The 49,925-nt window shown below is 48.6% G+C and carries 43 protein-coding genes and 1 tRNA gene (1 of these 44 running past the window's edge); 26 read left to right on the top strand and 18 right to left on the bottom strand.

Annotated elements, in window-relative coordinates; translation table 11 throughout:
* Window positions 1-25: 25 nt before the first annotated feature.
* The 3 genes from DC345_RS23870 (at window position 26) to DC345_RS23860 (ending at window position 1,567) form a co-directional block, all read left to right on the top strand.
* A tRNA-Gly gene (locus DC345_RS23870) sits at window positions 26-96 on the top strand.
* Between the two features lie 87 nt (window positions 97-183).
* Entirely contained in the window at window positions 184-822 is a 639-nt protein-coding gene (locus DC345_RS23865; RefSeq protein ID WP_113055313.1) for a pentapeptide repeat-containing protein, read from the top strand.
* A 139-nt stretch (window positions 823-961) separates the two neighbouring features.
* Window positions 962-1,567, top strand: coding sequence for a short chain dehydrogenase (locus tag DC345_RS23860; protein ID WP_053780037.1), 606 nt, complete (start codon window positions 962-964; stop codon window positions 1,565-1,567).
* A gap of 259 nt (window positions 1,568-1,826) precedes the next feature.
* Here the strand turns inward: DC345_RS23860 and DC345_RS23855 are convergent, their stop codons facing one another.
* Both DC345_RS23855 and DC345_RS23850 read right to left on the bottom strand, forming a co-directional pair.
* Window positions 1,827-2,687 (bottom strand): CYTH domain-containing protein, encoded by an 861-nt coding sequence (locus DC345_RS23855; protein WP_113055312.1) that lies wholly within the window; start codon window positions 2,685-2,687, stop codon window positions 1,827-1,829.
* Between the two features lie 144 nt (window positions 2,688-2,831).
* Window positions 2,832-3,740 (bottom strand): LysR family transcriptional regulator, encoded by a 909-nt coding sequence (locus DC345_RS23850; RefSeq protein ID WP_113055311.1) that lies wholly within the window; start codon window positions 3,738-3,740, stop codon window positions 2,832-2,834.
* A 170-nt stretch (window positions 3,741-3,910) separates the two neighbouring features.
* Here DC345_RS23850 and DC345_RS23845 point away from each other — a divergent pair, with 170 nt between their 5' ends.
* The 4 genes from DC345_RS23845 (at window position 3,911) to DC345_RS23830 (ending at window position 9,408) form a co-directional block, all read left to right on the top strand.
* The gene (locus tag DC345_RS23845) at window positions 3,911-4,927 is read left to right on the top strand and encodes an ABC transporter ATP-binding protein (RefSeq protein ID WP_113055329.1); all 1,017 of its coding nucleotides are present in this window, start codon (window positions 3,911-3,913) and stop codon (window positions 4,925-4,927) included.
* Window positions 4,928-5,004: 77 nt separating this feature from the next.
* Complete coding sequence (locus DC345_RS23840) at window positions 5,005-6,081, top strand: ABC transporter substrate-binding protein (RefSeq protein WP_113055310.1); 1,077 nt, start codon at window positions 5,005-5,007, stop codon at window positions 6,079-6,081.
* Between the two features lie 82 nt (window positions 6,082-6,163).
* Entirely contained in the window at window positions 6,164-7,849 is a 1,686-nt protein-coding gene (locus DC345_RS23835; protein ID WP_113055309.1) for an ABC transporter permease, read from the top strand.
* The gene (locus DC345_RS23830; RefSeq protein WP_113055308.1) at window positions 7,846-9,408 is read left to right on the top strand and encodes an MBL fold metallo-hydrolase; all 1,563 of its coding nucleotides are present in this window, start codon (window positions 7,846-7,848) and stop codon (window positions 9,406-9,408) included. The genes DC345_RS23835 and DC345_RS23830 overlap by 4 nt, the downstream gene beginning before the upstream one ends.
* A 170-nt stretch (window positions 9,409-9,578) precedes the next feature.
* On the opposite strand, the gene DC345_RS23825 is transcribed toward DC345_RS23830, so the two are convergent.
* The 3 genes from DC345_RS23825 to DC345_RS23815 are packed head-to-tail and all read right to left on the bottom strand — an operon-like array spanning window position 9,579 to window position 12,445.
* Window positions 9,579-10,133: a GerMN domain-containing protein gene (locus DC345_RS23825; protein WP_113055307.1), complete on the bottom strand. Its 555-nt coding sequence runs from the start codon at window positions 10,131-10,133 to the stop codon at window positions 9,579-9,581.
* Between the two features lie 41 nt (window positions 10,134-10,174).
* Entirely contained in the window at window positions 10,175-11,596 is a 1,422-nt protein-coding gene (locus DC345_RS23820) for an N-acetylmuramoyl-L-alanine amidase family protein (RefSeq protein ID WP_113055306.1), read from the bottom strand.
* 24 nt (window positions 11,597-11,620) lie between these two features.
* Complete coding sequence (locus tag DC345_RS23815) at window positions 11,621-12,445, bottom strand: hypothetical protein (protein ID WP_113055305.1); 825 nt, start codon at window positions 12,443-12,445, stop codon at window positions 11,621-11,623.
* 297 nt (window positions 12,446-12,742) lie between these two features.
* On the opposite strand from DC345_RS23815, the gene DC345_RS23810 reads away from it, so the two are divergent.
* A complete protein-coding gene (locus DC345_RS23810) occupies window positions 12,743-13,972 on the top strand; it encodes an anhydro-N-acetylmuramic acid kinase (protein WP_113055304.1) in 1,230 nt (409 codons plus the stop codon).
* A gap of 123 nt (window positions 13,973-14,095) precedes the next feature.
* Window positions 14,096-14,935 (top strand): MurR/RpiR family transcriptional regulator, encoded by an 840-nt coding sequence (locus DC345_RS23805; RefSeq protein WP_064642976.1) that lies wholly within the window; start codon window positions 14,096-14,098, stop codon window positions 14,933-14,935.
* Between the two features lie 148 nt (window positions 14,936-15,083).
* On the opposite strand, the gene murQ is transcribed toward DC345_RS23805, so the two are convergent.
* Window positions 15,084-15,989: an N-acetylmuramic acid 6-phosphate etherase gene (murQ, locus tag DC345_RS23800; protein ID WP_113055303.1), complete on the bottom strand. Its 906-nt coding sequence runs from the start codon at window positions 15,987-15,989 to the stop codon at window positions 15,084-15,086.
* A 22-nt stretch (window positions 15,990-16,011) separates the two neighbouring features.
* Window positions 16,012-16,974 carry an N-acetylglucosamine kinase gene (locus DC345_RS23795; RefSeq protein WP_113055302.1) on the bottom strand — a complete coding sequence of 321 codons (963 nt, stop codon included), beginning with the start codon at window positions 16,972-16,974 and terminating at the stop codon, window positions 16,012-16,014.
* Window positions 16,975-17,335: 361 nt separating this feature from the next.
* On the opposite strand from DC345_RS23795, the gene DC345_RS23790 reads away from it, so the two are divergent.
* The 7 genes from DC345_RS23790 (at window position 17,336) to nagZ (ending at window position 25,365) form a co-directional block, all read left to right on the top strand.
* The gene (locus tag DC345_RS23790) at window positions 17,336-18,688 is read left to right on the top strand and encodes an ABC transporter substrate-binding protein (RefSeq protein ID WP_113055301.1); all 1,353 of its coding nucleotides are present in this window, start codon (window positions 17,336-17,338) and stop codon (window positions 18,686-18,688) included.
* A 55-nt stretch (window positions 18,689-18,743) separates the two neighbouring features.
* Complete coding sequence (locus DC345_RS23785) at window positions 18,744-19,667, top strand: carbohydrate ABC transporter permease (RefSeq protein ID WP_079348555.1); 924 nt, start codon at window positions 18,744-18,746, stop codon at window positions 19,665-19,667.
* A gap of 37 nt (window positions 19,668-19,704) precedes the next feature.
* Window positions 19,705-20,538 carry a carbohydrate ABC transporter permease gene (locus DC345_RS23780; RefSeq protein WP_113055300.1) on the top strand — a complete coding sequence of 278 codons (834 nt, stop codon included), beginning with the start codon at window positions 19,705-19,707 and terminating at the stop codon, window positions 20,536-20,538.
* Between the two features lie 43 nt (window positions 20,539-20,581).
* A complete protein-coding gene (locus DC345_RS23775; RefSeq protein WP_113055299.1) occupies window positions 20,582-21,691 on the top strand; it encodes an ABC transporter ATP-binding protein in 1,110 nt (369 codons plus the stop codon).
* Between the two features lie 30 nt (window positions 21,692-21,721).
* On the top strand, window positions 21,722-22,432 hold the full coding sequence (locus DC345_RS23770) for a hypothetical protein (protein WP_113055298.1): 711 nt from the start codon (window positions 21,722-21,724) through the stop codon (window positions 22,430-22,432).
* The gene (locus DC345_RS23765) at window positions 22,432-23,598 is read left to right on the top strand and encodes an exo-beta-N-acetylmuramidase NamZ family protein (protein ID WP_113055297.1); all 1,167 of its coding nucleotides are present in this window, start codon (window positions 22,432-22,434) and stop codon (window positions 23,596-23,598) included. Before DC345_RS23770 ends, DC345_RS23765 begins: the two co-directional genes overlap by 1 nt.
* A gap of 69 nt (window positions 23,599-23,667) precedes the next feature.
* On the top strand, window positions 23,668-25,365 hold the full coding sequence (gene nagZ, locus DC345_RS23760) for a beta-N-acetylhexosaminidase (RefSeq protein WP_113055296.1): 1,698 nt from the start codon (window positions 23,668-23,670) through the stop codon (window positions 25,363-25,365).
* Window positions 25,366-25,473: 108 nt separating this feature from the next.
* Here nagZ and DC345_RS23755 read toward each other — a convergent pair whose 3' ends face one another.
* Complete coding sequence (locus DC345_RS23755; RefSeq protein WP_181586710.1) at window positions 25,474-26,829, bottom strand: serine hydrolase domain-containing protein; 1,356 nt, start codon at window positions 26,827-26,829, stop codon at window positions 25,474-25,476.
* Window positions 26,830-27,138: 309 nt separating this feature from the next.
* Between DC345_RS23755 and DC345_RS23750 the strand changes: the two genes are divergently transcribed.
* The 8 genes from DC345_RS23750 (at window position 27,139) to DC345_RS23715 (ending at window position 37,479) form a co-directional block, all read left to right on the top strand.
* The gene (locus DC345_RS23750; RefSeq protein ID WP_113055294.1) at window positions 27,139-29,112 is read left to right on the top strand and encodes a methyl-accepting chemotaxis protein; all 1,974 of its coding nucleotides are present in this window, start codon (window positions 27,139-27,141) and stop codon (window positions 29,110-29,112) included.
* A gap of 280 nt (window positions 29,113-29,392) precedes the next feature.
* Window positions 29,393-30,067 carry an AzlC family ABC transporter permease gene (locus tag DC345_RS23745; RefSeq protein WP_063568035.1) on the top strand — a complete coding sequence of 225 codons (675 nt, stop codon included), beginning with the start codon at window positions 29,393-29,395 and terminating at the stop codon, window positions 30,065-30,067.
* Window positions 30,058-30,387 carry an AzlD domain-containing protein gene (locus tag DC345_RS23740; RefSeq protein ID WP_113055293.1) on the top strand — a complete coding sequence of 110 codons (330 nt, stop codon included), beginning with the start codon at window positions 30,058-30,060 and terminating at the stop codon, window positions 30,385-30,387. The genes DC345_RS23745 and DC345_RS23740 overlap by 10 nt, the downstream gene beginning before the upstream one ends.
* Window positions 30,388-30,480: 93 nt before the next feature.
* Window positions 30,481-31,284: an NAD-dependent epimerase/dehydratase family protein gene (locus DC345_RS23735; protein WP_113055292.1), complete on the top strand. Its 804-nt coding sequence runs from the start codon at window positions 30,481-30,483 to the stop codon at window positions 31,282-31,284.
* 198 nt (window positions 31,285-31,482) lie between these two features.
* A complete protein-coding gene (locus DC345_RS23730; protein ID WP_113055328.1) occupies window positions 31,483-32,139 on the top strand; it encodes an SGNH/GDSL hydrolase family protein in 657 nt (218 codons plus the stop codon).
* A 212-nt stretch (window positions 32,140-32,351) separates the two neighbouring features.
* Window positions 32,352-34,367: a heparinase II/III domain-containing protein gene (locus DC345_RS23725; RefSeq protein ID WP_113055291.1), complete on the top strand. Its 2,016-nt coding sequence runs from the start codon at window positions 32,352-32,354 to the stop codon at window positions 34,365-34,367.
* Window positions 34,368-34,386: 19 nt separating this feature from the next.
* Window positions 34,387-36,327, top strand: coding sequence for a glycosyl hydrolase (locus DC345_RS23720; protein WP_113055290.1), 1,941 nt, complete (start codon window positions 34,387-34,389; stop codon window positions 36,325-36,327).
* A 15-nt stretch (window positions 36,328-36,342) separates the two neighbouring features.
* A complete protein-coding gene (locus DC345_RS23715) occupies window positions 36,343-37,479 on the top strand; it encodes a glycoside hydrolase family 88 protein (protein ID WP_113055289.1) in 1,137 nt (378 codons plus the stop codon).
* Between the two features lie 156 nt (window positions 37,480-37,635).
* Here DC345_RS23715 and DC345_RS23710 read toward each other — a convergent pair whose 3' ends face one another.
* Window positions 37,636-38,256, bottom strand: a complete 621-nt coding sequence (locus DC345_RS23710) for a class I SAM-dependent methyltransferase (RefSeq protein WP_113055288.1) — start codon at window positions 38,254-38,256, stop codon at window positions 37,636-37,638.
* A gap of 209 nt (window positions 38,257-38,465) precedes the next feature.
* Between DC345_RS23710 and DC345_RS23705 the strand changes: the two genes are divergently transcribed.
* Window positions 38,466-40,838, top strand: coding sequence for an Ig-like domain-containing protein (locus DC345_RS23705; protein ID WP_113055287.1), 2,373 nt, complete (start codon window positions 38,466-38,468; stop codon window positions 40,836-40,838).
* A 204-nt stretch (window positions 40,839-41,042) separates the two neighbouring features.
* On the opposite strand, the gene DC345_RS23700 is transcribed toward DC345_RS23705, so the two are convergent.
* The 8 genes from DC345_RS23700 to DC345_RS23665 all read right to left on the bottom strand — a co-directional run bounded on the left by DC345_RS23700 (window position 41,043) and on the right by DC345_RS23665 (window position 48,214).
* Window positions 41,043-41,588 (bottom strand): chromate efflux transporter ChrA, encoded by a 546-nt coding sequence (locus DC345_RS23700; RefSeq protein WP_113055286.1) that lies wholly within the window; start codon window positions 41,586-41,588, stop codon window positions 41,043-41,045.
* Window positions 41,589-41,591: 3 nt separating this feature from the next.
* The gene (locus DC345_RS23695) at window positions 41,592-42,179 is read right to left on the bottom strand and encodes a chromate efflux transporter ChrB (RefSeq protein ID WP_064642790.1); all 588 of its coding nucleotides are present in this window, start codon (window positions 42,177-42,179) and stop codon (window positions 41,592-41,594) included.
* Window positions 42,180-42,191: 12 nt separating this feature from the next.
* The gene (locus DC345_RS23690) at window positions 42,192-42,686 is read right to left on the bottom strand and encodes a chromate efflux transcriptional regulator ChrS (RefSeq protein WP_063566298.1); all 495 of its coding nucleotides are present in this window, start codon (window positions 42,684-42,686) and stop codon (window positions 42,192-42,194) included.
* Window positions 42,687-42,962: 276 nt separating this feature from the next.
* Window positions 42,963-44,075, bottom strand: a complete 1,113-nt coding sequence (locus DC345_RS23685; RefSeq protein ID WP_113055285.1) for a PAS domain-containing sensor histidine kinase — start codon at window positions 44,073-44,075, stop codon at window positions 42,963-42,965.
* Window positions 44,068-44,718, bottom strand: a complete 651-nt coding sequence (locus DC345_RS23680; protein ID WP_053780067.1) for a response regulator — start codon at window positions 44,716-44,718, stop codon at window positions 44,068-44,070. The genes DC345_RS23685 and DC345_RS23680 overlap by 8 nt, the downstream gene beginning before the upstream one ends.
* A gap of 121 nt (window positions 44,719-44,839) precedes the next feature.
* Entirely contained in the window at window positions 44,840-45,838 is a 999-nt protein-coding gene (locus tag DC345_RS23675) for an ABC transporter substrate-binding protein (RefSeq protein WP_113055284.1), read from the bottom strand.
* A 117-nt stretch (window positions 45,839-45,955) separates the two neighbouring features.
* Window positions 45,956-47,566 (bottom strand): helix-turn-helix domain-containing protein, encoded by a 1,611-nt coding sequence (locus DC345_RS23670; protein ID WP_113055283.1) that lies wholly within the window; start codon window positions 47,564-47,566, stop codon window positions 45,956-45,958.
* A 216-nt stretch (window positions 47,567-47,782) separates the two neighbouring features.
* On the bottom strand, window positions 47,783-48,214 hold the full coding sequence (locus tag DC345_RS23665; RefSeq protein WP_113055282.1) for a GAF domain-containing protein: 432 nt from the start codon (window positions 48,212-48,214) through the stop codon (window positions 47,783-47,785).
* Between the two features lie 378 nt (window positions 48,215-48,592).
* Here DC345_RS23665 and DC345_RS23660 point away from each other — a divergent pair, with 378 nt between their 5' ends.
* Window positions 48,593-49,369: a Crp/Fnr family transcriptional regulator gene (locus tag DC345_RS23660; RefSeq protein WP_246318069.1), complete on the top strand. Its 777-nt coding sequence runs from the start codon at window positions 48,593-48,595 to the stop codon at window positions 49,367-49,369.
* 204 nt (window positions 49,370-49,573) lie between these two features.
* Here the strand turns inward: DC345_RS23660 and DC345_RS23655 are convergent, their stop codons facing one another.
* Window positions 49,574-49,925, bottom strand: partial view of a GNAT family N-acetyltransferase gene (locus tag DC345_RS23655; protein ID WP_113055281.1) — the 3' portion only. The gene runs 179 nt beyond the window's last position; only the last 352 of its 531 coding nucleotides appear in the window; its start codon lies beyond the right edge, outside the window; it ends in the stop codon at window positions 49,574-49,576.

Below are 49,925 nucleotides of genomic sequence, written 5' to 3'. Positions count from 1 at the left end.
AATCGTGTCATCCCGATTTTTGTATGCGGGTGTAGTTCAATGGTAGAACTTTAGCCTTCCAAGCTAATAGCGTGGGTTCGATTCCCATCACCCGCTTCATGGTAACAACAAAGAGAGCTCTTGCTTATTGCAAGAGCTCTTTTTGATATAGTAAGCTGAAATAAGAATATAGTGGGAGGACTTATGAAAAATAAAATAGAAGCGCCAAAGATTCCACTGGAACTCGAAGACTTATCGTTAACTTTAGAAGCATGGGAGAGTAAAGAAGAAATCAAGCATGGGCGATTCACCAATATCTCTATTGAGAATCAGAGTGCCAGCAGGGTTTCCTTCGATAAAGTGGTCTTTGAGAACGTGATCTTTAGCCAGTCCTCTCTCCCCGAGGTCGAGCTTACTGATGTGATTTTTGATAAATGCGATTTGTCTAATATGGATTTTAACGGTTCTTTCCTCCACCGGACAGAATTTAGAAACTGTAAATTGCTTGGTACCAATTTTGCAAACAGCAGGCTCCAAAATGTAAGTTTTCAGGGCTGTGTAGCTGACCTATCTTTATTTCGATTCTCCAAGTTTAAACAGGTGAAGTACACGGAATGTTCTCTGGTGAGCGGCGATTTCTTCGAAGCTACTCCCCAAAAATTGGAGTTTTCTGAATGCAATATAGATCAAGCTCTTTTGTCTGGTGTTAAGCTTAAGGGAATGGACCTTAGTGACTGTAGCTTTGAAAGATTACACGTGGATATTGAGGATCTGAACGGATGCATCATCTCAGATGCTCAAGCAGCCTCTTTTGTTGGTCTATTAGGTTTAATTGTGAAGTAGCGCTGCTGGGACTTGTAATGAGAGTTGGGGCTAATTATTTCTTTTGCCGCATGTTTGATTATGCGAGTGATCTTTGTTTAAATGAAGAGATCAATGAATGTACAATTTCATGCTTTCACTGATAAAAAGGAGGCGCATTATGAAAAGGGCTCTGGTTATTGGAGGAAATGGAACATTAGGCAAGGCTGTTGTTGCGAAGCTTCAAGAATATTCCGTTGAGGTCATTACAGCCGGCAGGCAATCCGGTGATTACCAGGTGGATATGACATCCACAGAGAGTATTACATCCCTTTTTGAAACGGTGACTAATATAGATTATGTCATTGTTGCAGCAGGCCAGACCCATTATGCGAAGTTGGAGGAGCTGACCCCTGAGAACAACATGATTAGTGTGCAGGGGAAATTACTTGGTCAAGTGAACATCGTCTTGATTGGGCAGCACTACATCAACGATAAGGGAAGCTTTACGCTGGTCAGCGGCATTATACAGGACCATCCCATTCTGAAAGGCGCATCCAGTGCTATGGTTAACGGTGCAATTGATTCGTTTGCCAAAGCAGCAGCGTATGAGTTACCCCGAGGGATACGTCTGAATTCAGTCAGTCCAAACCTGTTTGTTGAATCCGCAGAGAAATATAAGGGTGTGTTTATCGGATTTAATCCGGTGCCTGTGGAGCGGGTCGCCAATACGTTTATCCAGAGTGCACTTGGGATCGAAACAGCCCAGACCTTTAAAATATACTAACTGTATGGAATATTAAATAAAGGAGATCAACAGAATGTTCCTGTTGATCTCCTTTTGTTTTGGATGAAAAGGAATTTAGGTTTGAATGTGCAGATAAACCAAACATATCATTGTATATTTAAACGATACTGTAAGGGTAACGGCTATGATCCATTTCGTTTCATTAAGAACACAGACATGCTTACGTTTCAAGCTGTGCTGATTCTTACCCCATTAGGAACAATATATGGACTCATACAGTATAGACTGCAACAACTAGTTAATATCTTTCCAAGATGAGCTGAGTTTTCAGACCATCTGCTGGAATGAGCCAGTTTTTGTTTTCCAGCACTTGCATCAGTTGGGTACGCAGTCCGGAAACAGCTGTAGAATCTGCTGTTTTGAACGAAATCTCTACGATATTCTCTACACCTGTGCCTGCTGCGTTACGAATCGGCCATACTTCAAGGGTGAGTTCCTGTCCATTCCATGTGCCTTCATAACGTTGGAATGTTACCGGGCCGTAGGCACGGGATGCCGTGAGTTGTTGTTTACCCCAGTTGGAGGAGGACCAATTTTTTAATTTGCCAGGCAGCTTGTCCAATAACATGCTCAAGGCTTCCTGCTGTGATGGAAGTTGTACGCCGGTAGCTTTGGTATCCACCTTTTTAGTGTTGGAGAAGCTCAAGGTTTGTTTGCCATATCCCCAGTCAATTTCAGCCTCGTAGTTATCATCTGACGCATCAAATCCTTCTTGGTTAGCCAGAGTCAACGCTGCATTAACATCACCATTAATAACAGGATAGCGCTTTTTATAAGTCAGTTCATAATTGTTCTTGTCATCCTTTTTCCGAAAACGGACATTCCATCCCTGTTGATCCAGGTTGAGCGTGTTGGTGTCGAAATACTCTGCACTAATGTTTCTTGCTGTGGAGCTCAAACCAAGTGTCTGAATGACTTCACTGCGTGGTGTCCCATCTGTGTTTAATACCAGCTCCGGCTTAGCCAGGAACTTCACTTCATAAGCGGGAACGGCGTTAGCTGCTGCTGAGGCCTGTGGTGCTTCCAGAAACGTCAGTCCACTTCCCAATGTCACGATGCTCAGCATGAATGAGGCGGTTACCTTTTTCCATTTTTTCAAAACCAATCACTCCCTAGGCTGGATTAACGTACAGACCCACTTTATCGTCCGAGTATATGAAAGCGATTAAATGGAAGGGCTCGTTGCGTTAACCCTGCATAGATTTGATGAATGCCAATCGATAGTTTATATGGGATAGCAGGATCATGAATTAAAAAGAGAGAGGCTGTGACTCATGTCCCGCAGTACTTCCTTGAAGCGGTTTACCTGGACTGAAGGATGACGATCCTTGTTGTGGACGGTGTAAATATGCCGCGGAGCCTGCTCACCTGGAATGGGGAGGACCTTGATCAGTCCATGCTGCTCTTCCCACTGTACGGCCATTCGTGACATGAACGAGATATGACCGCCGAGTAGAACCAACTGTTTGATTGCTTCCAGAGAGTCCATCTCAACGGTGCTCCGCAGACGAATATCATGTTGCTCCAGCCATTGGTTGGTTAAACGTCGAGTGCTGGATTCATTGCCATGCAGTGCAAAGGGAACTTGTGCCATATGCTCAGGTTTTAGCACATCTCTCTGAGCCAAGGCATGCTGTGGAGAGCAGATTAATACGAGATCATCCTCACATAGTGTTTCTGCTTGCAGTACCGGACCTACGAATGGCTCGGAAGAGATCACACCCAGATCAATCTGGTGACGGATCAACATTTCACGGATCACGGGTGAAGGTTTGACCGATAACATAATTCGAATACCGGGGAATTCCTGAGAAAATGTATTCAAAATAGGCGGTAGCAGATATGTTGCAGGTACATAACTCGCTCCAATGTGCAGGGTGCCCCGATAGAGGCTGTCATATTCCTGTACTACCCGGCGTGCTTCCTGGGTCAGGGCATTGATTTTGACGGAATAATGTAAAAGGGCTTGTCCAGCCTCGGTGAGAAACGTCTTTCCACTACGCGATTCGAATAATCGCACCCCCATCTCTTCCTCCAAAGACTTCATATGAAAGGTAACAGTAGGCTGCTTGATACCGAGAAGCTCGGCCACGCTGGTCATATGATGATGCTTATCAATAAGTTCAACAATTTGCAGTTTAATCAGGTTCAACGAACTCAACACTCCTCTCCGGTAACTTTGAATCACCTTATATAGATTTAATCTATGAAGATCAACAGAATTCATCTAAAAAGTTAATTCCCATTTTACATTTCTAACATACAACTCGCGAAGGCGGACGTTAGACTGAGAACAGTACAAGAAGACAGGCAGGGATGCTTATGGAAATGGAAATTAGGGGAATTCAAAAATCATTCAATCGCACTCCCGCGCTGCTGCCCACAGATTTAACACTTCAGCATGGACAGTTCACGACGCTACTCGGCCCATCCGGCTGTGGCAAAACGACGTTGCTGCGCATGCTGGCGGGGCTGGAGCAACCGGATGCGGGAGAAATCGTTGCGGATGGCAAGAGTTTCTACTCTGCGACGAAGCGAATAGATGTACCGACACATAAGCGTAATCTGGGCATGGTGTTTCAGGATTTTGCATTATGGCCGCATATGACAGTATACGAAAATGTGGCGTTCGGTCTGAAGGCTGGAAAGCAGAAGTCTGATCTACGCCAGAAGGTGACCGAAGCACTTGGCATGGTTCGCCTGCAAGGCATGGAGGATCGTTATCCTCATCAGCTGTCGGGAGGACAGCAGCAACGGGTTGCTTTTGCCAGAGCGGTAGCAGTAAGACCGGGGATTATTCTGTTCGATGAGCCACTAAGTGCACTGGATGCCGTGCTGCGGGAAGAGATGCGAATTGAGATGATGTCATTGGTACGGGACATGGGACTGACAGCGCTGTACGTCACCCATGATCAGGTTGAGGCGATGTCGATGTCGGATGAGATTGTGGTGATGGAGAAGGGGCGCATATTGCAAAAGGGAACCCCGGAAACGATCTACGCATCGCCAAGCGATCCTTTTGTTGCTTCGTTTATCGGAAAGTCCAACTGGCTTACGCCTAATCAGTCCATGGTGAGACCGGAACATGTCTCCTGGAGCAAAACAGGTCATGATGATCTGTGTTATCAGGCAGTAGTGCTCAGCGTCAGTTATGTAGGTGAACGTTATGAAATTCGGGTGCAGATGGAGGGACTGGGTGTATGGACAGCCTATCTGGATCGAAGAGTACGCGTAGGGGAGAAGGTTCAGCTCTATGTAGCCCCGGAGCGGATCTGCCGAATGAACGGAGAAGATACTCCGATTGTAAAGCCTAGAGAGTTCATCGCAGCAGCCAACTGATCATGATGAGCATACAGCGTGAATTTGCAGAAACGTGAATACAAATATAATCAGAAACCAAGGGAGATGGAATGAAAATGTTGGGTATGAAAACACGGAAAAGAAGCGCGATGCTGTTATTATCAGCGGTAATGAGTATCAGTTTGTTCGGATGCAGTACAGGTAATTCAACTACCGGGAATGCGGGTCAAGCTGCTGGGGAAGGCAGTACGGCTACTGCATCGGCGGAAACAACAAAACCAGCCGGCGGTAAGCTGGTATTGTACAGTGCAGGACCTCAGAAGCTGGCGGATAACATCATCAGCGGATTTACTGCCAAGACGGGCATTGAAGTGGAGATGTTCCAGGGCACGACAGGCAAAATTCTGGCTCGCATGGAAGCTGAAAAATCCAATCCGGTAGCGGACGTGGTTATCCTGGCCTCCCTGCCTTCGGCACAAGCACTGAAAGCGGACGGTCTAACACTTCCATATCCTGATGCAGAAAATTCAGACAAGCTGAACAAGGATTGGTCGGATGCCGACGGCAACTATTTTAGCTCCAGTGCTTCGGCACTCGGAATCGTCTACAATACGAAGCTGGTGTCCACGCCACCAACCAGTTGGGCTGAGCTGGCAACACCTGCCTGGAAGGACGCAGTCAATATCCCTGATCCTACACTGTCCGGTTCAGCGCTGGACTTCATTACGGGTTACCTGAGTGTGAATGGAGATAAGGGATGGGACTTGCTGGATAGCTACAAGGCAAATGGTGTAGCAATGGCAGGAGCGAATCAGGAAGCGCTTGACCCGGTCATTACGGGAGCGAAAAGCATCGTAGCAGCTGGTGTGGACTACATGGCGTATTCCTCCAAGTCCAAAGGTGAACCGCTGGACATCGTATATCCAGAGGAAGGGACTGTAATCAGTCCAAGACCGGCAGCAATTCTGAAATCGAGTCAGAATGTGGAGAATGCCAAGGCATTTATCGATTACCTGTTGTCTGATGAGGCACAAAAGCTTGTTGCAGATGCTTACCTGATTCCTGGACGTGAAGACATCGAGGCGGCTAATCGGGCAAATCTAAAAGATATTCCGCAGCTTAAAGTGGATTGGAACTGGATGAGTGAACACGGAGATGAGACAGCGGCACGTTTCTCCGAGACTTTTAAATAAGAATAGTGTTATGACGAGCAACTAGAGCGACTTAGAGTGAAGAGACGATTGTCTTGTGGAAGTCATGTGAGGTGAAATCGTAGTGAAACCTGTTGTAGTAGACAACAACCGTATTTTTCGGAGAGTGGGCGTGATTCTGGCCCTTTTTCTGCTAACGATAAGCATTGGTGTACCGCTCTTGCTGATTTTCTGGCAAAGTGTGTATCCGGATGGGAAATGGGATTGGATGGCTCCGATTCGGACCATTACCGGACAGCATTTATCTGGTGTTCTGCTGAATTCCGTCTGGCTGGGGATCTGCGTGGTAGCTGTAACAACGCTGCTGGCATTGCCACTGGCCTGGATGATGGCGAAGACCCGCATGGGTCAGCATCGCTGGGTGGACGTGATCCTGATGATTCCGTTCATGACCCCGCCGTATATCGGCTCCATGGGATGGATTCTGTTTATGCAAAAAGGAGGATATCTGCAGCAATGGGTGCCCTCCGCTGCGAGCTGGAGTGAGTTGTTCTTCAGCTTCTGGGGCATGGTGCTCATTATGAGCCTACATCTGTTCCCTTTCCTGTATCTATTGCTTCGGGATGCCATCATTCGCATTGGAGGCAACTTGGAAGAAGCGGGAGCGGTGCACGGGGGACGTGCGGGATACCGATTCAGACGCATTATTTTGCCACTGCTGTTGTCTTCCTATGGCATGGGGATCATGCTTGTCTTTGTCAAAACGATTGCGGAATTTGGAACACCGGCCACCTTCGGGCGCCGTATTGGTTATTATGTCATGACCTCTGAAATCCACAAGTATATCTCCAGTTGGCCGATTGATTTTGGCAAGGCAACCTCGCTTGCATCGGTTCTGCTGTCGGTATGTCTGGTGATGTGGTACATGCAGTCTGCCATGAGTCGAAAGTTCACCTACCGTCTGGTAGGAGGCAAAGGGCAGCGTTCCAAACGGTACTCTCTGCGAGGTGGAACCGGTTGGTTGTGCGGGGTGTATCTCGCAGTGCTACTGATTCTGTCGGTGGGCATTCCGTATTTCTCCATTATTGCTGCATCGACCATGAAGCTGCGCGGTGCGGGATTGTCCTTGGACAATCTGACGCTGGATCACTACCGGGAATTGCTGTCCTGGGGATCAGTTAGTATGAAAGCCATCGGGAACAGCCTAGGGCTTTCACTGGCAGCTTCAACGGTTGCGGTTATTATCGGTACAGGTTTTGCACTGGCGATTGGTAAATCGTCTTCCTTTATGCAGCGTGTCATTGACCTGTTCAGTCTGCTGCCGAATACGGTACCTGGCATTGTCATGGTGGTGGGTCTCATCCTGTTCTGGAATTCACCATGGATGCCGTTCACTCTGTACAACTCGTACGGAATGGTTGTTCTGACGTATGTGGTACTCTTCTTGCCGTACACGGTGCAGTATGTCAAATCAAGCTTCACTCAGATCGACGGAGCGTTGTTCCAGGCGGGTCAGGTCTTTGGCGGAAGACCGTTATATATTCTGCGGCGCATTCTTCTGCCTCTGATTATCCCCGGTATGTTGGCTGGGTGGATGATGACATTCACTATTGCCACCCGGGAGCTGGTGGGATCACTGTTGATTTTGCCTCCATCGATGCAGACATCAGCAACGTATATTTTTGCACAGTTTGAACAAGGCCAGGTGTCGCTTGGAATGGCCATGGCTGTTGTAACAGTCGGCATGACGGTACTGATGCTGCTCGGCATTGAACTATTGAATTCGAAGAGAAAGTGGAATGCATCATGATTAAACTGAAGGTATGGGGCGGCGCCGGGGAACACGGGCGCTCTGCCTATCTCCTGAGCGGGAGCCGGGTTCAACTTTTGCTGGATTGTGGCGTGAAAAAAGAAGGAGCCGGGGAGTATCCGTTGATTGAACCGGAAATCGTTAAAGAGCTGGATGTGGTCTTGTTGTCTCACGCCCATGAGGATCATTCTGTTGCTATTCCGTTGCTCTATAGAATGGGATATCAGGGTGAAGTATGGACGACGCGGGAAACCAGGGAGCAATTGGACACCTACTTCAGAGCTTGGCGAAGAAATATGGAGAGAGCAGGACACACCCTCCCATACGAAGAAGGCGATGAAAAACGGATTCGCTACCGATTTTTGGAGGACGAAGCCGAGGGTGGTACCTGGTTTGAAATGGTCCCTGGCGTCTCGGTGGTGTGGGGGCGCAGTGGACACCTTGCAGGATCGGTATGGTTCGGGCTGGAAATGGAAGATAAGCACATATTCTATTCCGGTGATTACACTTCCGAATCCATGCTTTTGCAGGCGGATTGTCCAACAGATGTACTCTGGCAGGCAAGGGTACCACGTAACAGGCGTGGATACGATGCCCCAGTTAGTCAACGTTGGAAATCGGATATACGAACCGTTGTGAATGGTGGGCATGTTGTTGCAGGAGAGCCCTCCGCATCGCAGACTCTTCCCTTTGCTGCATCCGAAGGGATGTTACGATCTCACGTATCAGCAGGTAGAACTGTGGAGCAAGGGGATGCCTATGCCATATCTAAGAGAGTAGAAGTGAACAAAGCACCTTCAATTGGTCTGCTGGATTTGGCTATTATGGATGCCGCCTATGGAACAGATCGCGATACGCAAGACAACAAGCTGGAGCAGCTGGAACAGGCCATTCATGAGACGATTGCCCGGGGTGGAAAGGTGCTAATGCCTATGCCCTCGGTGGGGCGTGGTCAGGAAATCATGCTGTGGGCACAGCAGCAGTTCCCGGACGTTCCGATTGTAGTGGAACAAGGGCTGGTAGACGGACTGAAGCAGCTTTTGCGTGCTCCATATTGGCTAAAGGAAAAGGAAGGACACATACCGGGTTCTGTGAAGGAAGCGATTGGGGGTTTTCTAAGGGATCATGGATGGGAAATGCCTGTGACAAAGGAAGAGCGAGAGCGGCTGCTGCATCAACATGCTGCCTCTTTGTGGTTCATTCCGGACGGGATGATGCAGTCCTCTCTTGCTCGCTGGTACTATAGCCAGTTTGCGGACGATGAACATAATCTGGTACTGCTCACTGGGCATGTCTCTGCCGGCACCTATGCTTACAAGCTGTTGCAGAATCCTGAAAAACACGGAGCGTGCGAGGTACAGAAGATTCGTTATAAGGTGCATCAGGGTTGGAAGGATGTCGAGAGAATGCTGCATCAGATTCCTGCGAGGCATACGGTACTTGTACACGCGGATCGGGCAGAGACGGATAAACTGAGAGAAGGCTTGCTCAGCGAAAAATCGGTCTCGGGCAAAGGGATTTTGCATTCGCTATCTCCTGGAGATGAGCTGTATCTGTAAGTTGAATTTGATAAAGATTGTATCGATGTAGGACGTCCCTGTGGACGTCTTTTTGAATGTGGATTTTTAATAAAAAATAGCATGATGAGAAGTTATGCTTCTCATCATGCAAAGGAGACGATTCAAGGAGAGAATCATTCGGATATCATCTGGTATCTTGTAAAATTAGATTAGGGCTCGCGCTGAATAGGATGCTCCAGCTCTGAATGGCCCATCAAGCTATCCAGGGCTTCACCGTCCACCAGTATATCGATACTTTCTACTTCATCGTATTGAAACATCGTCTGGGTCAATGCATCCAATGCAAGCAGCTCGCCACTGGTTCCTAATTTGGCTTCATCCGGGATATGAACATCCAAAGTGACTTTGCCGTCGCCATACTGTAGGGAGAGCAATTCGACTTTTTCCCAGAGGGATACAAGCTCCGAATCGGTATTGCTTTGTAAAGCTTCAAATGTTTTTTTGTATTTCTCGGAATCGTCCTTGTATTCAATTTCCTGCTCTTTTTTCTCAAGTTCCAGTACCTGGGCGTCTGCGAAATACACATCAACCGCTTGTGTGTTCATTGTGCCCAGATCCACCTTTGTTTCGGATGGGTTTGGTGACTGTCCCCCCTGAACAGCAGGTTCGGCCGATCCGGATTCACTGACTGGTTTCTGAGCACAACCAATGCCAACCATCATTAAGAAGGATAAGACGAGTGCACATCCCAATTTCGTTTTCAATGGATCACATCCTCCAGCATATTTACATTATGTTTTATCATTTAATTTATACCCAGATATTCCTTAATTCCATCTGCTATCGCCTGAGCGGCTTTCATCTGAACAACATCGGACGACATCAGCTCTTCATCCATAACGTTACTCAGGAATCCTACTTCCAAAAGTACTGCAGCCATGGTTGTATCTCTGATCACTTCCAAGTTGCCATTTTTCACACCACGGTCTTTGAGCCCCATGGCTTTAACCAAACGTTGATGAATGATGTTAGCTAATTCCTTGCTGCTGCTGCGTTGATAGTAGAACGTCTCTGTACCTGTCGCCTGGGGTGAGGACTCCACATTATTGCCATGGATAGATACAAATACATCCGCGTTTAATTGATTCGCGAGCTGAACACGCTCCGGGCGAGTGGGATAAGTATCACCGTCACGAGTCATCACCAATTCGATATCCGGCTCATTGAGAAGCAGTGCTTGTACTTTGAGAGCCAATGCCAGATTGTATTCTTTCTCGGGTTTGTTGGTGATGCTGGTTGAACCTGGATCTTTACCCCCATGGCCTGGGTCGATGACAACGACCTTGCGTCCTGAATCACCTGCAGGAGTTACAGGAACGGTGGCGGCATTATCTCCAGCAACATTCAGATCAATAATTAGTTTATCGGCAATGATGTTCTGGCTGTACTGTACATCCTTCACCTGATTCAATTCAACGACAATTCGAACTTGACCAGGGTCTTGTTTAAAAAGAGAATACCTAACTTCCTTTACATTGGGGTATGCGTCTACATTCAATTTGCCATTCATGTTTTGATTCAAAGGTTGCGGCAGATCACCAAATACTGCTCCGGGCAAATCCACAACCAATCGATCGGGGTTCTTCAACGTCGTCATCACGGGTTTGGATTCGCCATCCATAGACACGACGAGCTGATTGTTGGCAAATTGGATATCGGTAACATGTGTTAATGATGTTGAGTTACCGTTTTCTGAACCGTTGCCCGGCTCAACATTGGGTACTTTACTGGTGTCTGTGTTGATTAAGTATACAATCTTCTCCTTGTTGTTCCATTTCACGTTGAGTCCCATTTGTTCGCTGACAAATCGAATGGGTACCACCGTGGTGTTATTTAAAATGAGTGGGGCTGTGTTCAGGGTAACTTGCTTGTCAGCGACCATGGCTTGCTTTTGATCAACGGTTAAAGAAATCGTTTTGTCATTTTGCTGAATCTTTACATTACGTGTATCTTGATTCCAATCCACTTTGAATTTCAAATTCTCGGCAACAACACGGATCGGAATCATCACATTTTTATTCACGATGGTCACCTGAACGTCACTTGGGAGGATTAATTCCTCGCCGTCCAAGAAGATTTTCGATGTGTTTGCAGCGGCATTTCCCTGATGAGGGAGTACAACCAGCAAAAACAGACTCAAAAACAGGAGTAAAATCGTTTTCTTCATTATGTGCACCTCTACTATTTATCGTTACGGTGTGGGATACTTATCCAACTTGAACCATTCGGCAAACTCATTACGGCTAATTTTCTTAACAGGCTTCACCTTGTTACTCTCTATGCTATACCTATAAAGTATCATTTGATCAGATGGGTACTCACTAATGTAATCCAGTATTTTTCCGTTTTTTTGCCACAGAATCAGATTGGTACTAATATAATTGGTTGCCCTTGGCAGGTATATAAAGCTCTCTTTCTTTACATTGTAGATGGCTAGTGAGCTCTTGGAGGGATCTCCGTAAGAGAAGGCTATCTGATCTTCGTTGGGTGCCCAGTTATAGGCTGCAATGGTTTCTATGTTTTTCTTTCCTGCTTTTTTCAAGCGTTCATTTAATTCCGTCTTGTCACCTGTTTGAAGGTTAAGCAGCATCAGAGTGTTTCCTGAGCTGCGTTTTGCGTTTACAGCAAGCCATGTCTTGGAGTTGGAGGCAACAACACTTGTGATATCGAGCCAACTGTCCTCCAAATCACTCGTTTCAATCGTATGTTTCTGGTTCCCCTTGGTGACGACAATGGATTGAATTACGTTTTGTTCAAATGTGGGCTTACCTTCCAACTTCACTGTAGTAGCGGTTAAAGTCATATTTCCTCCTTTCCAGATGATTTTGTTGGTACTGTTGCTCTTTTTAAACGGTTTGACGCTTGAATAGATGGAAGGAGTTACAGAAGGCGCATTAACGGAACGTTGTGAAATTTGTTCTGGTGTGGCTGGTTTGGCACCAACAATAGATGACGATGTAGTCGTCAATCCCCCCAGTAATAACACAGTTGAAAACCAAATAGCAGCGTTGTTCATCTTGGTATCTCCTTCCGCTGATGACAGTTTATAACCCTCAACATATCGATTCCAAAATATACCTTCGTTATATAAACGGTAAAATTGTAAAAATGTTTCTTTTTTGATCGTTATTTATCTATTTTGATACAGAGAAAACATCTTGTGAGCATTCCGGTTTGGACAAAGATTAGCCATGATTGAAAAAGTGTAATTAAATTTCATAAAATATTTGACTTGTGAAATTTTATATCATATACTGGGTGAAATTATGGCAGGATGACGTGTTCATCGGGGCTGGCGGGAGGTTGTGAATGGATGGATAAAGGCAGCTATCCGATGTGGGAGCAATATCGCTTGAAACGGGAGCATTACATCATTGGACTGATGTCAGGCACGTCCCTCGACGGGACGGATGCGGCATTGGTGCGTATTCTGACAGATGACAGCGGGGCATTGCAAAAGATCGATCTGGTTGACTTCGTCTGCGTACCGTACTCCAATGAATTGAGAGAAGTGCTGATTCGACTATGTTCACCAGAGACGGCACGCGTGGATGAGCTGACGGCTGCACATTTTGGCGTATCGGAGTGGTATGCTCACAGTGTCAGAGAGCTTATTCGATCCTCAGGAATCTCATCCGGTCAGGTGGATGCGATCAGCATGCACGGACAGACTGTATGGCACGCACCAGTAGCCTCGGCTTTTCCAGGCCCAGCAGGCGAGAGTCTTCCAGTAGTATCCACGTTACAGATTGGCGAAAGCGCCGTTGTACGTGAACGAACGGGCCTGCCAGTGATCGGCAATTTGCGGGCACGGGATATGGCGGCTGGCGGGGAGGGAGCGCCACTTACCCCTTATGCCGATGCGTTGATGTTCCGCAGTCCGGAGGAAGGACGTCTGGTGCAAAATATCGGTGGTATTGGCAACGTTACGGTGCTGCCATCAGCGTCTTCTAATGAAGGCATTTCGGCTTTTGATACGGGACCTGGCAATATGGTGATGGACGCGATCGTACGCCAGGCGACAGGTGGGCGGCAGCACTATGATCCGAATGGAAGCATCGCCGCACAGGGAAAGTTCGATCAGGATCTGATAGATCTCTGTTTGGACGATACCTATTTCAAAAGGCTGCCTCCCAAGAGTACCGGACGTGAAGTGTACGGTGTGGCATACGCATCACGCTTGATGGAGATGGCCGCTGCGCGTTCCTTATCCCTGGAAGATACGCTGGCTACCGCCACTTGTCTGACCGCGGAGACGATCGTGAGAGCAGTGAAGGATTTTATCCTGCCTAAGGTGCACATATCGGCTATGCTCGCCTGCGGTGGCGGCACTTCCAATGCCACGTTAATGGAGATGATCCGTCAGAGACTCCCGGAAGGCATCCGTTTGGAGCGAACAGCGGACTATGGTATACCAGATGATGCCCGCGAGGCCATTGGATTTGCCCTCCTTGGCCATGAGGCACTTATGGGTAGAACGAACACGCTCCCGGCAGTAACCGGCGCAAAACACGCCGTAATATCGGGCCACCTGACACTGTAGTGCAGCAAGGCTTTTGAATGAGTTGGTGATGCAAGGGCGTTTAATCAATTAGACTCTATTGGAATTATAGGATAAAATGCTTGTACATGAAGGCAGTACGGAAAGGAGGAGCGGATGGAAGGCATGAAAGGTGGACTTGTACGTTTACGCGCATTAATGGATGACTTGACTCCGTCGGAACGGAAGATCGGAGCTTACATTCTCGATCATCCCCAAGAGACGGTTCAGTCCTCGGTGGCACAGCTGTCTGAACGGAGCGGGGGCAGCCCGGCTGCCATTATCCGTCTCTGCAAATCACTGGGTGTAACGGGTTTTCAGGAGCTAAAGCTGAAGATTGCCGGAGATTTGCAGACAGGTGAGCAATATCAATATACGGAGATTCGTCCCCAGGACTCCATGGAGAGCATTATTCAGCATGTGTCCGCAAACAATATTCAATCGGTGAAGGATACCGTTCATATTTTGGACCCGCGTCTGGTGGAACAGGCAGTGGATGTGCTTCATCGGGCAAACCGGATCTTTTTCTACGGGGTGGGGGCCTCAAACCTGATTGCGCTGGATGCACACTACAAGTTCATGCGAATCAATCGCACAAGCTTTTCGTTCGCCGATCCGCATATGCAGATTTCGTCTGCAACGACGCTTCGCGAAGATGATGCGGTGGTATGTATCTCGTATTCAGGGGAGACTTCGAACGTAATCTCCTGTCTGAAGCATGCTCGTGAAGGCGGTGCTGCAACGATTAGCATTACCAAGTGGGGGAGTAATACGCTCAGCAGTCTGGCGGATGTACCCCTGATGATTACTTCCACCGAAAGCGATATCCGGAGCGGAGCAACTTCGTCACGCATCGCACAGCTGAACGTGATCGACATTTTGTATCTGGCGATTGCCAGCCGCGACTACAACCAGTCGGTGGAATATTTGGAGAAGAGCCGGCAGGCTATTCTGGAGCATAAGTGAAGTAGAATCATATGAATCCCTTTCTGTTTATACAGGAGGGGATTTTTTTGAAGGACTATATCCGCTTTTAGTATAAAAAAGTCAAAAAAAGAACCCAGACTAATGTCGGGCTCTTCTCATTCAACCTCTAGTCATACCCCTTTACGGCTCAGGAAGGCCCCACAATGGCGGCGCGGACAAATCCGTCAGCCAGATCCAGTCTTCGCTGAGCTTCCACGGCGTCCACGCCTGCCATTAACATGACGATTGCCGTTTTTACATGACCGTCTGCTCCGGCAAAGGCCTGTTCAATGTCCGCTTCGTTCGCTCCGGTCGCCAGATGGATCATGCGTTTGGCCCGATGGACAAGCTTTTCATTCGAAGGGTTCAGGTCGACCATGAAATTACGATAAACCTTTCCCAGACGAATCATGGCGGTAGTCGTAAGCATGTTCAGAATCATTTTCTGGGCGCTACCGGCTTTCATACGTGTTGAACCCATGACAACCTCTGGGCCGACAACAGCCTCGATGCTCACATCAGCCAAAAGGGTCATCGGCGTACCTGCGTTGTTACTCAGGCTGATCACCGTAGCTCCGATCTTCTTGGCGTGTCTCATCGCACCCAGCACATACGGCGTCCGGCCACTGGCTGCAATGCCAACCACGACATCGTTTTCGTCTAATCCATGTTCATCAAGGTCCGTGGCTCCCAATTCCTCGCTATCTTCAGCACCTTCCACCGGGTCCTTCACTGCCCGGAATCCCCCTGCGATAATACCCTGTACCATGGAGGGCGGGGTTCCGTAGGTAGGTGGGCATTCCGAAGCGTCAAGTATCCCCAATCGTCCACTGGTTCCTGCACCTACATAGAACAGCCTGCCGCCAGACTGAAAGGCCTCCAAGATTCGGTCCGCCGCTTGGGCAATGACCGGAATCAGGGGTTGAATGAGCTCCGCAATCCGTTGATCTTCCTTATTAATTAACTCCATAATTTCTGCCGAAGGCAATTCATCTATATGATCCGTTAGTGGATTGGGTTGTTCCGTTAGTAGTGAGTTCAGCATGTGATTCATCCGTATGGCCTCCTTCTCTCTTTTAAAATGATTCATTCAGGAAACATCGTCTTCTTGCCAGTTGTGCTGCACCAATCACTGGAGCAGGGGCATCTTCACGATATACAAAGTCCAACTCTCCATAATATCCCGATAACTTCTGGATAAATGTATTTCGGAAAAGTTCAGCGTATCGAAACAATGATCCGGACAGGACAACCTGAGTAGATGCAAATTCGGGATGACGGGCAATCAGCGCCTTGGCGGTATCCGCCAGTTGTGCAGCTTCATCGATGATCAGTGCCCGGGCAGCCTCATCCCCGGATTCAGCTGCTTCTATAGCCAGACGGGCGATGGATGCGGTCTCGGTTTTGCCCCAATTCGACTGATACACCAGCGACTTTAGCTCCGATATATCCCGAAGTTTAAGTTTCTTTAGAAGAAGCGGGGTTAAACGGGTGGGAGGAAGAACACCGTCATAGCTCTGCATAGCCGCTTGAAGTGCACGCTGTCCAATACGATAGCCGCTCCCCTCATCTCCGAGCAGATGACCCCACCCTCCTGAACGGTACCGCTCTCCTTCCTGCGTAAATCCGTACACGATGGACCCTGTTCCAGAGATGCACAATACACCGTGAGTATGTCCAAGAGTGGCCATCAGGGCAATCTCTCCTTCGGATACAACCCAGACTGGACAGCCTTCTGATCCCTGTCGATTGCGGCTCTTCATATAGTTATTTACTGCGTCGGCTATAAGTTGCCGCTCTTGAACTGTATCTACACCTGACATTCCGAGGCATATACCTTCACAATTTGTCGATAAATCACTTTTTAGATTAAATAGCTGTTCCAGCACTCGTTGCAGTTCGGAAAGGGCCTGTTCCAGTGGTACGCTGTGAGGATTCGTGGGACCACCGCTGAGCCGGGCGAGAATTTCGCCAGATTCAGAAATGATTGCTGCATCAGTATTGGTACCGCCTCCATCTACGCCAACATATACTCGCAAAGTGGCTCACCTCGATTGCTTGAGTTTTCTTTTTACATAGTATAGAGGCATAAAATGAAAAAGTAAAATTAAATTTTATAATAAAAAATAATGTTGAATTTTTATTTCATAGCTCATATAATGAACTCAATCTACAATTTTGGAAGGAATTAATACTGTTAATGTCAACTAAGTTGACGTTAATATTGCATTTAAGAGATTAATCCTGCGTACGTTCAGGTCTAATCCATAAGGGAGGTGCATTTTCCTTACTGTCACGCTCAATAGTCTGTTAAGCCGTTTAAGGATGGATGATTTCAAAAGGGGTAGCATGGTTAGGCAATGCAATTATCGGGAGACGACACGCGAAGGAGATGAAGGGATGAAAAAGAAGGGTCTGGTATGGGCAATGTTGTTGATGATGGTCTGGGTTACTGCCTGCGGGAATGGCGGGGGCGCTGCTTCAGATGATCCCAATGCGGAAGATACGGTGACCGTATGGACTTATCCGGTACATGGGACATATGAAGATGAACTGAAGGATCTGATCGTTGATTTCAATAAAGAACACCCGAACATTACCGTGAAGACGGAAATGCTCTCCTGGGCGGAAGGGCCCAAAAAATTCGATGTCGCTCTGAACGCGGGCAATCCGCCGGATCTTTACTTTCATAGTGTAGACGGCACGTATGTGAATACAGGATTGGCACTTGAGCTGGACAGCTACCTGACACCTGAGATCAAGGGTGACTATTTGCCAGGTACGCTTGAATTAGGTCAGATCCAAGGGAAACAGTACGGACTACCGTTGTATCAATTCCAATGGGCATGGGGTGGCAACAAACGCATTCTGGAGGAAGCGGGTATTGACTGGAAATCCATTCAGCAAAATGGCTGGACTTGGTCCGAATTCAACGCTGCCGCAGCAAAGCTGACCAAAACGCTGGATGGCGGGGGGAAACAATATGCACTGGTTACCGACGGAACCTCGCTTGATTTCATTGAAATGCTGTCCCGAAACAACGGCATGATTGACGTTCTCGACAAAGCTGGCACGTTCCAATGGAATGATGGCCGCATTCTGGATACTCTCTCATTTATCAAAAACCTGATGGATCAAGGTTATATGCCGAAGGAAACGGCTGCTCTTGCTCCAGCAAAACGGACGGATATGTTCTACGCGGGTGAAACGGCAATCATCTCCAAAGCGATTCCTTATTATGATGTGATGATTCAGAACCGCAACAAGGACATCGATGATGGCAAAGTACAGGGTGAGAAAATTGATTTTGTTCTGCTGCCTGTACCGCATAATGACGATCAACCTGCGGCAACAACGATGGGCGGCGAAGGGTACGTGGCCTTCAAACAGAAGAAGGATAAAGGCGAACAGCATGCTAAAAATACGTTCCTGGTTATGGAGGCACTCAGTGGTGCCAAAGCAGGTAACTCGGCCAACGAACTGGCGCTCCCATTCGTAAGACAATCCCAGGTGGATCTGTTTAAAGGAAAAGAACTTGGTCAACCGGATAATCTGGCTGCTGCAAAAGTAATGGCAGAGAATATCGCTATGCCGGTCGTACTGGAACTGGATATCGACAAAGCATCACAGCAAAAACAATTCAAGGAACAAGTTGTGAAGCCTAACATTCAGGCGCTGTTCTCGGGTGAGAAGACACCGGAGCAGATCGCAGAAGACTTCAAGAACAAAGGCCAGCAGATGTTTGGACAATAACTCGGACCATACAACATAACGCAAAACCACACTGATTAGGAGAGGAGGATTCGCCATGCAGACCGCCCTTGCGCCAAAACCGTCTGTGCCCCGGACTTCCCGGGTTGCCCGGTTTTGGCGAGACTACGGGTGGGCGTATTTGTTTATTTTGGCGCCTGTCCTGCTGTTTCTCATTTTCACACTGTATCCCGTTCTGACGGCTCTCGTGATGAGCTTCCAGAAATACAACATTATGAATTCGACGTGGGTTGGATTGGATAACTACGAGCGTTTGGTGAAGGATGAGACGTTCTGGAAGTCGATTAAAAATACACTCATCTTTACTGTGGGTACGGTACCGGTCAATATTCTCATTACATTTGTACTGTCCTACTTCATCTTCCAGATGAAAAGCAAGTGGCAGACGTTCTTCAAAGCAACATTGTACCTGCCTGCGGTAGCATCCGGGGTAACCATCTCCATCGTATGGCTGGCGATCTTTGACCCGACGGATTCGGGACTGCTGAACCGCTTTCTCGGCCTGTTCGGCCTTGATCCGGTGATCTGGCTGGGCCAGTCGGGAACGGCACTCTTTTCACTTATTCTGATGAACTGGCTTGGATCGCACGGAGCGGGCATTATTCTGTATCTGGCAGCCATGGGTGGTATTCCGAAATCGCTGTATGAAGCGGCGGATATTGATCATGCCAGCGGCTGGACCCAGTTCAGCAAGATTACATGGCCGCTCCTCAAACCAACGACGCTATATCTGCTCGTGACAGGTGTGATCACGTCTTTCCAGGTGTTTATCTCGGTATATCTGATGACACAGGGTGGACCGAACTTTGCGACAACAACGATCGCTTATCTGATCTACGAGACGGCATTCAAGTTCTATGAGTTCGGCTTGGCTTCTGCACAGTCGTTCGTACTGGCGATTATCATCATTGTCATCTCCGTCATTCAGTTCAAATACTTCTCCAGCGATATTGAGTATTAAGCATGTTGCATTAAGCATCCGGGGGTGAATGAAATCTATGAAATCAACTCAGAAAAAGACACTGCTTGTCGTTGCATCCATTCTGCTGGTGGCCTGGGCACTGGTGACGGTCATTCCGATGTACTGGATGTTGGTCGGTTCGGTGCAGGATAGTGCGATGTCAGCGTCCTTCAAACCGCAGATGATCCCGGAGCAGCTGTCGTTGTCACCATATGAGCGCTTTTTTGCCAAAACTGATGCCTGGCGCTGGCTGTACAACTCGCTGCTCATCTCGGTCATTCTCACCGTGACAAATGTGTTCTTCGCCTCCCTGGCGGGTTACGCGTTCGCCAAACTGAAATTTCCGGGAAGTCAGGCGGTATTCTGGACCTTGCTGGGCACGATGATGATTCCGGCACAGGTGACGCTGATTCCTTTGTACATTCTGATGGTCAACGTGTTTGACCTGGGAGATACGTATACGGCCATTATTTTGCCTGCTGCCGTCAGTGTGGGCAACATTTTCTTGATGAAACAGTTCATGTCAACACTTCCGACATCGCTGATCCATGCGGCACGTATTGATGCATGCAGCGAGTTCGGCATCTTCTGGAAAGTGATTCTGCCGATGGCGAAGCCAGGGATCGCGGTGCTGGCGATTTTCACGTTTGTAGCTTCGTGGAATGAATTTTTCTGGCCGTTCCTGATCACTAATTCCAACGAGATGCGCACCGTTCAGGTGGGGCTGGCTTCGTTCGTATTTGCTGAATCAACGGACTTCGGTGCAATGATGGCAGGGGCAACAATTGGTGCACTGCCGATGATCATTCTGTTTTTCTCACTGCAACGTTATTTCCTACAGGGTATTACGATCGGTGCAGTTAAAGGTTAACTGCTAGTTCAGGACAAGCGACAACGTAAAGGGGGATCTACCTATGGCACGCGTGGAGTTTCGCCAAGTGCGCAAAGAATTCAAAGACGATCATAAAGGAACGTTCACGGCTGTGGCCGGCTCGGACTTTGTTATAGAAGATAAGGAATTCGTGGTTTTTGTGGGTCCTTCGGGCTGTGGCAAGACGACGTCTCTGCGGATGATTGCGGGATTGGAAAAACAGACGAGCGGCGACATTGTCATCGGGGAACGGGTCGTGAACGATCTGCATCCGAAGGATCGCGATATCGCGATGGTATTTCAGGATTATGCACTTTATCCGCACATGACCATCCGTGAAAATCTATCCTTTGGCCTGAAAAATCTTAAGAAGCCAAAGTCCTATATTGATGAACAGGTGCAGAATGCTGCTTCCATTCTGGGACTGGAGGCGATGCTGGAGCGCAAACCGCGCGAGCTGTCCGGTGGTCAGCGCCAACGTGTGGCGGTAGGGCGTGCGATTGTCCGTGATCCACAGGTGTTTCTGTTCGATGAGCCGCTTTCCAATCTGGATGCGAAGCTGCGGGTACAGATGCGGGTGGAATTGGGCGAGCTGCATAAGCGGCTCGGTGCCACAATTGTATATGTCACGCATGATCAGGTAGAGGCCATGACACTTGGGGAGCGAATCGTGGTCATGAATCATGGAGATATACAGCAGGTGGCTTCACCGAAAGAATTATATGCGAGTCCGCGTAATATGTTTGTTGCCGGTTTTATCGGTTCCCCGGCGATGAACTTCATTGATGCCCGGATTGAAGGCACGCAGGTTGTCGTGGAAGGTGCATCATTTACCTTGCCAGAGGATGTACTCGCTCGTCTTCAGAGCCATCAGGGCAAGCCGGTGATTATGGGGCTGCGTCCAGAGCATATTTTTGGTGACGACGTCGCTCCGAATATTCCGACAGACCATATGCTGAAGGCGCGGGTCCAGGTAGTGGAGCACCTGGGTTCCGAGAATCTGGTGTATTTCCATTCGGGTGCCCGTACCGTCACGGCCAAGGTTCACCCAGAAACACATGCTTATGTAGGCATGGACAAAAATTTTGTATTGGACCTGCGTAAGGCGCACTTTTTTGACCCGGAGACGGAACTGGCGATTGGACGGGAATAAGAAACGAGCTGCAAGAAAGGGAGTGTGGGGATGCGTAAGCTGAGTGAAGTATTGGTCAAGTCGGGGGCGGAAATCTATCGGGATATTATTCCGGTGGCCCTGTACAGTATTGTCAGCTCCATAGTGCTGGTACCCATTCTGATGTTTGCTCCGCTGCCGATTGCGGTGCTGCTTTTGGCCGTGATTTATATGCCAATCCTGTTCGGTGTCAGTTATGCCGTACATCACAGGCTGGAACGCAAGGAGCGCCGCAATGGGTTTAAGGATATCTGGAACGGAACGATGAAGGGATTTACCCCGGGAGGGGCAGTAGGTGTGCTTTTCGCCGTGCTTGGCTTCATTCTGTGGTCAACCTGGTGGTATTACGGCGGACAGGGCGGGATTACAGGTACAGCAGTGAGCATGTTCCAAACGTTCTTCGTCCTCATGGCGCTGATGTCGCAGTTCTATACGTGGCAGCTTGTTCTGCAAAAGAACATGGGTATCATTCAGGCGATGGGGGAAAGTGTGAAGCTATTCTTCCGTCATCCGGGGTACACGATGGGAGCCTGTTTTCAGGCGCTGTGTCTGACGGCTCTGCTAATGCTGACGGTTGTTGGCTTCGGAGCGTTGTTCGCGGGCATGTTTGCCATCTATCAGCATAAGGTCGCCCTTAATGTGCTTGAACCTGAAGAGGAACCAGTTACATCTGGCGGCAATGACCATCAACATACGGGGTGGATCAGCCAGGGGAATGTGTGATGGGTGTAAAAACTGGAGTGGATCTTCTGTCGGGAGGATTTTCCCACCCATGGTTAACGGATACGCGTATTGGGCTGATGACAAACCCTACGGGTATTACGGCCGATTTTGTCTCTACGGTGGATATTTGTGCCGGGTTGGGAAATGCCAAACTTACAGCGCTATATGCGTGTGAGCACGGATTGGATGGTGAACTTCAAGCAGGTGTTCGATTCGGGCATACGGTGCACCCACGTCTGGGCATACCTGTGCTCAGCCTTTATGGGGAACACAAGAAGCCTACTCCTGCGATGCTGGCTGAGGTGGATACGGTGCTGTTTGACATCCAGGATGTGGGCGTCCGTTATTACACGTATGCATCAACCTTGTTCCATATGATGGAGGCCTGTGCCGAAGCAGGCAAACGCCTGCTGGTGCTGGACCGTCCCAATCCGCTCGGTGGGGATGCGGTAGAGGGAGGCCTGCTGAGCGCAGGGTATGAATCACTCGTTGGCGCTTGGCGTATTCCTGTCCGCACCGGACTGACGGTGGGTGAACTGGCTATGTTGGTGAACAGTGAGATGGACGTACCCTGTGAGTTGGATGTAATTACAATGGAAGGATGGCAGCGCTCCATGGAGTTTACGAATTGTGAGCTTCCCTGGATGCTGCCCTCTCCCAATATGCCCACGCTGGACAGTGTACGGGGGTATGCGGGTACTTGCTTGTTCGAAGGCACCAATGTATCGGAGGGCAGGGGCACCACCCGCCCATTTGAGTGGATTGGAGCACCCTGGATTGAGGGTGAACGACTGGCGGAACGTTTTCGGGAACACAAACTGGAGGGTGTACATGTGCATCCGGTGTACATGTCGCCAACCTTCTCCAAACATGCAGGTGAGCTGTGCGGAGGTGTGAGGATTTTCGTGACGGACAGCAGGGCATTCCGGGCGGTAGATACAGGTCTGGTGCTTTTGCATGAACTGGCGTCGCTCTATCCGGAGCAATTTCGCTGGTTGGAGCCGCCACAGTCGGGTTCCCGTTATTTCATTGATCTGTTGACCGGGGGCAGGAAAGTCAGGGATGTCATTCGTGACCGTGAAGAATTAGTACGCTTGATGGAAGATTGGAATGCAGAGGCAGAGGAGTGGAAGGAACGGCGGAAGCCGTTTTTGCTATACCCATAAAGAGTGAAATTCATCAATAGAATGCCGCGTAATGTACGGATGATGTTTGTCATGGGGAGGAGGCATGGAATGAGTAAGCCAAAAGAGATATACGCGTTGAAGCTGACACAGATGACCCTGCGTGAGAAAATTGGACAAATGCTGCTTTGCGGCTTTCATGGCACCCAGGCTGCCGGGGAAGTGGACGCTTTTCTGCGAAAGTATCCCATTGGCGGCGTAATCTATTTTGCGCGCAACGTCGAGTCGCCGGAGCAGGTAGAGCGGCTATCATCAGGGCTGCAACGGATTGCTGTCGATAGCGGAAATGTGCCGCTTTGGATATCCATTGATCAGGAGGGTGGCATGGTGGCCCGGATTACCGAAGGGATCGCCCTGATGCCGGGACAGATGGCAATTGCGGCAGCAGGTTCCATCGAGGATGCATACCAGGCAGCCTATATCAGTGGTGTGGAGCTGAGATCCATGGGAATTAACATGAACTTTGCTCCGGTCCTGGATGTAAACAACAACGCTGCCAACCCGGTAATCGGTGTGCGTTCATTTGGGGAATCACCGCAGTCCGTGGCAGCGTATGGGGTCAGGAGCATTGCGGGAGTCCAAGATGCTGACATTTCAGCGACAGCCAAACATTTCCCGGGACACGGGGATACGGATACCGATTCACATCTGGATCTTCCGGTTATCCCCCATGATCGGGAACGGGTAGAGCGTGTGGAGCTGATTCCGTTCCGTGCTGCCATAGCGGCAGGTGTCGATGCAATGATGTCGGCACATATTTATTTTCCGGCTCTGGAACCGGAGCGTCTGCCTGTGACACTATCGCGAGCCGTGTTAAGTGGATTGCTTCGTCAGGAGCTAGGGTATGATGGCATGATTGTAACGGATTGTATGGAGATGGACGCAATTGCTGCCAACTATGGCACTGTCGATGCAGCTGTGATGGCGGTAGAGGCCGGCGCAGATCTGGTGTTGATCAGCCACACAGCTCATCTTCAGGCAGGGGCGTTTGACGCGCTGCTGGCAGCCGTACAGAGCGGGCGAATCAGCGAGGCCCGCATTGACGAATCTGTAACTCGGTTGCTGAAGTACAAGGCCAAACGAGGCCTACTCGAGAATGGAATGGACACTGGTGATGATGAAGTAAACGGTTCTGTGTCGACTTCACTCTCCGCTGAGGTAACCGATTCAGCTTCATCAAAGCGCCAAGAGCGTAATCAACTGTTACACCAAGCGGTGGCCCGCCGAATCAGTGAGAACAGCATCACGCTGGTGCGTGATCAACTCAACATGCTGCCTTTGAAGCCAGAACGTACATTGGTCATAACCGTTGCTACATCTGTGACAACAATTGCCGACGAACAGTTGACTCAGGCGGTTACTCTAGGTTCGGCTTTGTCGCACTGCGGTCTGGATGTGGTCGAGGTAACAGTCACGCCAGAGGAGGTTGCCATTCGTTCTGCCCGTCTGCTTCAAGCTGCCGAAGAGGATGACGTTCGCCAGATTGTGGTGGGGACTTATAATGCAGGCAGTGCCTCTGGTGATCCACAGTGCAGGTTGATCGGCTGGCTGCAGCAATTGGGCAAGCCGCTCGCTGTTGTGGCGCTCCGCAGTCCCTATGATCTGCTTGCGATCCCGGAGGTACAGGTGTATGTGGCTGCGTATGAGAGCAGGCCGCTTGCCATGGATAGCGCCGCTCGGGCGCTAATGGGGCATATTCCTTTTGCCGGGAAACTTCCTGTATCCCTTAAGGGGACAGGCGTTAAATGACGAACGAAGCGAAAATATATTAATCCGGATTATGAAGACCAATATAGCAGAAGGGACGATCCTATAATGGACCGTCCCTTCTGCTATATCTAATGAATAATTACAAAATTATTGCAAATTCAGTGCCTGAGCTGTCTTAGCCTCGACTTCATCCATAAGCGAAGTCATATCCATACCCGCATGATTACCGAGCAGAATAATGGTAACATCATCTGATAAATTGCGTGAGAAGGCTGTGGAGAAACCACCGCCGCTACCGTTATGGAAGACGATACGATTCTGATCGTTTTCCTTGAGAATCCAGGCGTAGCCATAATTTTTATCCGAATATGGCTCATACATCTGTTCAATCGTATCCTGGCTCAGAATTTTGTCCGTGTACAATGCCCGATCCCACTTTAGCAGATCGTCCAGGGTAGAGTAGATCGTCCCTGAACCTGATTGTGAAACATAATAAGGGGCAGTCACCCACTGTTTACTCTCCGCAACGAATCCGCTATTTGTATGGACCTTGCGGGAAGCTTCTCCGGAGTTCTTCATGCCGAGCGGCTTCAGGATGGTCTGTTGCACATAATCGGCATAACTCATGCCAGAAACCTGTTCAATAACATAGGCCAGCAGAACATAACCGCTGTTACTGTACAAATAGGCACTACCCGGTTCAAATTTCAATGTTTTGTGCCGGATTTCCTCGACTGTTTCTTCCAATGAAGTGCCCTCACCCCGGCCAAAGGCGGATGGAAGACCTGAAGTCTGGGATAACAGCATATGAAGCGTGATCTGATCTCCCTTTGGTATACCGGAGATGTACTTGGATATTGGATCTTGCACATCGAGCTTTCCTTTTTCCACCAAGCTGAGAATGGAGGCTGCGGTGAAGGATTTGCTCAGAGAAGCAATTCTGGTCTTCTGATCCGGACGATTCAGCGTCTGTTCATCCGCAAGTCCGTAGCCTTGGCGAAGCAGGACCTTTCCATTGCGGGCAATCAGAGCCATGCCGGGAAAATTAATTTCGCGCAAATAGCTGTCTACACTGGTGACTTGACTATTTAATAGGCTTACTTTGTCCGTCTCGATATTAACACTCATCTGCCCTGAGGCTGTACGTTGTACTTTAATATCCGCCTTGAGTGCATTGGCAAGCGCACGGACAGGTAACATCAGGGTGCCATTAATGGTGCGAGATTGCACACCGGAGGACAGACGAACCTGATTAACCTGGATGAAGTCACTGCCAGCCTGATGAACCAGCTTGTCTCGACCAACGGTAATTGTAGCCGTTTTGGTACGAGCTTCCCACTTCAAGGTGCCATTCACAGAGGTAACAACATCTCGCAATGGAACATACGTTGTACCTTTGTATACAAGGGGAGCATTTTTCCACGATTGCTCTTGACCATTTACTTCAATGTGAACTGTTTGCGCCTCTTGTGCTGCAGATGCCGTGAAACTGGCTTGTCCCATAATGGGGCCTGCACAAAGAATGAGGGCTAACAGAATACGGAACATAGATGAATATAATCTGGTAACAGGTTGTTGCACATTTGACTTGCGTAAGATTCGAATCCTCTCCTTCCAGTCGTTTCATGGATAACCAGCTTATGAGATATTGTAAACGATCTCGAAGAGGGGGTCAAAACGGGGAATGAGCAACATTTTCTATTATCCTAACAAAAATAATGTAATTTCGATTCATTTTAGTATCCATACATAATATTTTTACTACGTTTGTCCGATAAAAAAGGGGTGAAGATGATGATGGGGGATATTTAAATGAAGAAAAGGATTCGCAATTGGTTTACATTAACGGTTAAGAAACGTCTGATCGCTTCGTTGCTCTTGTTCCTGATTGTACCGAGCATTAGCGTGGGATGGTTGTCTTATTTAAAAGCAGCAGACCAGGTCAGGGAAGAAATCATTCATTCTGCACAGGCCAAAACGGAAATGCTCAGTCTGCAGATTACTCAAATGCTGGATATGGAGAAGGATAACGCAGCGCAGTTTGCAGCGGGTATTACTTCAACAGATATTATCAATAAATCACCAGCTGTTCAGAGACAAATGGATCGTATGTCCAAGGCTCACAAAGAATTGGGTGTAATAACAGTAGGTGCTGAAGATGGCAGCTGGATGAAATCACCTGATCCCGGACAGCAGATCTATGATCCACGGGAACGCAGCTGGTATACGATGGGCATGTCACAGGATGAACCAATTATCTCGGACACGTTCCAGTCGGTAACCACGGGTGAATGGGTTGTCACCGCCGCTGCCAAGCTGGCCGATGGTAAAGGGGTAATTGGAGCCAATGTAAGTCTCAATCATTTGAAAGAATCCGTTGACAAGATACATATTGGTGAAAAGGGAAAACTGTATATGCTGGATAACGGCGGGAAGTTCCTGTTCCATTACAATATCGAATCCGGTGTGCAGTCCAATGAGAGCTACATAAATGAGATGTATACAAAAGAACAAGGAACCGTAAAGTACACGTATGATGGACAAGAATTGGAAGCCGTATTCTATACGAATCCCGAAACAGGCTGGAAAATTGTCGGTGAGATGGTTCCTTCTGAAGCAGCAGATGCGGTAAGACCGATCTTGATTCGTGCCTACACTCTGGTAGGGACCTCGTTGATCATTGGTATTATTCTGCTTGTGTTCATTATTCGCAGTATTCATCGTCCATTGTTGCAACTAACGCAAGCAGCATCCAAAGTAAGCGCGGGTGATCTGACAGTTCGTGTAGGTTTACAGCGCCGTGACGAGTTTGGACAACTCGGGGCAAGTTTCGATACCATGACCTCATCGCTACGTAACGTTCTGGGCGAAGTACATGATACATCGAGCCAACTGGCAGCATCCTCTGAGGAGCTGATGGCGAGTTCTGAACAGACATCCAGAGCGACGGAACAGGTTGCCGAATTGATGCAGGATGCAGCGTCAGGAACGAACAAACAAAACGCCAGTCTTGCTGCAACGGGTCAACTCGTCGGTGAAATGTCCATAGGTGTCAAAGAAATCTCATCGAGTGCCGAAGACACGGCTCGCATAGCTGTAGAGGCATCTTCCAAGTCCGAAGCGGGTATGATTACGGTGGAAGAGGCGGTTGCTCATATTCAGAAGGTGAATAATGAGAGTGAGGCCATGGCTGTGGTCATTCAGGATCTTCGAGCGAAAAATGAAGAGATTGTTGAGATTGTGGCTGAGATCACCAACATCGCCAAACAGACCAATATCCTTGCCTTGAACGCATCCATTGAAGCTTCAAGAGCAGGTGAACAAGGTCGAGGCTTTGCTGTCGTGGCCAATGAAGTAAAATCGCTAGCCAACAATTCGGGCAGTGCTGCCGAACGTATTAATGAACTTATGCGTGAGATGCAAGAGAAAACAAATGCGGTACAGTCTACCTTTGCCCTTACAGGAGAAGGCATGATTAAAGGTACGCAAATGATTACGGAGGCGGGAGAGGCCTTCAAAAATATCCGTAGTGCTGTACAGTTGGTTGCTGCACAAGCTGGAGAAGTGTCGGCAGCTTCCCGTCAGATTGATGGAGGCATGAGTCATGTGTCCAAGGAAGTGAACGCCACCATTGAATTATCCAATCAGATTGCTTCAGGAACCGAGGATGGTTCAGCTGCTGCTCAGGAGCAGCTCGCTACAATGGAAGAGGTTGCGACTTCTTCTGCGGCATTGTCCCGAATGGCTGAAGATCTGCAAAGCATGATTGAGAAATTCAAGTTATAGTTCAATAGTATTTCTTGAAGGAGACTGTGGGGGGGACCCTACAGTCTTTTTTTGTGGGTGTCTTCCTTAATCAACGGCTTATAAAGACTAAAAACAGTTCTGTTCTATAAAAATGAATCTGTCTCTCCCTGAATATCTTATCCTGTGGTATATTTCTAAATTAAAAGTAATCTGCAAGATGCGGATGACATGGAGAGGGGATGAACCGGATTTGGATAAATCCATACCACTGACATCCGGGCCCGCAAATACCGAAGAGGTGCTGGATGATGCTTCATTTATGCAAGGGGTTAAAGACTGTATCCCAACACTGCTTGGATATTTGAGTATTGGGTTTGCAGCGGGTGTCATTGAAATGACGGCAGGCTTAAGTTTGGCGGAAACGGCTCTGCTCAGTCTGATTGTATACGCTGGATCTGCCCAGTTTATTGCCGCAGGCATGCTTGCCTCGAGTGGTTCAGCGACAGCTATCATTTTCACCATATTTTTCGTGAATCTTCGCCATCTGCTGCTGAGTGCAGCCGTATCACCGTACTTTCGTCATCTGACGCCGCTTAAAAATATGTGGATCGGCTCGCTGCTTACCGACGAGTCCTTTGGCGTGGCGATGACGCGAGCGATTGGCCGGAAAACGTTGAGTGAGCGCTGGATGCACGGTCTGAACATTACAGCATACCTGAACTGGTTTGTGGCGAACATGGCGGGAGCGTACTTTGGACGCTGGATAACCAATCCCGAGCGGCTTGGACTTGATTTTGCCCTGCCTGCAATGTTTATTGGTCTGGTTGTGCTTCAGTTGATGCAGCGCAAAAATAAAAAATTACACATCAATGTGGCGATCATCGCCGTTGTCTGTGTAATCTTCGCCAGCATGGCTTCACTTGGCAGCATGAGTGTCATTGTGGCTGCGGTCATTGCGGCAACGATGGGAGTAGTGATGGAACGATGGAAGTAAGATGGGATGTATTCTGGATTATTATGGGTTCGGCTTTGTTAACGTTCATCCCGCGCGTATTGCCGCTCATGCTGTTCAGTAAAATACAGATTCCGATGTGGCTGTTACGCTGGCTTGAATATGTACCCGTGGCGGTTATGGCGGCACTGATCGGTCAGGAACTGTTTATGGAGGACAACCAGTTAGTGCCGGTTACACATAATCCGGCCCTGTGGGCAGCACTGCCTACGATTGCAGTAGCAATCTGGACACGAAGCCTGCTCGGAACTGTACTTGTCGGTATTGTTGCAATGATGATCTTGCGGTACTTGATGGGTTAATATGCGGGAGCCTTTATTGGATCAGGTAAATCCTTCGCTCTAACGGTTAATAATGTGCTATAGGATCGTAATAGAGCGAAGGGAGCTAAATCCATGAGTAACTCGAAGCACAGAATATTGATTACGGGGGCAGCGGGAGTCATTGGTCGCAGTCTGCTGGAGGGACTGAGGGAAAAGGGCAAGTATGACATCGTGGCTGCCGATCTTCATGATGATCCTCAAGCAGGCATTGTAGCGATGAATGTGACCGATGGAGAACGACTGAAAGAGCTAATGCAGGGTGTTCATACGGTGCTGCATATTGCATGGGCCAAGGATGAAGAAGATTTTCTGGGCAAAGTCCTCCCGATCAACGTAACAGGGGCCTACCATGTGTATGAAGTTGCACGGTTGAACGGTGTACAGCGGGTTATTTTTGCGAGTTCAAATCATGCGACAGGATTCTATCCAACAGGAGAAGATATCGAAGTGGATGATCCATATCGGCCAGACAGTTTCTATGGGCTCAGCAAATGTTATATAGAGCTGCTTGGGCGATATTACGTGGATAAGTATGACTTGTCGTCATTCAATATTCGAATAGGCAACTTCTCGGGCGATGCTCACCCACACTCTGAGCGTTCCGCACACATTTGGATCTCTCCCAGAGATATGGTACAGCTTGCCGAGTGTTGCATTGAGGCGGATTCGAGCATGAAATATGTTAATCTATATGGAACATCAGCGAATACGGATAATTATTATGATATTGGATATCTGGAACAGAAGATTGGGTACCGCCCGAAGGACGATGCAGCAAAGCTATGGGAAGAAGCGAAACGTAAAGGGGCGCCGGATAAACAGGATGAGACGGAATATCAGGGCGGAGGATATGTCGCGAAGGAGCCAAAATCCTGAAATCCTGGAAACTTAAAGACCTGAAACGTCTCATAGACGTAGAGAACTGCGGGTGATCTTGTCGGAAGTACAACGAGGAGAGTTAACTTAGAGAGTTTCGTCCTGAAAACGCTATTTTCTATTGCGCCCGAAAGGGATAAAATGGAGACTGAAGAGTTGAGGTTTTCATTTTACATACAGGAAGGAACGGTTTTGATTATGAGTATACATTCATCCGTTATACTTTTTCAGGGAGACTCCATTACAGACGGAGGAAGATCGCGCAACGATGATCCGAATCATTTCCTCGGGCATGGCTATGCGTATCTGATCTCAAGCAAACTGGGTGTGGAACTGGCAGCAAAACAGCCAACGTTCTACAACAGAGGAATTAGCGGGGACCGCGCTTCCGATCTGTATGCACGCTGGAACGAGGACACCTTTAGTCTGAAGCCGGATCTGATCAGCATTCTAATCGGTGTTAATGATGCATGGCGTACCGTGAATGACGAACCCAGTGGAGTGACGGATCGTCTTGGACGTGCATATCGTCATTTGCTGGAGGAAACACGGGAAGTAATGCCGAATACCGGGCTGGTTTTAATGGAGCCGTTCATTCTTAAAACCGGAGCTACAGTGGAGTGTTGGGACACTTGGCAGGAGCTTATCGGGCAGTATCAACATCTGGTCCGTGAGCTCGCCAGTGAGTTCGGCGCGGTCTGGGTACCTTTGCAGCAAACGTTCAACGATGCTCTCGAACAAGCTGACGCAGCCTACTGGTTATGGGATGGTGTGCATCCAACCGCAGCGGGCCATGAGCTGATCGCACGTCAGTGGCTCTCTGTTGTACAAAATTCTCCACTGGCGATTGATTAATTGAATTAGAAGTATCCAGCTTGCTCTAAAAAGCTGAATGAAACGAGGAACCCAGGTGGGTTCTTCGTTTTTTTATATTTGGGGCAGGAATTCTGTGGTTAATTTGGATGGATATGATGGATAACTCTTCAAATGTACAGCATTATCCGGTAAAATGAAATCGGTTACATATAATGAAGGTTTCGTATTCCATATAGATTAGGGTGAATTCAATGGAAAACACCAATCAAAGTAAAGTCGGTTCCATATCCATGCCGGATTCTATGGTCATTCAACAGGCAGTACATCGGATGGTACAAAACAGAAAGAGGAGTCAGCAGGCTCTGCTTGCTTCAACACCCTCAATCTGCTCTATCGATGCCATTGGAAAGGCATTATTGCAACCAGAGCTAACTTCTTTTTACACAGATCTGAGCAGCTATGGGGAACGTGCCCTGAACGAAAGCTTGCCTTCGCTGTCATTTGGTCTTTATCGGAAGTTTGGGGATACAGGAGAACGAAAGTTGTATGAGGATGCGTACTTTGAACGCAGGGGACGTCTGGCGGCAATAGCGCTGCTCGCTGTGGATTTGAATGCGCCGAGATGGATAGAGACATTGGAGGATATGTTGTGGGATGTATGTGGTGAGTATACATGGTGTTTGCCTGCACATTTGGGTTCGGGGGGAGTGGAACAGGTCACCGGTAATATTGATCTGTTTGCCGCGGAGACGGTGCATATGCTGGCCGAAATCGTGACGATTCACGCGGATCGACTGGATCCACGTATCATCCAGCGGATTAGGGCTGAGGCCGAGCGACGTATCTTCACACCGCTCTATCGGGAACAACGTACCTATCACTGGCAAGATGCAAATCATAACTGGTCTGCTGTGTGCAGCGGATGCTGTGGCATGGCTGGATTATTACTGTTGGAGGAAGAAGTGATTCTCACAGAATCGGTTGGTCAGACGATTCGTTCCATGCAGGCATTTCTGAGTGGCTATGGCATGGATGGCGGCTGTGCAGAAGGCATTGGTTACTGGGTATATGGGTTCGGTTATTTCGTCTATTATGCCGACATGCTGCGTGAATACAGTGAAGGTAAGTTGGATCTGCTGAATGGTTCGAAAATAGCGGCGATTGCAGCCTTCCCACTGCGGGTTCATCTGTCGGGAGGAACCTTCGTGAATTATTCGGATAGTGCGGAGCAGCAAGAGATTCCTTCGGGTTTGCTCTCACTTCTAACATCTCGTTTTGGTATACAAGTCGATCTGCCGTTTCATATTCCTTTGTTTACCGATGATCCCTGTCGCCGCTGGGCTCACCTGCTGCGCAACGTGATGTGGAGCAGTCCGGCAATGTACCTTCAAGAAGCTGGGACTGTTCCGGCGGAACGAGTGATCATTTTGGAAGATTTGGGCTGGATGATTGCGAAGGGAGCGCTTGGTTCTCCAAGCGCAGATCTTACCAAAGATGAACCTCTCGCTATTGCTTTTTCCGTCAAGGCAGGGCATAACGATGAACCCCATAACCATAATGATCTTGGGCAATTTATGATCCATTGTGGTGGCGAAAACATTCTTTGTGATCCGGGAGCAGGGCTGTATACACAAGCCTATTTTGCTCCGGGCAGAGAGCAGTTGTTTCACATCAGTTCGTCCGGGCATAGCGTGCCCCGGATTGAGGGGAAGGAGCAGAGCTCAGGGCGCGAGGCGCAAGCACAGATTCTTGAGACGAAGATTTCGGACGATGACCGTAGACTGGATGCCTGTTTGGAACTGACAGCAGCTTATCCTGAAGCAACTTCGCTCGCTCGTTATACACGCCAGTTGCATTGGAGCGGTTCTGCTAATGATGTCGGGAGCGTGGCAGAACTGCGTCTGAAGGATCGGTTTCAATGGAAAAACAGAGCGGCGTCTTCATCAGGCACATTACATTCGGTGGGTGAATTGAAACGGCCGAGTGTGACGGAGCGGTTTATGAGTAGAAGGATACCTGAGAAGGCACACGAGGGGCAGATTCAATGGCATGGCGAACAAGCAACGGTAAGTATGACGTATGATGCAAGCCAATTGCAGGCGGATATAGAGATCATTAATACGGTTGATCATGACCATGTGCCAGTTACATTTTATCGGACATCCCTTGAATGGCGAGAGCAGTCGGATAACTCCGGTGCGGGAAGTGATGAAACTGATCTGCTGGAGACGGTGTGTGAGCTGAAGTTCACGATTGAACCAAAGTGAAAGATGGAGGTGAGCATACGTGAGTAAGTATACAGCCGCATCAACGTATCCATGGAGAGATGCACTCGAGAATTACCGTAAACTGGCTGAGGAGGCGGGGCCTGCCCCGTCAGATGGTTGGAATCAGGCTCGCAAATTGGCCCTTGTGGAGAGTGTTGTTCGGGCTTATACACCATACCAGGACAGTAGTGGCGCCATTATTGATCCGTTCTCGGAGGCGGAGCGATACTATTCCACACCAGCATATGCAATGGCTGCATCGGTTCTTGTTCAGGCGGGACATATGGACCTGCTTGCTTCGGCCGCATCGGCCCTGTCACATAGCATTGATGTTGTCGTGAAGAGGTGTGCACCGGATCATCATCCTGACTTTTTCCCTGTGTTGATGATGAGAGCTTACATACTGTTGAAGCCGCATGTGCCTGAGCAAGCAAAGGTCTGGGCAGAGGCTCTTAAGAAGATACAGCCTGAACAAGATTATGTTTTTACAATGAGCAAAATGAACAATCCCAATCGTATGATCAACTGGAACGCCATCATGATCTCTGGAGAATATCTGCGCTTGAGGGAACAGCTTGCCAGTGAGGGTACGGATTGGATGGACCGTTATCTGAATCGGTATCATCTGCCACGCTTCACACCGCTTGGACTATATCAGGACGGTCCGCTGGATCATCCAAATTGTCCATTTTCCTATGATATTGCGACCCGCTATCATCTGGATGTCATGCTAGAAGCGGGATATGACGGGGCCTGCGCTGGTGAGTTGAAGAAACATTTACGTCATGGTGCATTCAGTACGCTGCTTACACTGTCACCGCTGGGGGAGATTCCTCCGCGTGGACGCAGCTCCCAACATCAATGGAATGAAGCGGCTGCAGCCTACGTATGTTCTGTCCATGCAGCACAGGCCTTACAGGCTGGAGATCGGGTGATGGCTGGCGCGTTCGCTCGTGCGGCCAATCGGTGTTTCGAAGCGGTGGAGCGCTGGAAGATGGAAGATGGGCGTCTGAAAATAGTTCGCAACGAATATGCACCTGAGGCACGTCATGGCTACGAAATCTATACGAATCATACGGGTTATAATCTGTGGACGGCAGCAGCGCTGGCCCATGCCTGCCTTAGCGCTCCTGCTGAAGATGTAACGGAAATATACCTTCCTTCCGAGATAGGCAACCGGGTGTTGCAGGCCGACGGATGGTTTGAAACGATCATTGCCTCGGTACCAGGTCAACAAATGATTCTGCATACGGCCATGAATGATCCATACACGGTTCCCGGTCTTGTGCGGATACAACAGGCGGGATTGCCAGGGCTGATCGGTCCTTCCGCTGCTGGACATGTGCAAACCGGATTCACGGAGTTTGCGGAAGGGGAAGTGGGTCCGCTGAGCTATTGTCCTGTCTGGAAGACGGCAGATGGGAACTGGCACAGTCTTGCCGGGGGCATTCCGTCAGGTGCTGATTATGACCGGGATGCCGGGATTAATCCTGGCGATGGCGGAGGTTCGATTTTGCTTGAGACGGTCGATCGAGAGGTCCGGAATGATTCAGCTTCTCTGGGGCGAGACGATGGGAAGCATCAGGATCAGGCCAATGCATTTACGGTGACATGGCTTGGCCCACTAACCGGGCTCGATTCACTGCAAACCCATTATGTACAGCAGGCGGATTTACTTACTGTAACATATGAATTCGACGGTGAGCTCGAGGCTGTCGGGGCACTCATTCCATTGATGTTCAGTGACGGCCGCGAGCAGGCTGACATCACGCATTCCAAGCAGGCTGTGCGCAGCGAGTACCGGGAAGCTTATGTAGAATCCAATGTGTTGGATGAAGGAGCCACTATTCATCTCAAGGAACAGCCTGTGGCATCCCGCAACGGATTGCTGAAGGAAGCGCGGATGGAAGTGAGCGAGGGGCGAAGTATCACGTTTACGATCAGATTGGGTATGAATTAGAGGAGGGATAGGTTTATGAATACATCAACATCAGTGAAATGGCTGGAGGAAGCCTGGCGGCAAGGAGCAGCCAAAACGATTCGCAACGCGCAGCGCATCAAGGATACATTTCCGCACACTGCGCCGCAGGGCATATATGACCGAAATGATCCCGAATGGTGGACCGCCGGCTTCTGGCCGGGGCTGTTATGGCTTGTCTATGGCGAGTCGCCGGAAAACGAAGCTGTCGCTCCGTTATCCCGCATTGCCGAAAGTTGTGAACGGCAATTGGAAGGTTGTCTGCGTGATCCCGAATCGGTGGATCACGATCTCGGGTTCATCTGGCTGCTTAGTGGCGTAGCCAACTACCGCCAGACCGGCAGCGCAGATGGTCGGCGGCGGGGAATACTCGCCGCCAATCTGCTCGCTGCCCGTTTTAACGTGCGCGGTGAATTCATCCGCGCCTGGAACTTCAGCTCGTCAACCATGGATACGCGCGGCGTAGCCATCATCGACAGCATGATGAACCTGCCGCTGCTCTACTGGGCATCCGAGCAGAGCGGCGACACGCGCTTCCGCTGCCTGGCGGAAGCGCATGCGGACACCGTGGCGCGCGAATTCGTCCGCGCTGACGGGTCCATCTGCCACGTGGTGGAGTTCGATCCACTCACGGGGCAGAAGCTGCAGGAGCATGGCGGGCAGGGCCATGCGCCAGGTTCAGCCTGGGCGCGGGGTACCGCCTGGGCGTTGCACGGGTTTGCGCTGTCTTTCCGGTATACGGGCGAAGCCCGCTATCTGGAGACAGCGGAGCGGGCGGCTGATTTCTTCCTCGCCATGCTTGGCGAAGAAATCGTGCCGGTGTGGGATTTCCGCGCACCTGCCGAGCATCAGGTGGCGTGGGACTCGTCCGCTTCGGCGATTGCCGCAAGCGGACTGTTGGAGCTGGCGAAGCTGTCGCCGCGCGGCGAAGAATATGCAGCCGCGGCAGAACGTATCCTTCGCGGGCTGCATGAGAACTACAGCTCTGGTGAGACGGCCGCGGAAGAAGGTCTAATCATGCAGGGCACGGTGCATTATCCAGAGGGTCGCGGCTTGAATGTGCCGATTATATACGGCGATTATTTCTATATGGAGGCGCTGGCGAAGCTGAGTGGCCGCCCGGGTTTATTTTAGAGAAACAAGAATCAGGGAATCAGGAATGTTACACTTCAAGCGGCGAGTATGCGTGAGGGGGCATAAGTATACGACCTACCATACAGCCGTTCGAGTGTGCCTGCCTCCTAATGGGAAAGGGTATTCCTGTTTTGGAGGCGGAGCACACCCTCGGTATTAATCTGTTTTATTTTCGATGACGGGTGTTCGTCTTAAGATGACAAAGTCGGCCGAGGACTGGGCGGGATATCGCTGAGGAATAATTTCATGTACTTTGAATTCGGGATAGTTGAACAGATAATCAAAAATATTTCGGTCCTGAATGGTGCTAACGCCTGGATTACCGTTTTCTTTCAAACGAGTATACAACACAACCCACCCTGACGAAGCGTGCAGAATGTCGTAGAGTGTATTGCGAAAATCCGTTTCGTCCGTAATATGATAGAGCACATCCAGACAGACGGTGAGATCAGCTTGCAGGAAACCGCGATTAATCCACAGGCCAGGTGTATATAACATGAAACTCTTTGAGGTATCGTTAGCAAACTTGGAAACGCATAAACGCACCGACGAGCCGGCTACATCGAGACCTAGATACGTATTATAATTCATATATTGCAGTTGATTGCCATCTCCGCATCCAAATTCAATGACGCTGGAAATACCCTCACGCTGAATCAGCCCATTTACCACCTCTGCCTTGAATTCAGCGAGTACCCCGTATGAACCCCTTCCGGATGTCTCGCCTGAGCTATACGTTTGTTCCCAATATCCTTTGTAGTCAAAAGGCTGACTCATGTGTCTCCCCCGATCGATAAATGACTTCAAAATAGTGACTATACATAGGATATGCGTAATATTTGCAGGTATGAATCATTTGGAAATCGATAGATCGGAAGAATGAATCCCCACAAATTCCCCTGAAAATTCCCTGAAAGTCTAAACATCTGGAAAGAACTTACCGACATTAAACTAAGGAACAAAATGATAAGAATCGGGGGGAAATGATGTTAAAGCCAAGATTGACCAAGTACATGGTGATGATGCTGGTATTGGTGCTGAGTATTTCCAACGTAGGCTTGGCCGCTGCGGCAGATAAAGAACTGTCCAAAATTGTAGTTTCCAAAAATGAGCTGTCGCTCGAAGTGGGTGATTCCAGTTCGGTTACGGTGACAGGAGTATATACCGATAATACATCGGCTAACGTAACCATCAGTTCTTCCTGGAGTAGCAGTGATACTTCGATAGCGACTGTATATAATGGTGCCATTACTGCCAAAAAGGAAGGTACGGCAACCATTACAACTTCGTATCTGTCTCAGAGTCAAACGGTTCAGGTGAATGTGACCAAAAAGGTCAAAGCCCTTTCCAAAAACGTGCAGTCGCTGGACTTGCGCACAGGGGATAGCAAAGACATTATTTTGACAGCAACTTACAGTGATAATACGACGAATGCAGATGCATCCAAAGTAGCTGAGTGGTCATCCGATGACGAGAAAGTGGCAACGGTTGTGAATGGTAAAGTTACTGGACAAAGCGCCGGTACAGCTGTCATCACAGGTAAAGTCGGCAGTCAAAGTGTGACTGTGGATGTTAACGTTGAGGTTGTTAAACGTGTGGATGTGGACAAGAAGCAGGTCAATCTGCTCTTGAACAAAAGCGAAACTGTAAAATTGACAGCCACCTATCCAGATGGCACAACCAAAGATGTAACGGATCTGGCAGAGTGGACGTCAAGTAATGAAAAAGTAGCAGATGCATTAAAAGGTGAAATTACAGGATACTCCGCAGGTTCTGCTAAGATCACTGCCAAATACGGAACGAAATCCGTATCGGTAGATGTGGATGTTGATCTGACAAGCAAACTGAGTGTGGAGAAACAGAGCATTTTCTTCCGTTTGAGTGAATCCAATAAAACAGCAAATGTAGTATTGACTGCTTCTTACCCGAACAGTGCTGATGTAAATGTAACGGATCAAGCAACATGGACATCCAGCAACGAGAAGGTAGCGACGGTATTCAAGGGACAAGTCACAGCGATTGGCGCGGGTTCTACGACAATCAAAGCAACGTATAGCGGCAAAACAGTGGAAATCACGGTTGACGTTGATACGGCAAGATATCTGGATATTGCGGGTGTCGAAGATAAACTGGCTATGAGTGTTACAGGTGATAACAAAACCAAGAAATTGGTAGCCAATGCGGAATATATTGATGCAAGTACAGAAGACGTAACATCCAAAGCAACTTGGACATCCAGCAATGCGGATGTTGTATATGTATCTGGCGGCGAGCTGATCGCCTATAAATCGGGAACAGCAACCATCACTGCGGCATACGGCGGCAAAACCGTTAAATTCACAGTGAATGTAGATGTTCCGGACAAGTATGAAATGGACAAGAAAAAAGGTTCTGTAGCCGTTGGTGGTACATTATCTGTGAAAGTATTGGCCGTATACGGTGATACATCCAAAGATGTGTCCGAAGATGCGGATTGGAGCAGCAGCAGTGAGAAACTCGCTGAAGTGGACAGCAAAGGTGTCGTGACGGGTATTGCAACAGGTAAAGTGACCATCACAGCCAAAATTGAAGGTAAAACGTTAACTCTGCCTGTTGAAGTAGGCATGGCTAGTGGGCTGGAGGCAGATGTGAACTTTGTGGTGTTGTCCTCCAAGGAAACACAACAAATCGTACTCACAGCTACGGATGAAGATGGCTTGACCAAGGATGTTTCATCCGATGCAACATGGAAATCAAGCAACTCCCGCGTAGCCGATGTGAAAAAAGGGGTTATCACTGCCAACAGCAGCGGTAAAGCCAATATCACGGCTGAATATGGTTCCAACAAAGTGACCATTCAGGTTGAAGTGGACGTTATTTCACGCATTGAAGCATCCGAACCGGCTCTTTCCCTGAAAACTGGTGATTCCGCTGATCTTACGGTTACTGCATATCTGAGCGATGGCAGTGAGCGTGATGTCACGGACAAAGCAGAATGGAAAACCAACAGCTACAAAGTAGCTCAGGTAACCAAAGGTAAAGTAAAAGCGACAGGTTCAGGTAAAGCAAAAATTACAGCGAAGTACGGCAGCAAGACGGTAACCATTGCAGTCGATGTAGATACACTGAAATATTTGCAAACCGATAAAGTAACCCTGACCATGAAGCCTGGTGACAAAGCAACCCTGGTTGCTACAGCAACGTATGCCGATGGCAGCGAAGCGAACGTATCCAAGCCGGCACTGTGGAAATCTTCCCGTATTGCGACAGCATCGGTGAAAGATGGCATCATTCAGGCCAATGGTAAGGGTAAAGCAACCATTACCGTGACTTATGCAGGTGTGAAAACCAAAGTGACTATAGTCGTTGAAGCGAAATAATATCTTCAAGTATGAAGGTAAAACAAGCAATTCTATGTGCGGTGATGACAGCTTAAATGCTGACATCACCGTTTTTTTAATGGGAAAAATACAAAGAAACTAACAATACAAAAAAAGAAACGCCCTGAAACATGTGCATATATCCGCTTTGGATATAAAAACACGTTGTTCCAAGACGTTCCCTGAACCTAAATAATCAATGAATTACATCGTATGAGACAAAACCAGCGCTCCGTATGCAAAAGCAATGACGATGAGGATGGCTGGATGCAGTTTGGTCTTGGTCATGACCCAAAGCGAGATCCCTGCAATGATCAGTGTCTGCCAAATGCCGATGGAATTGGTGGATACCTGACCGAATTCCCATGTAAGCAAGATCATAAGTACAGCAATAACCGGTTGTACGAGCAAGGTCATCCCTTTCACCTTTGGAGAATTACGATGCTTGTTCAGTAAACGAAGCAGCAGAATTAACGCAACAGCGGAAGGTACAACGGTGGCAAAACTGGCGATGAAAGCGCCAAACCAGCCAGCTACCTGATAACCGACAAATGCGGCAATTTTGGTCGCGATTGGACCGGGAAGTGCATTGCCGATGGCGAGTACATCACCGAATTGCTCGGTGGTCATCCACTTGTAGTGGTTGACGACTTCCTCCTGCATTAATGGAATGGAGGCAGGGCCGCCTCCGTATCCCAAGATATTGGCTACAAAAAATCCCCAAAACAATTCCCACCATGTCTGAAGCATCGCTTAGGACACCCCCTTGTCGGAATTGCGTTTGGATTTGAAACGTTGAACCACATCCAGATGGAAGACGCCATATCCGAGGAAGACGGCAATCACAATACCGGGGTGAATATCCAACAGCTGCAGCAGTACAAATGCAAGGACACCGAACAGGGCGGCAAAGGTTGTACCGAGTCCCTTCCACGCTTTCTTGGCGAATTCGTATGCCATCATGCCGAGCATAACAAAAATGACCGGGCGAACAGCTGCCACCATGCCTGCTACGATTTTCGATTCGCGGAGTGCGTACATGGAACCAAGCAGCGCAATGATAGCGATGCTCGTCGGCAAAATATGGGCCAGGACAGACACAATAGCGCCCAGCACGCCCTTCGTTTTATACCCGAGATACGCGGCCATCTTGGTTGCAATGGGACCAGGAAGGGCGTTGGCAATGGCCAAAATCTCGCCAAACTCATCATCGCTCACCCACTTATAGCGGGTAACGGCTTCATAACGGATCAACGGAATAACCGAGGGGCCACCGCCATATCCCAAAATTCCGGTTCGTACCATCCCAATGACGAGACCGTTGTAATCTTTCCAACTCATGCTGATTTCCTCCTAGAGTCTCATGCCCATTCGGCTTTTATATCGTTTTAACAACAGCTGTGATTCTACCTTGACGATACCTGGCATCTTGTAGAGCTTCTCCAGCAGGAACTGCTCCATCTCTTCCATATCTGCAAAAATACCATGCATGTGCAGGGTACTCGGGCCTGTCATATGATAGAGGCTTGTTACTGCGGGTTCTTCGTCCAGTTTCGCGGCCACTTCATCCAGGAATAGCGGTTCTACATCCACATTGAAAAAGGCAGAGACCTGTAGTCCAACTTTGCCCGGATTGATGACCACGGTGAATCGTTCAATGATTCCCTTTTCGGATAAAGCATTGATGCGGGCCTGAACGGCCACACGGGACAAACCGATCTGTGCACCCAGATCGGTGTAGGATATCCGGCTATTTTGGTGAAGGGCGGCAATGATTTTACGATCGATTGCATCCAGATTGTGCATTTGCGGGATTTCTCCCCCTTTGGAGGAGCGTTTTTCTGACATGATTGACCATCCTTTTTTTTAACTATATAGAATAAAAAATATGATAGGATCTACGTACAATTTGTATGCAGCATTCATATTTTAATGACGAATCGTAATTGGAGTCAATATATTTATTGTAAATGTTGAATTTATCCGATTCAGAGCTTTCATTTTGTTATTTTTACTAATCAGAGATGATAAATGGGAGCAGGATGCAGGCATGGATCGAAAAAGAGACTGTTCACGGAACACATCCGTAAACAGTCTTCTATATAAAGTACAGGTTAAAGCGACTTAATGAACAGTTTTGGGTAGACAAAAGGTAACTACAGTTCCTTCGCCAGGCTCCGAAGATACTACAAGTGTACCTCCGGCTCCGCGGGCTCGCTCCTCCATGCTAAATAGACCAACGCCGTTACCGGCCGTCGTACTGTTGAACCCTGCGCCTCGGTCCTCGATTTTCACAACGGTTGCCTCTTCCGAATCTTCCACCGTAACATGCGCTTCTGACACATCGGCGTACTTGGCCACATTGGTTAACGCCTCCTGGATAATGCGGTACATGGCGATCTCCCGGTTCATCTCAAGCCGTTTTCGCAGATTACATTCCAGATCCACTTCAATCCCGTAGTGCCGGGTATAGTTCTCGATATACGTACGAATGGCTGGAACGACACCAAGGTCATCCAGTACGGAGGGTCTCAGCTCCCATGCCATGCCGCGTACATCCTCCATAATACCCGTAACTTGTTTTCGGAGTGCTTCCACACCAGATTGAGGTTGGTCCGCCAGCAGACGATCCATCTGAATGACGAGAGAGAAGAGACTCTGTCCAATGCCGTCATGCAGCTCACGGGAGATACGCCGCCGCTCCTCTTCCTGAATGTTCATAACCTGGGTCATCATCGTCTGTAACTCGGCTTCGACCCGCTTCAACTTGGTTACCTCACTACGAACAGCCAAATACTGATAGGGCTCACCATCGTTATCGAGAAAAGGCACAATCGTTGTATTCACCCAATAATGGCTGCCATCTCTGGCACGGTTGCGAATCTCTCCGTTCCACACTCTTCCGGAAGAGATAGTTTCCCACAGGTTTTTCATAAAGTTCTTGCCGTGATAACCCGAATTAATGATCCGATGATCCTGACCGATCAATTCTTCCCGATTATATTGTGAAATTTCGCAGAATTTATCGTTTACATACTGTATCTTTCCTTTGCGGTCCGTGAGGGCTACAATGGACGACTCATCCAGGGCAAACTTCAGATCACTGAGCTGGTGCAGAGAACCTTTCAGTCTACTGCGGAATTCAGTATCTGTAATGTGACTGTCGATCTCCTCTAATAACTGACGCACAGGTTGATCGGCAAATCCGCTAAGTCTGTTTTCACGTGCGCTACTCAAAGTTAAGCAACCCCTTTTTCATTGCAAACTTTACCAGTTCCGGTCTGGTTCGAAGGCCGAGCTTCTCCATCAGATTGCTTTTGTGGGATTCGACCGTTTTGACACTGATCACCAGATGTTCAGCGATTTCCTTGTTGGCGTAACCCTTGGCAATCCAGGACAAGATCTCTTTCTCCCGCTCGGATAACGTGTCATACGGTCCGGCGTTCTCCTGTTTCGCTTTGTCCAGGTATTCACTCATCAGCCGCTTGGTCGCACTTGGGTACAGATAGGCGCTACCCTCTGCTACGGAACGAATAGCGGCAAGTAATTCTTCATGCGGCGCGCTCTTGAGAATATATCCGGATGCTCCCGCGTGGATGGCGCGGAACAGATATTCTTCATCGTCATGCATGGTCAGGATCAAAATGGAGACATCCGGCATCAATTTCTTCAGTTCAGCAGTAGCGGTCAGACCGTCTTTGCCTGGCGGCATGCTGAAATCCATCAAGACCACATCCGGCTTCAGTTCTTGTGCCTTGGCAATAGCTTCATCGCCATCGGCTGCATCTCCAACAATATGTATATCATTCTTTCCGTCGAGCAGGGCGATCAGCCCGGAGCGTACAACTACATGATCATCGACAACTAATAATTGAATCACATCATTTTCCTCCTGTCCGGTTCCACAGTTCTCTCTTTATCATACCAAAAAAGAAAGCCATTCAGAGGGGAATCTCTGAATAGCTTCTTTTCTCTGTATATCGCATAAGAGGAATTAAACTTTAGTTCTCTGTTTTACCGAAACGCTCCTTAATCATGTCTGCAATTTCCTGAACCTGTGCTTCCACGGCAAGTGGATCATAGGGCCAGAAGCGTTCTCCGTCAAGCTTGAACACGCGATTGTTCTTCACTGCGTCCAGGGATGACCAAACTGCTGAGCCCTCATCCAGTGAACCTCCGTTGGACAAATCCAGGAAGATATAGTCACCTGCGTAATCTGCCAGCTTTTCCTCGGATATCGCTACGGTATCTTTATCCTGATCAATGAGCTCTTTCTGTACAATATCTGGTGCTTTCAGTCCGAGCTGTTGATAGATGGCCTGTCCACCGCGATTGACACCATCCCCATTGATGTACCATTCTTTGCCGAACAGACTGAAGTTGGAGAAGGTTGTGCCTTCTTTGACCAGTCCTTGAATGGACTCTTTGGCGGCCTTCACTTTTACTTCGAATTGGGATAACCAATCTTTGGCTTCCTTCTGTTTGTTAATGATTTCACCAAAAGCGGTGATTTCCTCGTGGACATTGTCGTATGTCCCGTAAGGGATGATGAGTGTGGGTGCGATTTTACGATATTGCTCATTCAGTTTCTCATCTCCACCTACAGTAACGATCAGGTCAGGTTGAAGTGCCAAAATTTTCTCCACCGATCCGCCGTCAATCCGGCCAATGTCTGCCACGCCCTCAACGAGATCAAGCACATAAGGGCTTTCCAGCTCATAATCTGGCGCACCTACAGGCTTGATGCCAAGTGCCAGAAAATCAGCAAGGTAACCTTGCGTAACGATACGCTGAGGATTCACGGGGATTTCAACGTCTCCGTTAACCGTCGATATGACCTGTGTTTCTGCCTCGCTGGTCGCTGGTTGTTCTTCTGTTACGGCAGGTGCGGAGGCTTTATTTTCTGTCGTTTCTTCCGCTTGGCCTGAGCAGCCAATAATCCCTATTACGAGTAAGAGGATTATGAACCCGGCCCACCATTTTGATTTAACCCCTGTCATTCTGCTTCTCCCCAATCAATAATGATTATCTTTCTCAATAAAACCTCCTATGTATCGTAGCTTTTGTGCACAAGTATCGTCTATCTCAAAATGTGACCCATTGAGTATGGACAAATGTTACCTGTCCTTAACGCTATTCTCCCGAATCAGAATGTCTACCATAATTTCAAGTTGCTTCTCCAGAGACAAGGCATCATTACACCAGAATTGTTCCAGTTGCAGAGGGTATATGCGACGATTTCCGTTATTTATAACTTTGCGCCAGCCCGGGCGCTCGCTAAGTTTATCTGGTGAATCGTGATACAAGCCACCTTCGTGTGCCGGAAGGACAAGAAACATATGATCTGCTGCATAATCTATCAATTGATCTTCTTCAATGTATTGATGAATGTCAGGTTCCAGAACATCACGGAGAATGTTGGGGTGGGGAGTAAGATGAAGCCCATAATACACGTTATAAGCTGCTCTGGCAGTTGCATTCCAGATACAAATGGTCCCGTCTTCCCACAGTTCATACAGACCAACGGTTTCTCCAGGTTTTATAAAATCTTTTAATCGATCAGATTCGGTTCTGGCCCGTATTGTGTAATGTTCAATCCAATCCTCGGCTGCCTGTTCTCGTCCTACAATTCGGCCAATCAGACGAACCGTTTCCAGTCGATCCAGTTGATTCCATGGGAGAACAATAACCTGGGATATACGTTCAAGTTGTTCAAGCTTGTGCGGCAAGTAGTACAGATAATCCGGTGCGATGATCAAATCAATCGGTTCAACGCTCAATAATTGTTCCACGCCATGTTCATCCAGATCAATTACGTCATGCAGCTCATCCTGAATTAATGGAGACAGGGCCCAGGGGAGAAAGGAGGCCGCAACGGGTTGAACGCCGAGGGCAAGCAGATCCCCTGTATATTGAACAGTGGCAATCCGTCTCGCACGTGGCTGCAATCGATACTCACTTGGGCTGATCCCGGTGAACTGCTTAAACTTGCGGCTTAAATATAAACCGTCAGTATAGCCTACGAGCAGGGCAATTTCATTCAATGTGGCCTGTGTCGATAGGAGGTATTGCTTAGCCTTATCCATCCGAACTCGGGTCAGATGAGCCTGGAAGCTGCGCCCCACCTGTTTTTGAAAAAATCTAGAGAAATAGCTTGCGTTAAATCCAGTCATGCGGGCAATGTCTTCCCGGGTGAGATGATCGCCATAGTGGTGATTGATATAGTAAAGGGCATCCCGAATTACACTGTCCACCATTTCTGTGGCGGGCTTAACCGCCAGCTTGAACAACTCAAGCAGCTCACTCAGCAGAAAATGGGATCGGGCTTCTTCAGTCATGCTGCTGCCTGAACGTTTGTCGGTAAGTTCCTGGATAATGGCAAGAATCCGTAACCCTTGTGAACTGGCTCCAGTCTTTGACCCATGTGCAGGCAGGTTCTCTGATGTAAGTTCATAGACACGCTTCTCATGGGACTCTTTCGTTAATCCGTATTCCAGAAAGCCGATATGATATACCGTGAAGGCAGAAGCCGGAGTATGTATAAGCTCCAGGGAACATGGGGGATACAGGAAAAGGGTTTGGCCTTTATGTAAAACGCCATGTACCTGCCCAAATTGAAAGCTCACCGTGGCTGTACAAGTCACCAGGGAAGGAGATGCTATGGAAATAGATCCAGTTTGCTGTGCAGCTTCCCAAGGAATCACACTGGCATTTGTCAGTACAAGCATATCTGTAGCCTCCTAGCCGTATGTTCTATCTTGAACATATCGATGTATGGACTCGATTATATCAATCTGTGAGACAGACGTCGACGTACACAGAGGAGTGATGGCAATGTGACTAATTACGCTTGTCCAACTAAGAAATAAACCATAATCAAAAAAAGTCTTGTTACTCCCATAAGGAAATAACAAGACTTCTTAGCGTATTCCAGACAGCTGTCTTTATCCGTACACTTTTGGTTGCAGCTGTATAGCGACCTGTTCGGTCTGACGGACCATCTCCGGTGAGAACGTGCAGGGTAATCTGTTGCCAAGGAGCAACACGGCGCCAGGAACACTTCCTTGCTGGAACACAGGCACTGCTATGGCACATACCAACCGCTCCGCAAGCATTAACGGGCAACGGGCGGGTGTATGCTCCCCGGTGGATTGTGCATCAGATAGAGCGGTGCGTCCAGTTCGAAGCGCTGTGCCAACCAGATCTTGTCCGGGACGCATCTCCATACGTTTCACCCGTTCGTTGCTGGCGCCGGATGTATACTTCCAGCGCAGCATCGTGCCGGACAGACAGGCCAGTCCGCAAAAATCGCTGGAGGTACTCAGGCGCAGGCCGTCGATCATCTCCTGAATGCCAGATGGCAGTTCATCATGCATGAGAGGACACTTCCTTTTTTGGAATCATACTGTACGTTACGGTGTATTCAATATCGTTAACCTGTGGTCAGGGAACATCTTAAAATAAGGGTATTTCGCCACTGCTTCTATTGTAGCCCCTTTCTTCCGTGTTGTAATTCAGGGAAAACCCCTATTTCCGTTCTACAATTTGCTGATCCTATGTATGGACAGGCATTCAGGCCAGGAACAGCAAGGCTTTTTTTAATTGCGGAGCCTTAAAGGTACCTCTTAAGTGTGATTTATCTCACAGCAAATTCAGGGAGTTTCCCGGTGAGGTTCAGGTGATCCCCCGATAACCTCCACGCTAAATTCGCGATATGATGGATACATAAGGAAACACCGAGGGGGACGATGGTAATGGGTACGGTATTCACAGAAAGAACAACCCAGGCGACACAACAAGAACAGACGGAGGCGAGCAAGATGACACGGGAGACAGGTGGAATCCTTTCGTTCGTGACAGCTGAACAATGGGGCTTGATCGAGGCAAAGATGCAGCCTAAACGGGTAAAGTCGGGGTACAGTCTCTTTCTGGAAGGCGATGAAGCCGGATACTTGTACTACATTCGCTCGGGAAGAGTGAAGCTGACCAAGTCGACTGAGGATGGGAAAGAAATCATTTTATCGATTCAGCAAACCGGGGATCTGATTGGAGAGTTTGGCGGCATCGGCGGATTATCCCATAGCTACAGTGCTGAGATGGCAGAAAAAGGGGAGCTCGGGATCATCTCGCTCAGCGACTTGGAAAGTGTGCTCAGCAAACACGGTGACCTTGCCTTGAAATTCCTGCAATGGATGGCGCTCGCCCAACGTATCACCCAGTCGCGTTTCCGTGATCTCTTGCTCTATGGCAAGGCAGGTGCACTCGCATCGACGCTCATTCGTGCCAGCAACTCGTATGGCAGAATTACGCCGGATGGCATCGTGCTCGACATGAAGCTGAATCATACCGAGTTGTCGGAAATGATTGGTGCCACGCGGGAGAGTGTAACGCGCATGTTGGGAGCCTGGAAAGAACAGGGGACGCTGGACACCGTGGATGGAAAGCTGATGATTCGTGACCTGGCAGCCTTGCGCTGCATGTGCGGTTGTCCTACATTTCCAAGCTGCCCGGTAGAGTTGTGCCGATTGTAATGAAAGCAAGTTGAATAGGGTGGTACCTTCGATGGGCGATTGGGGTCGTTACGGAGAATTCAAAAAAGCTGAAGTCCGATTTACTCGGGATCAGCTTTTTTGGCGTGATGGAGGGCTTGCGGTTAGCGGTTCTCATCCAAGATAGCTAGTATAGGATGTAAAGGAGGGCCCGTTAACGCCCTCCTGCATCATATCAGGAATTCATCACTCACCTATATATTCCTTTGCTAGAATCGAATATAGACACGAATCATGATATTCCCCTTTATAAAACCAATGCTCTCGCATCAAACCTTCACGCTGCATACCTATCTTTTGCATAACGTTCTCTGAAGCCTTGTTGTTCGGGCGACATTTCGCGTAAATGCGGTGTACGCCAAGTGTATTGAAGCCAAAGCCAAGCATGGCTCGGGCTGCTTCGGCAGCATACCCTTTTCCCTGATAAACGGGATTGAGCACATAACCGATTTCTGCGTTTGTCTTTTCGATGTGAAGGCCAACACCACCGATCAGGATGCCCTCCTTTTTCAAGCATATCGCCAGTTCGAAGCCCTCT

The organism is Paenibacillus taichungensis, assembly GCF_003287275.1.
GTDB classification, from domain to species: Bacteria; Bacillota; Bacilli; order Paenibacillales; family Paenibacillaceae; genus Paenibacillus; species Paenibacillus taichungensis_A.
This window is presented reverse-complemented; position numbering and strand designations above follow the sequence as displayed.

Excerpts from the sequence above, each read along its gene's own strand:
- DC345_RS23845 (WP_113055329.1), top strand. The coding sequence starts at position 3,911 with ATGGAAATGGAAATTAGGGGAATTCAAAAATCATTCAATCGCACTCCC.
- DC345_RS23725 (WP_113055291.1), top strand. The coding sequence starts at position 32,352 with ATGGAAAACACCAATCAAAGTAAAGTCGGTTCCATATCCATGCCGGAT.
- DC345_RS23860 (WP_053780037.1), top strand. The coding sequence starts at position 962 with ATGAAAAGGGCTCTGGTTATTGGAGGAAATGGAACATTAGGCAAGGCT.
- DC345_RS23805 (WP_064642976.1), top strand. The coding sequence starts at position 14,096 with ATGAAAGGTGGACTTGTACGTTTACGCGCATTAATGGATGACTTGACT.
- DC345_RS23865 (WP_113055313.1), top strand. The coding sequence starts at position 184 with ATGAAAAATAAAATAGAAGCGCCAAAGATTCCACTGGAACTCGAAGAC.
- DC345_RS23815 (WP_113055305.1), bottom strand. The coding sequence starts at position 12,445 with ATGAACAACGCTGCTATTTGGTTTTCAACTGTGTTATTACTGGGGGGA.
- DC345_RS23775 (WP_113055299.1), top strand. The coding sequence starts at position 20,582 with ATGGCACGCGTGGAGTTTCGCCAAGTGCGCAAAGAATTCAAAGACGAT.
- DC345_RS23665 (WP_113055282.1), bottom strand. The coding sequence starts at position 48,214 with ATGCATGATGAACTGCCATCTGGCATTCAGGAGATGATCGACGGCCTG.
- DC345_RS23790 (WP_113055301.1), top strand. The coding sequence starts at position 17,336 with ATGAAAAAGAAGGGTCTGGTATGGGCAATGTTGTTGATGATGGTCTGG.
- DC345_RS23745 (WP_063568035.1), top strand. The coding sequence starts at position 29,393 with ATGCAAGGGGTTAAAGACTGTATCCCAACACTGCTTGGATATTTGAGT.
- DC345_RS23670 (WP_113055283.1), bottom strand. The coding sequence starts at position 47,566 with ATGCTTGTACTGACAAATGCCAGTGTGATTCCTTGGGAAGCTGCACAG.
- DC345_RS23715 (WP_113055289.1), top strand. The coding sequence starts at position 36,343 with ATGAATACATCAACATCAGTGAAATGGCTGGAGGAAGCCTGGCGGCAA.
- DC345_RS23785 (WP_079348555.1), top strand. The coding sequence starts at position 18,744 with ATGCAGACCGCCCTTGCGCCAAAACCGTCTGTGCCCCGGACTTCCCGG.
- DC345_RS23660 (WP_246318069.1), top strand. The coding sequence starts at position 48,593 with ATGGGTACGGTATTCACAGAAAGAACAACCCAGGCGACACAACAAGAA.
- DC345_RS23740 (WP_113055293.1), top strand. The coding sequence starts at position 30,058 with ATGGAAGTAAGATGGGATGTATTCTGGATTATTATGGGTTCGGCTTTG.
- DC345_RS23700 (WP_113055286.1), bottom strand. The coding sequence starts at position 41,588 with ATGCTTCAGACATGGTGGGAATTGTTTTGGGGATTTTTTGTAGCCAAT.
- DC345_RS23780 (WP_113055300.1), top strand. The coding sequence starts at position 19,705 with ATGAAATCAACTCAGAAAAAGACACTGCTTGTCGTTGCATCCATTCTG.
- DC345_RS23750 (WP_113055294.1), top strand. The coding sequence starts at position 27,139 with ATGAAGAAAAGGATTCGCAATTGGTTTACATTAACGGTTAAGAAACGT.
- DC345_RS23730 (WP_113055328.1), top strand. The coding sequence starts at position 31,483 with ATGAGTATACATTCATCCGTTATACTTTTTCAGGGAGACTCCATTACA.
- DC345_RS23770 (WP_113055298.1), top strand. The coding sequence starts at position 21,722 with ATGCGTAAGCTGAGTGAAGTATTGGTCAAGTCGGGGGCGGAAATCTAT.
- DC345_RS23840 (WP_113055310.1), top strand. The coding sequence starts at position 5,005 with ATGTTGGGTATGAAAACACGGAAAAGAAGCGCGATGCTGTTATTATCA.
- nagZ (WP_113055296.1), top strand. The coding sequence starts at position 23,668 with ATGAGTAAGCCAAAAGAGATATACGCGTTGAAGCTGACACAGATGACC.
- DC345_RS23755 (WP_181586710.1), bottom strand. The coding sequence starts at position 26,829 with ATGGGACAAGCCAGTTTCACGGCATCTGCAGCACAAGAGGCGCAAACA.
- DC345_RS23735 (WP_113055292.1), top strand. The coding sequence starts at position 30,481 with ATGAGTAACTCGAAGCACAGAATATTGATTACGGGGGCAGCGGGAGTC.
- DC345_RS23695 (WP_064642790.1), bottom strand. The coding sequence starts at position 42,179 with ATGAGTTGGAAAGATTACAACGGTCTCGTCATTGGGATGGTACGAACC.
- DC345_RS23675 (WP_113055284.1), bottom strand. The coding sequence starts at position 45,838 with ATGACAGGGGTTAAATCAAAATGGTGGGCCGGGTTCATAATCCTCTTA.
- DC345_RS23765 (WP_113055297.1), top strand. The coding sequence starts at position 22,432 with ATGGGTGTAAAAACTGGAGTGGATCTTCTGTCGGGAGGATTTTCCCAC.
- murQ (WP_113055303.1), bottom strand. The coding sequence starts at position 15,989 with ATGAATCACATGCTGAACTCACTACTAACGGAACAACCCAATCCACTA.
- DC345_RS23830 (WP_113055308.1), top strand. The coding sequence starts at position 7,846 with ATGATTAAACTGAAGGTATGGGGCGGCGCCGGGGAACACGGGCGCTCT.
- DC345_RS23820 (WP_113055306.1), bottom strand. The coding sequence starts at position 11,596 with ATGAAGAAAACGATTTTACTCCTGTTTTTGAGTCTGTTTTTGCTGGTT.
- DC345_RS23690 (WP_063566298.1), bottom strand. The coding sequence starts at position 42,686 with ATGTCAGAAAAACGCTCCTCCAAAGGGGGAGAAATCCCGCAAATGCAC.
- DC345_RS23705 (WP_113055287.1), top strand. The coding sequence starts at position 38,466 with ATGTTAAAGCCAAGATTGACCAAGTACATGGTGATGATGCTGGTATTG.
- DC345_RS23710 (WP_113055288.1), bottom strand. The coding sequence starts at position 38,256 with ATGAGTCAGCCTTTTGACTACAAAGGATATTGGGAACAAACGTATAGC.
- DC345_RS23810 (WP_113055304.1), top strand. The coding sequence starts at position 12,743 with ATGGATAAAGGCAGCTATCCGATGTGGGAGCAATATCGCTTGAAACGG.